The organism is Salinicoccus sp. ID82-1, assembly GCF_021991715.1.
In the GTDB taxonomy this organism is placed as follows: domain Bacteria; phylum Bacillota; class Bacilli; order Staphylococcales; family Salinicoccaceae; genus Salinicoccus; species Salinicoccus cyprini.
The window spans coordinates 863,941-921,611 of sequence record NZ_JAGFLY010000001.1; the positions used below are offsets into that span (position 1 = coordinate 863,941).

At 48.5% G+C, this 57,671-nt stretch carries 57 protein-coding genes and 1 pseudogene (2 of these 58 only partly in view); 17 read left to right on the plus strand and 41 right to left on the minus strand.

Going from position 1 to position 57,671, the window contains the following annotated elements:
• From J4760_RS04490 to J4760_RS04515, 6 genes are all read right to left on the minus strand, one after another.
• Window positions 1-589 carry the 5' portion of an acetyl-CoA carboxylase carboxyltransferase subunit alpha gene (locus tag J4760_RS04490; RefSeq protein ID WP_237604916.1) on the minus strand. It extends 365 nt beyond the left edge of the window, so only the first 589 of its 954 coding nucleotides appear in the window; its start codon is at window positions 587-589; its stop codon lies beyond the left edge, outside the window.
• Window positions 590-591: 2 nt separating this feature from the next.
• The gene (gene accD, locus J4760_RS04495; RefSeq protein WP_145286794.1) at window positions 592-1,443 is read right to left on the minus strand and encodes an acetyl-CoA carboxylase, carboxyltransferase subunit beta; all 852 of its coding nucleotides are present in this window, start codon (window positions 1,441-1,443) and stop codon (window positions 592-594) included.
• Between the two features lie 18 nt (window positions 1,444-1,461).
• Window positions 1,462-1,896 (minus strand): FadR/GntR family transcriptional regulator, encoded by a 435-nt coding sequence (locus J4760_RS04500; protein ID WP_237604917.1) that lies wholly within the window; start codon window positions 1,894-1,896, stop codon window positions 1,462-1,464.
• Window positions 1,897-1,898: 2 nt separating this feature from the next.
• The gene (gene ystJ, locus J4760_RS04505) at window positions 1,899-3,122 is read right to left on the minus strand and encodes an NADP-dependent malic enzyme (RefSeq protein WP_145286797.1); all 1,224 of its coding nucleotides are present in this window, start codon (window positions 3,120-3,122) and stop codon (window positions 1,899-1,901) included.
• 71 nt (window positions 3,123-3,193) lie between these two features.
• Window positions 3,194-6,337, minus strand: coding sequence for a DNA polymerase III subunit alpha (locus J4760_RS04510; protein WP_237604918.1), 3,144 nt, complete (start codon window positions 6,335-6,337; stop codon window positions 3,194-3,196).
• Window positions 6,338-6,352: 15 nt separating this feature from the next.
• A complete protein-coding gene (locus J4760_RS04515) occupies window positions 6,353-7,315 on the minus strand; it encodes a DHH family phosphoesterase (RefSeq protein WP_237604919.1) in 963 nt (320 codons plus the stop codon).
• Between the two features lie 77 nt (window positions 7,316-7,392).
• On the opposite strand from J4760_RS04515, the gene J4760_RS04520 reads away from it, so the two are divergent.
• Complete coding sequence (locus J4760_RS04520) at window positions 7,393-7,740, plus strand: YtpI family protein (protein WP_237604920.1); 348 nt, start codon at window positions 7,393-7,395, stop codon at window positions 7,738-7,740.
• Between the two features lie 20 nt (window positions 7,741-7,760).
• Here J4760_RS04520 and J4760_RS04525 read toward each other — a convergent pair whose 3' ends face one another.
• Together J4760_RS04525 and J4760_RS04530 are read right to left on the minus strand one after the other, a co-directional pair.
• On the minus strand, window positions 7,761-9,026 hold the full coding sequence (locus tag J4760_RS04525) for a DRTGG domain-containing protein (RefSeq protein WP_237604921.1): 1,266 nt from the start codon (window positions 9,024-9,026) through the stop codon (window positions 7,761-7,763).
• A gap of 65 nt (window positions 9,027-9,091) precedes the next feature.
• Window positions 9,092-9,793: a metal-dependent hydrolase gene (locus tag J4760_RS04530; protein WP_145286811.1), complete on the minus strand. Its 702-nt coding sequence runs from the start codon at window positions 9,791-9,793 to the stop codon at window positions 9,092-9,094.
• 98 nt (window positions 9,794-9,891) lie between these two features.
• On the opposite strand from J4760_RS04530, the gene J4760_RS04535 reads away from it, so the two are divergent.
• Together J4760_RS04535 and J4760_RS04540 are read left to right on the plus strand one after the other, a co-directional pair.
• Window positions 9,892-10,470: a hypothetical protein gene (locus J4760_RS04535; protein ID WP_237604922.1), complete on the plus strand. Its 579-nt coding sequence runs from the start codon at window positions 9,892-9,894 to the stop codon at window positions 10,468-10,470.
• Between the two features lie 68 nt (window positions 10,471-10,538).
• Window positions 10,539-11,669, plus strand: coding sequence for an alcohol dehydrogenase catalytic domain-containing protein (locus tag J4760_RS04540; protein WP_237604923.1), 1,131 nt, complete (start codon window positions 10,539-10,541; stop codon window positions 11,667-11,669).
• A 50-nt stretch (window positions 11,670-11,719) separates the two neighbouring features.
• On the opposite strand, the gene ald is transcribed toward J4760_RS04540, so the two are convergent.
• Entirely contained in the window at window positions 11,720-12,832 is a 1,113-nt protein-coding gene (gene ald / locus J4760_RS04545; RefSeq protein ID WP_237604924.1) for an alanine dehydrogenase, read from the minus strand.
• 155 nt (window positions 12,833-12,987) lie between these two features.
• Between ald and J4760_RS04550 the strand changes: the two genes are divergently transcribed.
• Window positions 12,988-13,485 (plus strand): universal stress protein, encoded by a 498-nt coding sequence (locus J4760_RS04550; RefSeq protein ID WP_145286823.1) that lies wholly within the window; start codon window positions 12,988-12,990, stop codon window positions 13,483-13,485.
• 42 nt (window positions 13,486-13,527) lie between these two features.
• On the opposite strand, the gene J4760_RS04555 is transcribed toward J4760_RS04550, so the two are convergent.
• From J4760_RS04555 to sppA, 6 genes are all read right to left on the minus strand, one after another.
• Window positions 13,528-14,427, minus strand: coding sequence for an exonuclease domain-containing protein (locus J4760_RS04555; RefSeq protein ID WP_237604925.1), 900 nt, complete (start codon window positions 14,425-14,427; stop codon window positions 13,528-13,530).
• Between the two features lie 173 nt (window positions 14,428-14,600).
• Complete coding sequence (locus J4760_RS04560; protein ID WP_145286830.1) at window positions 14,601-15,791, minus strand: acetate kinase; 1,191 nt, start codon at window positions 15,789-15,791, stop codon at window positions 14,601-14,603.
• 15 nt (window positions 15,792-15,806) lie between these two features.
• Entirely contained in the window at window positions 15,807-16,703 is an 897-nt protein-coding gene (locus J4760_RS04565) for a class I SAM-dependent methyltransferase (protein WP_237604926.1), read from the minus strand.
• A gap of 68 nt (window positions 16,704-16,771) precedes the next feature.
• Entirely contained in the window at window positions 16,772-17,269 is a 498-nt protein-coding gene (gene tpx, locus J4760_RS04570; protein ID WP_237604927.1) for a thiol peroxidase, read from the minus strand.
• A gap of 23 nt (window positions 17,270-17,292) precedes the next feature.
• Window positions 17,293-17,835, minus strand: a complete 543-nt coding sequence (locus J4760_RS04575) for an RDD family protein (RefSeq protein WP_237604928.1) — start codon at window positions 17,833-17,835, stop codon at window positions 17,293-17,295.
• Between the two features lie 11 nt (window positions 17,836-17,846).
• A complete protein-coding gene (gene sppA / locus J4760_RS04580; protein ID WP_237604929.1) occupies window positions 17,847-18,845 on the minus strand; it encodes a signal peptide peptidase SppA in 999 nt (332 codons plus the stop codon).
• Window positions 18,846-18,928: 83 nt separating this feature from the next.
• On the opposite strand from sppA, the gene J4760_RS04585 reads away from it, so the two are divergent.
• Window positions 18,929-19,729 carry an NAD kinase gene (locus J4760_RS04585; RefSeq protein ID WP_255695264.1) on the plus strand — a complete coding sequence of 267 codons (801 nt, stop codon included), beginning with the start codon at window positions 18,929-18,931 and terminating at the stop codon, window positions 19,727-19,729.
• A 15-nt stretch (window positions 19,730-19,744) separates the two neighbouring features.
• Here J4760_RS04585 and J4760_RS04590 read toward each other — a convergent pair whose 3' ends face one another.
• The 4 genes from J4760_RS04590 to J4760_RS04605 all read right to left on the minus strand — a co-directional run bounded on the left by J4760_RS04590 (window position 19,745) and on the right by J4760_RS04605 (window position 24,593).
• Complete coding sequence (locus J4760_RS04590) at window positions 19,745-20,518, minus strand: TSUP family transporter (protein WP_237604931.1); 774 nt, start codon at window positions 20,516-20,518, stop codon at window positions 19,745-19,747.
• Window positions 20,519-20,520: 2 nt separating this feature from the next.
• A complete protein-coding gene (thiI, locus tag J4760_RS04595) occupies window positions 20,521-21,720 on the minus strand; it encodes a tRNA uracil 4-sulfurtransferase ThiI (RefSeq protein WP_145286851.1) in 1,200 nt (399 codons plus the stop codon).
• Window positions 21,717-22,835, minus strand: coding sequence for a cysteine desulfurase family protein (locus J4760_RS04600; protein ID WP_237605046.1), 1,119 nt, complete (start codon window positions 22,833-22,835; stop codon window positions 21,717-21,719). Before J4760_RS04600 ends, thiI begins: the two co-directional genes overlap by 4 nt.
• Window positions 22,836-22,898: 63 nt before the next feature.
• On the minus strand, window positions 22,899-24,593 hold the full coding sequence (locus tag J4760_RS04605; RefSeq protein ID WP_237604932.1) for a septation ring formation regulator EzrA: 1,695 nt from the start codon (window positions 24,591-24,593) through the stop codon (window positions 22,899-22,901).
• A gap of 105 nt (window positions 24,594-24,698) precedes the next feature.
• On the opposite strand from J4760_RS04605, the gene J4760_RS04610 reads away from it, so the two are divergent.
• Window positions 24,699-25,169, plus strand: a complete 471-nt coding sequence (locus J4760_RS04610) for a GAF domain-containing protein (protein WP_145286860.1) — start codon at window positions 24,699-24,701, stop codon at window positions 25,167-25,169.
• Between the two features lie 228 nt (window positions 25,170-25,397).
• Window positions 25,398-26,000 carry a 30S ribosomal protein S4 gene (gene rpsD, locus J4760_RS04615; protein WP_145286863.1) on the plus strand — a complete coding sequence of 201 codons (603 nt, stop codon included), beginning with the start codon at window positions 25,398-25,400 and terminating at the stop codon, window positions 25,998-26,000.
• A 58-nt stretch (window positions 26,001-26,058) separates the two neighbouring features.
• Here rpsD and J4760_RS04620 read toward each other — a convergent pair whose 3' ends face one another.
• The 3 genes from J4760_RS04620 to J4760_RS04630 all read right to left on the minus strand — a co-directional run bounded on the left by J4760_RS04620 (window position 26,059) and on the right by J4760_RS04630 (window position 28,400).
• Window positions 26,059-26,475, minus strand: coding sequence for a hypothetical protein (locus J4760_RS04620; RefSeq protein WP_237604933.1), 417 nt, complete (start codon window positions 26,473-26,475; stop codon window positions 26,059-26,061).
• Between the two features lie 150 nt (window positions 26,476-26,625).
• Window positions 26,626-26,820 carry a DUF6440 family protein gene (locus J4760_RS04625; RefSeq protein WP_145286869.1) on the minus strand — a complete coding sequence of 65 codons (195 nt, stop codon included), beginning with the start codon at window positions 26,818-26,820 and terminating at the stop codon, window positions 26,626-26,628.
• A 407-nt stretch (window positions 26,821-27,227) separates the two neighbouring features.
• Window positions 27,228-28,400 carry an MFS transporter gene (locus J4760_RS04630; RefSeq protein ID WP_237604934.1) on the minus strand — a complete coding sequence of 391 codons (1,173 nt, stop codon included), beginning with the start codon at window positions 28,398-28,400 and terminating at the stop codon, window positions 27,228-27,230.
• A 352-nt stretch (window positions 28,401-28,752) separates the two neighbouring features.
• Between J4760_RS04630 and J4760_RS04635 the strand changes: the two genes are divergently transcribed.
• Both J4760_RS04635 and J4760_RS04640 read left to right on the plus strand, forming a co-directional pair.
• Window positions 28,753-30,078 carry a TrkH family potassium uptake protein gene (locus J4760_RS04635; protein ID WP_281287277.1) on the plus strand — a complete coding sequence of 442 codons (1,326 nt, stop codon included), beginning with the start codon at window positions 28,753-28,755 and terminating at the stop codon, window positions 30,076-30,078.
• 93 nt (window positions 30,079-30,171) lie between these two features.
• Window positions 30,172-30,510, plus strand: a complete 339-nt coding sequence (locus J4760_RS04640) for a hypothetical protein (RefSeq protein WP_237604935.1) — start codon at window positions 30,172-30,174, stop codon at window positions 30,508-30,510.
• 6 nt (window positions 30,511-30,516) lie between these two features.
• On the opposite strand, the gene J4760_RS04645 is transcribed toward J4760_RS04640, so the two are convergent.
• From J4760_RS04645 to J4760_RS04655, 3 genes are all read right to left on the minus strand, one after another.
• A complete protein-coding gene (locus J4760_RS04645) occupies window positions 30,517-31,695 on the minus strand; it encodes a M20 metallopeptidase family protein (protein WP_237604936.1) in 1,179 nt (392 codons plus the stop codon).
• Between the two features lie 76 nt (window positions 31,696-31,771).
• Window positions 31,772-32,473: a DUF421 domain-containing protein gene (locus J4760_RS04650; protein ID WP_237604937.1), complete on the minus strand. Its 702-nt coding sequence runs from the start codon at window positions 32,471-32,473 to the stop codon at window positions 31,772-31,774.
• Window positions 32,474-32,569: 96 nt separating this feature from the next.
• On the minus strand, window positions 32,570-32,950 hold the full coding sequence (locus J4760_RS04655) for a DUF2512 family protein (RefSeq protein ID WP_145286882.1): 381 nt from the start codon (window positions 32,948-32,950) through the stop codon (window positions 32,570-32,572).
• Between the two features lie 187 nt (window positions 32,951-33,137).
• Between J4760_RS04655 and J4760_RS04660 the strand changes: the two are divergent.
• A pseudogene (locus J4760_RS04660) lies at window positions 33,138-33,806 on the plus strand (YqjF family protein).
• Between the two features lie 5 nt (window positions 33,807-33,811).
• Here J4760_RS04660 and J4760_RS04665 read toward each other — a convergent pair.
• Window positions 33,812-34,168, minus strand: a complete 357-nt coding sequence (locus J4760_RS04665) for a SpoIIAA family protein (protein ID WP_237604938.1) — start codon at window positions 34,166-34,168, stop codon at window positions 33,812-33,814.
• Between the two features lie 144 nt (window positions 34,169-34,312).
• Window positions 34,313-34,939 (minus strand): GNAT family N-acetyltransferase, encoded by a 627-nt coding sequence (locus J4760_RS04670; RefSeq protein WP_237604939.1) that lies wholly within the window; start codon window positions 34,937-34,939, stop codon window positions 34,313-34,315.
• 90 nt (window positions 34,940-35,029) lie between these two features.
• Between J4760_RS04670 and J4760_RS04675 the strand changes: the two genes are divergently transcribed.
• The gene (locus J4760_RS04675) at window positions 35,030-35,236 is read left to right on the plus strand and encodes a hypothetical protein (protein ID WP_237604940.1); all 207 of its coding nucleotides are present in this window, start codon (window positions 35,030-35,032) and stop codon (window positions 35,234-35,236) included.
• Window positions 35,237-35,250: 14 nt separating this feature from the next.
• Here J4760_RS04675 and J4760_RS04680 read toward each other — a convergent pair whose 3' ends face one another.
• The 3 genes from J4760_RS04680 to J4760_RS04690 are packed head-to-tail and all read right to left on the minus strand — an operon-like array spanning window position 35,251 to window position 37,400.
• A complete protein-coding gene (locus J4760_RS04680) occupies window positions 35,251-36,165 on the minus strand; it encodes an alpha/beta hydrolase (RefSeq protein WP_237604941.1) in 915 nt (304 codons plus the stop codon).
• A 17-nt stretch (window positions 36,166-36,182) separates the two neighbouring features.
• Window positions 36,183-36,677 carry a GNAT family N-acetyltransferase gene (locus tag J4760_RS04685; protein WP_237604942.1) on the minus strand — a complete coding sequence of 165 codons (495 nt, stop codon included), beginning with the start codon at window positions 36,675-36,677 and terminating at the stop codon, window positions 36,183-36,185.
• A gap of 3 nt (window positions 36,678-36,680) precedes the next feature.
• The gene (locus tag J4760_RS04690) at window positions 36,681-37,400 is read right to left on the minus strand and encodes a metallophosphoesterase family protein (RefSeq protein WP_237604943.1); all 720 of its coding nucleotides are present in this window, start codon (window positions 37,398-37,400) and stop codon (window positions 36,681-36,683) included.
• A gap of 113 nt (window positions 37,401-37,513) precedes the next feature.
• On the opposite strand from J4760_RS04690, the gene J4760_RS04695 reads away from it, so the two are divergent.
• Complete coding sequence (locus J4760_RS04695) at window positions 37,514-38,092, plus strand: histidine phosphatase family protein (protein ID WP_237604944.1); 579 nt, start codon at window positions 37,514-37,516, stop codon at window positions 38,090-38,092.
• Between the two features lie 45 nt (window positions 38,093-38,137).
• On the opposite strand, the gene J4760_RS04700 is transcribed toward J4760_RS04695, so the two are convergent.
• Window positions 38,138-39,595, minus strand: a complete 1,458-nt coding sequence (locus tag J4760_RS04700; RefSeq protein WP_237604945.1) for a carbon starvation CstA family protein — start codon at window positions 39,593-39,595, stop codon at window positions 38,138-38,140.
• 97 nt (window positions 39,596-39,692) lie between these two features.
• On the opposite strand from J4760_RS04700, the gene J4760_RS04705 reads away from it, so the two are divergent.
• Window positions 39,693-40,745, plus strand: coding sequence for a C45 family autoproteolytic acyltransferase/hydrolase (locus tag J4760_RS04705; RefSeq protein ID WP_145286908.1), 1,053 nt, complete (start codon window positions 39,693-39,695; stop codon window positions 40,743-40,745).
• Window positions 40,746-40,762: 17 nt separating this feature from the next.
• Entirely contained in the window at window positions 40,763-41,290 is a 528-nt protein-coding gene (locus J4760_RS04710; RefSeq protein WP_145286911.1) for a DUF421 domain-containing protein, read from the plus strand.
• 728 nt (window positions 41,291-42,018) lie between these two features.
• Here the strand turns inward: J4760_RS04710 and J4760_RS04715 are convergent.
• The 4 genes from J4760_RS04715 to J4760_RS04730 all read right to left on the minus strand — a co-directional run bounded on the left by J4760_RS04715 (window position 42,019) and on the right by J4760_RS04730 (window position 46,399).
• Window positions 42,019-43,209: a DUF418 domain-containing protein gene (locus tag J4760_RS04715; protein WP_237604946.1), complete on the minus strand. Its 1,191-nt coding sequence runs from the start codon at window positions 43,207-43,209 to the stop codon at window positions 42,019-42,021.
• Window positions 43,210-43,357: 148 nt separating this feature from the next.
• The gene (gene cls, locus J4760_RS04720) at window positions 43,358-44,812 is read right to left on the minus strand and encodes a cardiolipin synthase (protein WP_237604947.1); all 1,455 of its coding nucleotides are present in this window, start codon (window positions 44,810-44,812) and stop codon (window positions 43,358-43,360) included.
• A gap of 117 nt (window positions 44,813-44,929) precedes the next feature.
• A complete protein-coding gene (locus J4760_RS04725) occupies window positions 44,930-45,229 on the minus strand; it encodes a hypothetical protein (protein ID WP_237604948.1) in 300 nt (99 codons plus the stop codon).
• A 24-nt stretch (window positions 45,230-45,253) separates the two neighbouring features.
• Window positions 45,254-46,399 carry an MFS transporter gene (locus J4760_RS04730; protein WP_145286923.1) on the minus strand — a complete coding sequence of 382 codons (1,146 nt, stop codon included), beginning with the start codon at window positions 46,397-46,399 and terminating at the stop codon, window positions 45,254-45,256.
• A 96-nt stretch (window positions 46,400-46,495) separates the two neighbouring features.
• Between J4760_RS04730 and J4760_RS04735 the strand changes: the two genes are divergently transcribed.
• Window positions 46,496-46,990, plus strand: a complete 495-nt coding sequence (locus tag J4760_RS04735) for a hypothetical protein (protein WP_237604949.1) — start codon at window positions 46,496-46,498, stop codon at window positions 46,988-46,990.
• Between the two features lie 10 nt (window positions 46,991-47,000).
• Here J4760_RS04735 and J4760_RS04740 read toward each other — a convergent pair whose 3' ends face one another.
• Entirely contained in the window at window positions 47,001-47,957 is a 957-nt protein-coding gene (locus tag J4760_RS04740) for a dipeptidase (RefSeq protein ID WP_237604950.1), read from the minus strand.
• A gap of 181 nt (window positions 47,958-48,138) precedes the next feature.
• On the opposite strand from J4760_RS04740, the gene J4760_RS04745 reads away from it, so the two are divergent.
• Window positions 48,139-49,467, plus strand: a complete 1,329-nt coding sequence (locus tag J4760_RS04745; protein WP_237604951.1) for a YjiH family protein — start codon at window positions 48,139-48,141, stop codon at window positions 49,465-49,467.
• Window positions 49,468-49,515: 48 nt separating this feature from the next.
• Here the strand turns inward: J4760_RS04745 and J4760_RS04750 are convergent, their stop codons facing one another.
• The 3 genes from J4760_RS04750 to tyrS all read right to left on the minus strand — a co-directional run bounded on the left by J4760_RS04750 (window position 49,516) and on the right by tyrS (window position 52,353).
• Window positions 49,516-50,385 (minus strand): TPM domain-containing protein, encoded by an 870-nt coding sequence (locus tag J4760_RS04750; protein ID WP_186365470.1) that lies wholly within the window; start codon window positions 50,383-50,385, stop codon window positions 49,516-49,518.
• The gene (locus J4760_RS04755) at window positions 50,385-50,969 is read right to left on the minus strand and encodes a LemA family protein (protein ID WP_237604952.1); all 585 of its coding nucleotides are present in this window, start codon (window positions 50,967-50,969) and stop codon (window positions 50,385-50,387) included. The genes J4760_RS04750 and J4760_RS04755 overlap by 1 nt, the downstream gene beginning before the upstream one ends.
• Window positions 50,970-51,093: 124 nt before the next feature.
• Window positions 51,094-52,353, minus strand: coding sequence for a tyrosine--tRNA ligase (tyrS, locus tag J4760_RS04760; protein ID WP_145286937.1), 1,260 nt, complete (start codon window positions 52,351-52,353; stop codon window positions 51,094-51,096).
• Between the two features lie 421 nt (window positions 52,354-52,774).
• Here tyrS and J4760_RS04765 point away from each other — a divergent pair, with 421 nt between their 5' ends.
• Window positions 52,775-55,321, plus strand: coding sequence for a transglycosylase domain-containing protein (locus tag J4760_RS04765; protein WP_237604953.1), 2,547 nt, complete (start codon window positions 52,775-52,777; stop codon window positions 55,319-55,321).
• Window positions 55,322-55,376: 55 nt separating this feature from the next.
• Here J4760_RS04765 and J4760_RS04770 read toward each other — a convergent pair whose 3' ends face one another.
• Both J4760_RS04770 and acsA read right to left on the minus strand, forming a co-directional pair.
• Complete coding sequence (locus tag J4760_RS04770; RefSeq protein ID WP_145286943.1) at window positions 55,377-57,044, minus strand: formate--tetrahydrofolate ligase; 1,668 nt, start codon at window positions 57,042-57,044, stop codon at window positions 55,377-55,379.
• 113 nt (window positions 57,045-57,157) lie between these two features.
• Window positions 57,158-57,671: the final stretch of an acetate--CoA ligase gene (gene acsA / locus J4760_RS04775; RefSeq protein WP_237604954.1), read on the minus strand. It continues 1,199 nt past the right edge of the window; only the last 514 of its 1,713 coding nucleotides appear in the window; its start codon lies off the right edge, out of view; its stop codon occupies window positions 57,158-57,160.

A 57,671-nucleotide genomic window follows, 5' to 3' on the forward strand; every position in this document is an offset into this window, starting at 1 on the left:
CTTCTCCGATGACGATGCTGATGACAGGTACTTTGAGGCCCGCCATCTCAACAAGGTTGCGGGCGATGGATTCACTCTGCCCCCGCTCCTCCGCCGCCTTGCCGGGATACGCACCCTTGGTATCGATGAAGCAGATGACCGGACGATTGAACTTGTCGGCCTGCTTCATCAGACGCAGTGCCTTGCGGTAGCCGTCCGGATGGGCCATGCCGAAGTTTCTATGGATGTTGCCCTTCGTGTCACGTCCGCGCTGGTGTCCGATGACGGTCACGGCTGTGCCATGGTAGGAGGCGATTCCGCCTACGATCGCAGCATCGTCACTATAGGCGCGGTCGCCGAAGAATTCGATGAAATCATCGAACATTGCCTCAATATATTCCAACGTCGTCGGCCGTTTTACATATCTTGCGATCTCGACACGCTGCCATGGTGTCAGATTGGTATAGACTTCTGTTTTCTTATCTTCGACTTTTTTCTCCAGAAAGCTGATTTCCTTCGTCAGATCCAGCTTGTTCTTTGCAGCATACTTCTCAAGTTCTCCGATCTTTTCTTCCAGTTCGAATATCGGCTTTTCAAAATCAAACGCCATGGTCACACCTCACTATGCAATTTCAGTATTCTTCCGAGATAGTTTTTCATATCCCTGCGGTTGACGACCTCATCCAGCTGCCCGTGCTTCAATAGAAACTCGGCTGTCTGGAAGTCTTCCGGCAGCTTTTCCTTGATGGTCTCTTCAATGACCCGTCTGCCGGCAAAGCCGATCATCGCGCCTTTTTCAGCGAGATTGATGTCGCCGACAGAGGCGAAACTTGCGGAAACGCCACCAGTGGTCGGATTTGTCATATAGGCAATATAGAGCAGGCCGGCCTGACTATGGCGTTCTATGGCCACGCTCACCTTTGCCATCTGCATCAGTGAGATGATGCCTTCCTGCATGCGTGCACCGCCGCTTGCTGTAAAGACGATGACAGGCAGACGGCGTTTTGTCGCATATTCGAACGCTCTGGCGAGTTTTTCGCCTACAGCAGAACCCATGCTGCCCATTCTGAAGCGGGCATCCATGATGGCAACCACTGCCTTATTGCCCACTATCTCGCCTTCAGCGCATACTACCGCCTCATTCAAACCCGTCTTCTCCCTGTCTTTGATGAGCTTCGACTCATAGTTCGGGAAATTCAGAGGGTTGGCGGATGTAATCTCTTCAAGAATCGGCTTGAGGGTGCCTTCATCCATCAGTGCTTCCATCCGGTCCGGTGCGGTGATCGGCAGATGGTGTTCACAGTTTGTGCAGACATTCAGCCGTTTATATAGTTCTTTGGAATACAGTATCTTCTTGCAGCTCGGGCACTTCGTCATGATTGCTTCACTGTTTTCAAATGTGCCGTCTTTACGGTCTGTTTCATTAACTTTCTTATTCAGCTTGGAGAACAAGTCTTTTAGCATAATAAACTCCCTGTTTCTTTACGATTTGAAGGCCTGTGAGTATTTATCGAGCAGAACGTAGATCTTCTTCATGATCTGATTGTCATCGGCTTCGACATCCATGCTGTCGTCATCATGCTTGGACTTCACATAGGCCTCTATCATCTGTTTTATTTCAATTATTTCCTTCTGCTGTCTTTCTGTTCTGATGAGATATTTTCCGATAAGTTGGAAAAGCTGGTGACTGTCGACGTCAGCTAAAAAAGTGCCCTCTCCACGACGTACATAGATGATGCCAAGCAGTTCAAGTGCTCTCAATGCTTCCCTGACACTCTGTCTGCTGACATTCAGTTTTTCCTTGAGATATCTTTCACTCGGCAGCTTGTCACCGACCTGGATATTCTCTGATTCAATCAGATTGTGAATTTCTTCAACAATGTTTTCCAGACCTTTTCTTTCTGTCATATCATCCATTATCAGAGCGTCAGACTGCGCGCTTTCTGATAGACTGCTTCCGGATCCACCTTGATACGGTTGACGCCGGTCTGCATGGCAGCTTCTGCCACTGCTCTGGCGACGCGCGGGGCGACTTCCTTGTTGAAAGGGTCCGGAATGACATAGTCGCTTGTCAGTTCGTCTTCCTCGATGAGGTCTGCAATGGCCAGTACAGCCGCCTTTTTCATTTCATCGTTGATGTGCGTCGCCCTGACATCAAGCGCCCCTCTGAAAATGCCGGGGAATGCAAGTACATTGTTGATCTGGTTCGGGAAGTCGCTGCGTCCGGTACCGATGACGAGTGCCCCTGCTGCCTTGGCATCTTCAGGCATGATTTCCGGATTTGGATTCGCCATCGCGAATATGATCGGGTCTTCGGCCATGGTTTTGACCATCTCCTCTGTCAGTGCACCTGCAACTGATACACCGATGAATACATCCGCTTCTTCGATGACATCCTTGAGTTCACCCTGCTTATGGGCATGGTTGGTGAAACGGCTGACTTCATCTTTGACATCATTCATGCCATTCGGTCTGCCTTCATATATGGCGCCTCTTGAATCGCACATGATCATTTCCTTGACGCCGAAGCTGTGCAGCAGTTTGACGATTGCCACACCCGCAGCGCCTGCCCCATTCAGAACGACCTTGATCTGATTCAGAGATTTTCCGGTCAGTTTCAACGCATTCATCAGACCACTCAGTGTAACGATGGCAGTACCATGCTGGTCATCATGGAAGACCGGTATATCCGTCTCACGGCCAAGGCGCTCCTCGATTTCAAAGCATCTTGGTGCAGAGATATCCTCCAGGTTGATGCCGCCGAAGACAGGCGTCAGCAGCTTGACTGTCCTGACAATCTCATCGACATCGTTCGTATCCAGTGCAAGCGGGAATGAATCGACACCTGCGAAGTTTTTGAACAGGGCGCTTTTGCCCTCCATTACCGGCAGGCTTGCCATTGCACCGATATTGCCAAGGCCGAGCACTGCAGAACCGTCTGTGATGACACCGACAGTATTGCTTTTGATCGTATAGTCGAAGACCGTACGCTCATCTTCATATATCTCCTTGCATGGCTCTGCAACACCTGGTGAATAGGCGAGGCTCAGCGCCTCCTTGTCTTTTATCTCCACTTTGGAGTTTACGGAAAGTTTACCTTGTTTTTCTTTATGAAGTTCTAATGCATCATCTCTTAGGGACACTATGATCTTCCTTTCTTGAGTGGTCGTACCACTAATAATATTAACATTATCCGAATTTGGTGACAACAGTTTCAACTGAGCAGACGTATATCCGACAGGTCGACACTTTGCAGTAATCTGTCAATATTGGATGTTTCAATATTACCAAGCTTTTGCTGGTTGTCAAAATCAAATACCGGAATTCCTTTTGCTGCATCGATTCCATCCAGTTCATAGCTGTCCGAATTGCGTATGACAATCCGCTTCGTTGAATGGATGTGGTTGCTTTTGAATGCTGCGAGATCCTGCACATCCTCGATGATCAGCTGGGGTTCCGACTTGCGTGTCTCCATCCTGCCGGATACTGCCGCAATCGTCCGGGACAGCTTATGGTGGACATTGAAGTAGACTTTCGGAAATATGACGCCTTCCATCTCCTGATGGCCATCGGCGATTCTGACGAATGCCATGTTCTGCCCCTTTTTCGTACGGATCACCTTTATATTTTCAAAGAATACGAGATAGGTGCCCTGCTGCTTCTGATGAAGCAGCGAAAAAGGAATATACTGCAGTGATTTCTGTACTGAAACGACCGGATGGTCGGACAGGTAGAAGCCGAAGACTTCCTTTTCCCCTTCCACCTTTTCAATCTCATCCATCTCTTCAGTGTAGCTGTATTCTTTTTTAATGCTGAAACCGAGCGTGCTGAGGAATGAATCATGGGCGTACTCCTCGGCATTCAGATCATCCAGCATAGGGAGTGTCTGGAGCATGGTCTTCCTGTTCTCCTGAAAACCATCGAGCGCACCGGAAAGTATGAGCTGTGTCAGCACCTTCCGGTTCAGTGGAACCTGGCTGACACGCGTCTTCAGATCATAGAGGTCCGTGAACGGGCCTTCCCTGCGTGCTTCAAGTATGGCTTCGCCCATGCGGCGGGTCATGCCCCGGATCATCGAAAATCCGAGCTGGACACCATCGGATGGATGATTGCTCCACCTCGAACGGTTGATGTCCGGTGGGTGCATCGATATGCGCCTCTGCTTCATCTCACCGATGACCTGCTTAATTTTCGCATCATTGCCGAAGTGGTGAAAAAGTATGACGGCATAGAAGATTTCAGGATATACCGCCTTGATATAGGCGAGCATGTAGGAGATTCTGCTGTAGGCGACCGCATGGCTTTTCGGGAAGCCGTAGTCGGCAAATTCGAGTATCAGGTTGAAAATGTGATGTCCGACGTTGCTGCTGTAGCCTTTTTCCGCCGCACCCTTTTCAAAGCGGCCGCGCTCCTTCTCGAGTGTCTCCCGGTCCTTCTTGCTCATCGCACGTCTCAATATATCCGCTTCAGCGTAAGTATATCCGGCAATTTTTGCTGCAATCTGCATGATCTGCTCCTGATAGACGATGACGCCGTATGTTTCCTTAAGTATGTCTTTTATATCGGCATGGGGGTACTTCACGGAGGAAGGGTTTCTTTTGCCTTCGATATAGTTCGGAATCTCCTTCATCGGGCCCGGCCGGTAGAGTGCGTTGACGGCCACTATGTCGAGAAACTGCTCCGGTTTCATATCGCGTATGACTTTGCGGATACCGTCGGATTCAAGCTGGAAGATGCCGAGTGTCATGCCGCGGCCGAGCAGCCTGTAGACTTCCTTGTTGTCATCCGGAATACTGTCCAGACTGAAGCCAGCATCCGTCCGCCTGATCTGATTGACCATGTATTTGAGCAAAGAAAGGTTCCTGAGGCCGAGAATATCGATCTTGAGCAGTCCGGAGCCTTCCACTTCCTTCATCGGCCACTGGCTGAGGGTATAGCCTTCAGTGAAAATGACAGGCACACTGCTGGTCAGTCGTTCTGCACTCAACAGGACACCGGCGGCGTGCGTCGAAGTATGCCGCGGCAGCCCCTCTATTTTCCGGCACAGAGTCGCGTATATGCCATATTTCCCATCCGCCTCCATGAGTGCATGAAACTCCTTCCTGTCAAAGGCCCGCTCAAGCGTTGTACCCGGTGCATCCGGGATGATATTTGATATCATCTTCAGTTCATCATCACTGAATCCGAGCACCCTGCCGACATCGCGGGCTGCCATTTTGGCACTCAGTGTACCGTATGTCACAATATGGGCAACATTCATCTCCCCGTACTTGTCGATCAGATATGCCACCACTTCATCGCGTCTCGTATCCTCGAAATCTATATCGATATCCGGCATCGTCACACGCTCCGGATTCAAGAAGCGTTCGAACAGCAGATCATATTTCAGCGGATCGATTTCGGTGATGTTCAGCAGGAAAGACACCAGGCTCGCACTGGACGACCCCCGGCCCGGTCCAACATAGATGCCGGATTCCTTGGCATGATTGACGGCATCCTGAACGATCAGAAAGTAGTCTTCGTAGCCCATCTCCACGATGATGTCATACTCATACTTCATCCGTTCCATGTACCTGCCGCTGCCATCGGTTCTGGCTTCGAGCTGCGCCATCAGCATCTGCCACAGGAATGTTTTGGAATCGCTGTTATCCTCATGCGGAAAATGCGGTAGTGTCTGCCTGGCCTTCGGCAGTGTGACATTGCACTTTTCCACCAGTTCCATATTGCCGGCCAGAAACTGCTTTTCCGCTCCATCCAGATCACTCTCCGTCCGGATGAAGTCATCGCCTCTGCAGGAACCGAGATCTCCAGGCGCCATTCTTTCATTGTCACGAATGGCATTGAGCACTATTTTGGCAGAGAGGTCCTCCGCTTCCACGTAGTTCGCCTGCTTCATGTATACACGCTGATAGCGGTCATCCGCCACAGAATGCGCAATATAGCGGTCTGCACCGTCGACGGGGATCGATTCGAGCAGCCCGGCACCTGAATCCGTTTTGGCGATCACCACACAATCATGGATGTTCCTCTCCAGATAGCTCTCCGGGGTATATTCAAGGTCCTTATAGGAGAGCATTGCCGACAGACGCACCAGTTCCAGGTAGCCTGCCGTATTTTTCGCTATCAGCACAAGCGGTATGCCATCCAGCTGGTCATCGACCCGGATCTCCATGCCGACCAGCGGCTTGACGCCGAAATGCTCCGCCCTGCTGACAAAATGATAAATGCCGTGCAGGCGGTTCGAATCGGTCAGTGCAACAGCAGTCTGCCCGTCTCCGGAAATCTTCTTCAGCAGCGGGTCGATTCTGATGTTGCTGTTTAGGAATTCGTAGCAGCTGTGAACATTCAAATTGATCATAGGGCGTGTCCCCCTTTAAAGTTTACGGTCCAATGCTTCAACCAGCAGTTGCAGCTCATCCTGCGATGCAATGCTGACGCCGCTGGCCAGCGGATGGCCACCGCCACCGAATGATTCTGCGACGTCATTGATGACCGTCTCCTTGGAGCGCAGCCTGACACGGATATCCGTCTCCTCCTCCACCGCCATGAACCATATTCCGGCCTCATCAATTTCCCTGTAGATGTTGACATGCATGCTCGCCTCATTGCTCGTAAGTCCGTATTCGGAAAGTACTGAAGCCGGCACCCATACATACAGCACACCTTTATCGGTCATTTTGAAATTGTTGATCAGGTAGCCTTTGAATCTGAACTGTTCGATCGACTGCCTGTTCATATCCATCATATCCTTCGCAGCATCGAAGTCGAACTTTCTCAATTCCGATGCCACCTTGAGCGTCAGCGTGCTTGTATTGTTGAACAGGAACCTGCCCGTGTCGCCCACAATGCCTGAATACAGCAGCCTTGCTGAAACATCATTGATATAGTCGTTGTCGAAGCCCCATGCATCAGCCAGCAGGTATATCAGCTCCGAAGTGGAGGATACGCCTGTTTCGACAATATTCAGGTCACCGTATGGTTCATGGTTCGGGTGGTGGTCGATCTTGACGATCTTGTCACCGAGGGAGATGTCGCCATCGATCCGGCCTGCTCCAGCAGTATCGACGACGATGAGAAGCGGCTTTTCGACGGATGTCGCCGTATCCATCTGTCCAAGGAATTCAAGGGAGGCCTCACTCTCTCCGAGTGCCGTCACCTTCTTGTTCGGAAAAATGGACTTCAGAATTTCCTTCAGGCCAAGCTGCGATCCGATGGCGTCCGGGTCCGGCCTTACGTGCCTCAATATGATGACTTCATCATAATCGTTGATCATGTTGAGCAGTTTCTTATAGTTGTCTCTAAGAGATGGATAGTGATTCATATATTCTGTGAACAATTGAAAATCTCCTTCTGTTTGGATTTACTTGGCTAATATAATAAATTATACTACATTAAGGAATGGAGTTGTATCCGATGGAAATGTCATATCAGATTGCTGTATCCTTTCTTGTCACCCTGCTGTTTCTCAGCCTTTTCATGTTCATCGTCTATAAGATCAGGATGATCAGAAACGACCGTGATGTAAGAAAGGCATATTATAACAGCATATCAAGAATCTGGCTTGGTGTGCTGATCCTGTCCTTCGGCTTGAATACGATCATTCAGTTTCCTACAGCCGTATCCTATATTATCGGTGCACTGTTCGTTATTTTCGGCGCCTATAATATATGGCATTTCAACGCTGCTAGGAAATATTTCAAAGGTAACATACCTATTGAAGATGAAGCATGGGCAGATTTCAATCGTAAAGCCAAAAAATAGACAAGTGATCATTCACTTGTCTATTTTTCTTTATAGTACTGGATAAGCAGTGTCGCTTTCATATAGATGCCGTCATCTGACCGCGCTTCGACCTCGAGTCTTAGAAACTGGTCTCCGAGATCGAGAATATCGCCTTCGATGACAAGTTCCTGGTACAGCTGGACCAGTTTGATATTCATGACATTGAGTGTATCGATATGATAGCTGTATATGCCATGGTTGCCGAGCACCACCTCGGCAAGGCGCTCGATCAGCCGCATGAATTCCGACTGTGCGATACTGCCATACTCATCCGTCATGAAAGGCATCACTTTGATATGGATCCGGTTGTCATCGATTCTGATTTCCCTGTCGATCAGGTTCTCCGCCGTCAGTCCGCCACCAAGCTTCCTCGGCTCGCGCTGACGGAAGACATCCCGCCTGTGCACGATGCCGACCAGAGTACGCTCCTCGTCCGTGACCGGCAGAATGTTCAGCTGATGCCAGCTCATCAGCTGCCTCAGACTCTGCAATGTACTTGAAGTACTGGCGACGATGTCGGATACGAATATGTGCCAGTCCTTCTCGGCGAGCTTCGACAGCTCCGATGACTTGATGATCCCCCTGAACTTGCCCGCTTCTGTCAGCACTGTCATCCTGTCGGCAGGAAAGTACTTTTTATCCCGGCCTTCGATCATGTCATATACATACTCATCCTGCCTTATGACCAGATCACTCGCCGTGATGACGTTCGTCATCATGAGTCCGCTGTAGAGTTCCCTCTGGATGAGGGAAGCCACGGAAAAAGTATCTGCTGCAGTCGATATGACCGGCAGTGAAAGTGCCTCTGCCTGCTTCAGTATTTCAGCATCAGCCCCGAAACCACCGGTGATGAGGATGCCTGAAAGGTTTTCGAGCGCCCGCCACTGGGCATCCTCACGGTTTCCTACAATCAGGAGCGCCCCTTCCTCAAGATAGCTTTCAAGCGCATCCGTACGCATCGCCCCGATGATGAACTTGCTGATTTCCCGATCAAGCCCACCGGTACCGGCCAGAACCTTGCCTTCGATCACCCTGTTCACCTGTTCAAAACTTAGGTTGCCTGCTATGTACTCCTCTTTCGGGGCGACCCTGATGGTGCCGACCCGCTCGATTGTCTTGACCAGCCCTTCCTTCTCTGCATCCTTGATGGCCCGGTAGCTTGTACCATCGGATACCTCAAGATGCGCCGATATCTGCCGGACCGAAATCTTCGCCCCCTCAGGCAGGCTGTATATATATTCCAATATTTCATCATGCTTCGACATTCAATCACCCGGCAATCATATATAAAAATAAGGAACACCACTCCCGGGTGTTCCCCTTGATACCATTATATTCCCATATGCTGTTCAAAATCCACCGTTTCACCTGGTTTCAGCACCTGGCAGGCTGTCGACAGCTTGTCTTTGAACGTGTCACCATCCTGCTTGATCGGTGGGAAAGTATTGTAGTGTACGGGTACCACAACTTTAGGCTTTATCAGTTCATCCGTCGCATGTACTGCGTCATCGATGCCCATGGTGAAGTGGTCACCGATCGGCACGAAGGCGACATCAAATGGTCCATTGAGTTCCGATATCAGCTTCATGTCCCCGAATATGCCTGTATCACCTGCATGATAGATCTTCCTGTTATCCGCTTCGATGATGATGCCTGTCGGCATGCCCGTATACTGGATGCTGCCATCTTCCTCAGTGAAGCTCGAACTGTGGAATGCATGGACGAATTTGACAGAACCGAATTCAAAAGTCTTGCTGCCGCCGATGTTCATCCCGACGGCTTCGACACCCTTGCCGTCCAGATAGTCTGCGAGTTCCACCGGTGCCACTACTGTCGCATTATTCTTCTTCGCAATTTCAACTGTATCTCCGACGTGGTCATTATGGCCGTGCGTCAGAAGAATATAGTCGACCTCAACATCTCCGGTACTCAGATCCGTCAGTTCGTTGCCATTGATGAAAGGGTCCACAATGACTTTTGAATCATTATTTTCAAGCTGGATGATTGAATGGCCGTGATAGCTCAGTTTCATGAAATCCTTCCTTTCGAATTAGTATTGCATATTACTTCTTTACCCAGACAGGCCTGGTTCATTCATTATTATGATACAATTTTGACGAGGTGAAATACATGAAAACAATCCATCGCAGCCATGCGCTGTCACATAACCACCCATCGGAAATACTGGCCCGGAAAGATTTCAGCACACCCAATCTTGCCCTGCCTGCCATGAAGCAGGCACTGCACCCGGAAAGTGAGCAGTTCGTTGCCGTAAACCACTGGGAAGAACCAGATCCATTTCTGCTCAGCAATATCATCATAGAAACCATACGTATGCTCGATGGTGCCGATGGCTTCATTACGGATCAGATTTTCGAGGATGGCCATCATCATATCAACCTGCCATTCGTCAGCGAGCTGTCGAAGATTATCGGGAACCGCCATTTCATTGCCGGACCAAGCTTCAGCAGAGTACCCGTCTTCCTGCAGAGCCGGCTGCTGGATGAACTCGTTTCTCATGATGTCTCCGGTGTCATGTACGACCTCCGTGGACAGGACCCGGACGACTACAGACTGCTGCAGCCTCTGGCCAAGCTGAAGATCCATGCCAAGAAGCGGATTGCCATCATACCGGTCGTCTCGGATGAACAGCAGAAGATGGCATTGCTCGCCAGCATTCCTTTTGATGTGGTCTGTATCTCGGACTAGCCACATGTTTACGTTTACACTTCCAGGGAATAGTGTATGCAATACTCAATTAAAGGATGTGTCAATGAATGCAAGCTGTTACTGTACAAGGCAAACAGAAAGTCAAAGTCAAGAAGATGAAAGCGCCCGAACTCCAGGAAGGCACTGACATGATCATACGTGTGACTACCACTGCCATATGCGGATCCGATCTGCACCTTTACAGAAAAAGCATGCCGATTTCAAACGACTACATCATCGGGCATGAACCGATGGGCATTGTCGAAGAAGTGGGTCCCGGCGTCAAGAAGATCAAAAAAGGTGACCGTGTCGTCATTCCTTTCAACGTCAGCTGTGGAGAATGCCACTTCTGCCAGAATGAAATGGAAAGCCAATGTGATGTATCGAATCCGCACGCAGACACCGGCGCCTATTTCGGCTACTCCGAAGCATTCGGCAATTACCCTGGTGGACAGGCTGAATATTTGAGAGTCCCTTACGCCGACTTTACATCTTTTGTCGTACCGAAAGAGAGCGAACTGGAAGATGAAAGCTTGCTGTTCCTTTCAGACGTCATGCCGACAGCATACTGGAGCGTTATTCACAGTGGTGTCAAAAAAGGCGATACTGTCATTGTACTCGGTTCCGGCCCGATCGGTCTCATGACACAGAAGTTTGCATGGATGAAAGGTGCATCCCGCGTCATTGCCGTCGACCAGAACGAAGTGAGGCTCGAGCACGCAAGACGCACCAACAATGTTGAGACATTCAATTATAAATCCTATGATGATATCGGCAAACACCTCCATGAATTGACAAAAGGCGGTGCTGAAGTCGTCATCGACTGTGTCGGCATGGACGGTGAAATCACTGTCAAGGATCGTATCAAGACACTCGGCGGCCAGGCAGGCACCATCGATCCGATTATCACAGCTGCAGATTCAGTCAAAAAGTTCGGTACAATCCAGCTGACCGGGGTGTACGGTGCGCCTGCCAATGGATTCCCATTACCACAAATATTCTCAAGAAACGTTATTGTAAAAACCGGTCAGGCACCTGTCATCCACTTTATGCCTGAACTCTACAGAATGGTCGAAAATGGAGATATCGACCCGACCGACATCATCACCCACAATGTCCCGCTGAAGAAAGCCGAAAAGATGTACCAGATTTTCCATGACCATGAAGATGAATGCATCAAAGTCGTCATGAAGCCATAGCAATAAAAATCTCCGGAGCAGTTTGACCTGCTTCGGAGATTTTCTTTATCCTATAGAAATTCGCTGATTTCCCGATATTCAAGACCCTGGGCCTCAGCCACAGCCTTGTATGTCACATGCCCCTGGATTGTATTGAATCCGCCAAGCAGTGAGGCATTCTGCTTCGCTGCTTCTACATAGCCTTTATTGGCAATCTGAAGACCATATGCCATCGTCGCATTCGTCAGTGCAATCGTCGACGTACGCGGCACGGCACCTGGCATGTTCGCTACAGCATAGTGGACGACATCATGCTTGAAGTAGATCGGATCATCGTGTGTCGTCACCTTATCCGTCGTCTCGAAGATGCCCCCCTGGTCGATGGCGATATCCACAATGACCGATCCGGCATTCATCGTACGGATCATATCTTCGGTGACGAGACGCGGCGCACGCGCGCCTGGAATGAGAACAGCACCGATGACAAGGTCACTACCCTTGACCGCCTGTGCAATGTTCAGTGGAGATGACATGAGCGTCTGCACACTCGTGCCAAAGAGATCATCAAGTTCCCTCAAACGTTTCGGATTGAGATCGAGAACTGTTACATCCGCGCCTAGTCCAACAGCCATCTTGGCTGCATTCGTCCCCGCGATGCCTCCGCCGATGATGGTCACCTTACCGCGTGATACGCCAGGTACACCACTGAGCAGGATCCCTTTGCCGCCTTTGATCTTCTGCAGATACTCCGCACCGACCTGCGCCGCCATGCGTCCAGCCACTTCACTCATTGGTGAAAGCAGCGGCAGTGAGCCGTCCGGCAGCTGGATCGTTTCGTAGGCAATCGAAGTGACCTTCTTTTCAAGAAGTGCCTGTGTCAGCTCCTTTTCAGGTGCCAGATGCAGATATGTAAACAGAATCATATTCTCCTTGAAATACCCGAACTCCTCCGGCAGCGGTTCCTTGACCTTCACCACCATCTCCACATCCCACACTTCGTCGGCAGTATCCACAATCTCCGCACCTGCACCCGTGTAGTCTACATCCTCAAAATAAGAGCCTGCACCGGCCCCCTTTTCCACCAGTACGGTGTGTCCCGCTTCAACGAAAGCATGCACCCCACCTGGTGTCAGCCCGACTCGGCTTTCGTTGTTTTTAATTTCCTTCGGTACCCCTATAATCATTTTCTGAAACCCCTTCCATTGATGAATCTATGAACGCCACAATTATATCATAGAGTTCACAAAATAGTCATTCAGTCTTTGTATAAAAGTTATAAGCATCCTAAAATGTGGTATACTATTATTGAAAGCGCTACATCAATGGAGGGGGTATTCAAATGCTCAAGTATGATAACATCCTTATCGCCGTCGATGGATCCAGAGAAGCTGAATGGGCATTCCACAAAGCAATAGATATTGCAAAGCGTAATGATTCCAAGCTCTCCATCATCAACGTCATCGACACACGTTCCTTCGCGTCAGTAGAAGCATATGACCGCACAATTTCACAGCGTGCCAACGATTTTGCACAGAAACTGCTCGATGGTTATGAAGAGCTTGCCCGCGACCGCGGCGTCCAGAAAGTCGATAAGATCATCGACTACGGTTCACCTAAGTCCATCATTCCGAAGAAAGCCGTCAAGAAAACAGGCGCCGATCTCATCGCCTGTGGTGCAACAGGTCTGAATGCAGTGGAACGCTTCATCATCGGATCCGTTTCAGAGTCCATCGTCCGTCACGCACCTTGTGACGTACTGGTCGTAAGAACTGAAACACTTCCGGAAGACTTCGAACCTGTTGTGGCAACAGAAGAGTTCTTGAATGAAAATAAATAGCCATCAAAAAAGTCTCCGAATTAACTTCGGAGACTTTTTACTTTAGTATAGAATGCTGATGAATTCCGCTTCGCTCATAATCCTTATGCTGCGACCACCTGATATCATCTCGAGTGCCTGCTTTACCTTGCTGCTTTTCCTCGCAGTCTGCTGATCTCCCTTACCACCGACAACAAGATAATCTGTATTTCTCGATATATTCTTTTCAAAGACCCCACCGATATCCGTCACAGCCTGCGCTGCATCTGCACGTTTCATCTGTGACAGTGTGCCGGTGAAGCATATATTCTTGCCGTACAGTTCATGATCCGGCTGGAACTTCGATTCATCCACTTTGACTTCAGACGCTTTTACGCTTGAACGCCTGCTCCCCTTCTTGCGGAACCCCCTGCCGCCGAGCGTGCCTGTATCATAGTTGTGCTTCCTATTAAATGCCTCAAGATCCATATCATGCTGTTCAAATATATGATGCGCAATCAGCCCGCTCATCCTCGCATCCGCCAGCGCATTGTGGTGATTCGAATTGTCGATGCCGAAATAGGCACACATCGCCGGCAGCCTATACGAAGCCATCTTATAAAGCTGCTTCGACAGCCTGAAGGAACAGAAATACTGGAACGGTGGGATCTCCATTTCATATCGATTGTAGGCATCCTCCAGGGCATACATGTCAAACTGTGAGAAGTGCGCCACAAGCGGATAGTCCCCTATGAACGCCTCCACTTCTTTCATCACTTCAGGGAAAGTCCGTTCTCCCGCAACATCATCCTCCGTTATGCCGTGAATGCTGATATTCATGCGGGCAAAATACTCCACCTCCGGATCGACCAGGGAGTAGTACTCGTCTATGATTTCACCATCTTTGAACTTGACCAGACCAATCGAGCAGATCGAACTGCGATTCCCATTGGCCGTTTCAAGGTCTACCGCTATATAATCCATAATAAAATTCACCTTTGTCTTTTAGAATTGAATAGAGTTACATATATTATAACTTCTCCATCTGCAAGTTGCTAATATCCTTCACGAAAGCCTGTTTGTTCCTGAACTTAAAGAAAACCATCCTCTATCAATCTGATAAAGGATGGTTGGTCTTATTTTGATGATCAATTAAATTACAGCCCTGCAACTCTCATGACGTCTCTTGCGATCATGACTTCCTCATCTGTAGGAATGATGATGATCTTGACTGGAGAGTAAGGGTGGTTGATGAACTTCTCTTCACCGCGTACATTGTTCATTGTCGGATCGAAGTAGACGCCCATGAACTCGAGTCCCTGAACAACTTTTTCACGGACGATATCTGAGTTCTCACCAACGCCTGCTGTGAAGATGATGGCGTCGAGTCCGCCCATGCGTGTGGCATAGGAGCCCATGTACTTGTGGATTCTTTCGCCGAATACTTCAAGTGCAAGGATGGCTCTTTCGTTGCCTTTTTGTGCTTCGCTCTCTATGTCGCGAAGGTCGCTTGAAAATCCGCTGACACCGAGGAGTCCGGATTCCTTGTTCAGTACGTTCAGTACTTCAACTGCCGACTTGCCGGTCTTTTCCATGATATATGGAATGAGTGCCGGGTCGATGTTGCCTGAGCGTGTACCCATGGTGACACCTGCAAGGGGTGTAAAGCCCATGGAAGTATCGACGGATTTGCCGCCCTTGACTGCCGCGATGCTTGCGCCGTTACCAAGGTGGCAACTGATGATTCTCAGTTCCTCGAGTGGTCTGCCCATCATCTCGCTGGCACGTTCTGTAACGTATTTATGGCTTGTACCATGGAATCCGTATTTTCTGATGCCGTAATCTTCATAGTAGTTGTACGGCAGACTGTAGAGATATGAACTCTCAGGCATCGTCTGGTGGAATGAAGTATCGAAAACTGCCACGTGGGGCACGTTTGGCAGCAGTTCACGGAATGCATTGATGCCCATCAGGTTGGCCGGATTGTGAAGGGGTGCCAGTTCGCTGAGTTCCTGGATGTGACGGATCGTCTCTTCATCAATCAGAGCGGAATCGTCGAAGATTTCACCGCCGTGTACAACCCTATGGCCACTTGCATCGATTTCATTGATGTCCTTGATGACATTGAAATCCACAAGCTCCTTAAGCATGATGTTGACCGCTTCTTCGTGGTCTTTGAAGTCCTGTTCCATCTTGTGCTTCTCTCCATCGATGGTAATGGAAAAAATACCGTTATCCATTCCAATACGCTCTACAAGACCTTTTGCGATCTCTTTTTCTTCGGGCATCTCAAAAAGCTGGAATTTAAAGGATGAGCTACCCGCATTTATAGCTATGATCTTAGACATGATTTCCTCCCGAAATTAATTGTTGGCGTAACTATCATACCATGATTCTGTCTGTTCCAAGAAGTGTTTGAATTGAGTTGTATTCTTGAAATCGGGTACATCCCCGATCAGTACTTCATTATTCTTGAGTGGTGAGAAGTTCTGCTTCACTACTATGATGGATTTCCGCTGGTTCTCTGTCTTGAAAATGCTTTTCGGCAAGTTCAGGAACATCAGAAGTGTCGCACTTTCAGACAGATACTGCTTAATGGTTTCATTATCCTTCTCAAGCATATTGGAAGGGACTACAAAAACACCAATCCCATCATCTTTGACATAGGTCATGGCGCTCTCGAGCATCAGCAGGTGCGCGTAGCTCTTCCCTTTTTTGAAGGCTGTCGTGAACCCATCAACTTCAATCGGATAGTAGCCGACCGGAAGATCGCCGATTGCAGCATCCACCTGGTTCAGACGCGCCGGTTCGATGATGTCCTGGGGATAGATGTCCATCGGCACTTCGAGGAACTCGCATAGGTTCGCATTGAGACGCGCCAGTACAGGATCCACTTCAATACCTGTAAGCTGTGCATTTTCCGCCTGTTCTCTTACTGTCATCGCCAGGTGGCCCGTACCGCTGCCTGCATCAAGAATCGCTGCAGACTTGCCGCCGAACAGCTGGACGAGATGGGCCACCATATATCCGATTGTATCCGGAGTCAGCTGGTGGTTCGGCTGGACCTGTTCCTTTTGCACCTGATAGAGGTAGGCGAACTGGAATGCTTTTCTGCGTTCGGCAAAAGACCCTTCGCCCTCAACATAGAGCAGTGCTTCTCCAAGTGCTTCAAGCCTTGAAACACCTGGATTCTCCCCCAGCAGCTGGTCTGTTTCCTGTATAAGTTTCTGATATGTTCTTTCCATATTCGTCTGTTCCATAAAATCTCCTCATTGCCATAAAATATGGACTGCCAACGGATGGCAGTCCAGAATCCTTGTACATTATATTACATTGATTGCAATGCTTCAATTGCTTTGTCATAATTCGGATGGTCCGTACCTTCCGGCACATATTCAACATATGTCACCTTGTTGTTTTCATCAAGGATGAAGACACTGCGTGCAAGCAGTCTCAGCTCTTCCATTACAACGCCATAGTTTTCACCGAAAGAAAGATCCTTGTGGTCACTCAAAGTGATTGCGTTCTGCAATCCTTCGTCTGCAGACCATCTTTTCTGCGCGAATGGCAGGTCATTGGATATTGTCAGGACTACCGTATCATCAACATCCACTGCCTTTTCGTTGAATGTTTTTGTCTGCGTACTGCATACACCCGTATCAATGGATGGTATGACACTGATCAATTTTTTCTTTCCATCATAATTACTGAGGCTGACTGGCTCAAGACTTGTATCCAGCACGGTGAAATCCGGTGCCTGGTCTCCGACCTTCAGTTCCTCGCCTCTTAGAGTCATTGGATTTCCCTTAAAAGTTACATCGGCCATTTGAAATCATCCTCCTGATATAATTACTGTCCATCATACGTTTCCCTCATATAGCGGGATTTAATCATGTTTTTGTAACTTTGATAATTATTCTTGACCACATGGGTGTCTGCGAAAAAGTCATGGAGCCCGATACGGTTCTCCGTAAAGATGATCATCAGATATGGTAGATAGAAAAGTCTATTGCAGATGAAGCGTCCGACCAGTTCACGGTAGATCACCTGCACGAACGTCAGCCTGCCGCCATTCTGCGATATGACACTGATGCCTGTAATCATCTTCCCGAGTGTTGCCTGGAAGAAGTGCGTCATCAGAACGAAATACGTAAAGTATATGACTGCCACCATAATACTATCAGCACTGAAGAACGGTATCCACAGATATGCTTCCCGTATGCCCAGTACATTCAGTATGGGATAGACCAGAATCTGGGAAATCGACCATAGGATGATGATATCGATGATATAGCTGACTGCTCTTGTAAAGAAGTGGGCAGTGGCCATATAATCGAGCTTGTCGGACAGGGAATCATTCGTTTCCGGCCTGTATCTTTCATTATGTTCCATACAGTTCCCTCCTACTGCTCATACAGATACATGGGCTCGACACCCTGTCTGTTTCTGAGCAATGATTCGATCTGTGCAATTTCGGTGTCACCAAAAAGACCACTGATGAAACTTTTCGCCTTATAGTTGAAGGATATACGATTGGTACCGTCATATCCGTATTCGATGACTTCCGGATTACCACCGATATTCTCCTTCAGACCAGCCAGCGCATCCTCGACGTAGCCGAGCTGGTCGACGAGTCCATTGTCGACTGCGTCGCCTCCAAGGAAGATCCGCCCGTCCGCGAGCTCTCTGACTGCCGCTTCATCCATGCCTCTGCCTTCTGATACAACAGTGACAAAATCCTGATACATGCTGTCGACCATGTTCTGGACATACTGTGTCTCCTCTTCTGTCGGATCCCTATGGCCGCTCAGCATCTCCTTCATGTCGCCACTTGCATAGGTTTCGAATTCGACACCATAATCTTCTGCAAGCTGGCTGTAGTTGATACTCTGCATGATGACACCGATTGAACCGGTCAACGTTTCTTCAGAAGCGAAAATCTGGTCGGCAGGTGCTGATACATAATATCCACCGGAAGCCGCCATGCCGCCCATGGAGCTGTAGATGGTCTTGCCTGCCTCCTTGGCTTCCATGAGATATTTATGTATCTCTGCACTCTCATAGACTCCACCACCTGGAGAATCCACGTTCAGTAGTATGCCTTTTATACTGTCGTCGGAAATGATTTCCTTCAGCGCCTCAACTGTCAATCTGTGGTTGTATCCCTGCTGGGCAAACACACCGGTTTCACCGGAATCGACAATCGTTCCTTCCACATTGAGCATGGCAATTCTGCTGTCTGCATCTCCAGCTTCGACAACAAAGGAAGGCGGAAACTCCGCATTGGCATATTCGTTGAAAAGGTCTTCCCAATCACTTGCCCACATCGTATTGAAGATCGAAGCGACAACGCCGAAGACAAGCAGCGATAATGCAACGACAACTGCAATGATTCTCTTCACATCAACATCCCTTTCTGCTTATATTGTATATCGTTTTTATGATACCATAGACTTATCATCTACAGGGAATAGGAGTGAACGGATTGATCAACTATAAAACCATCTACTTCTTTGCACCACATGGAGAAGAGACAGAGACCATATGTGAAGACCTTTCAAAGCTTTTCCAAAGGCTTGGCATCAGTACGGTCGACTCGGACCAGGAAGCGGATATCATCGCTTCGATCGGTGGAGACGGCGCTTTTCTACAGGCGGTCAGACGTAGTAATTTCAGGGACGACTGTGTCTACCTTGGCATTGCCGTCGACAGCGGCAAATACTTCTACGTCGACTTCCACTACCAGGATCTGCAGAGCCTTGAAGAAGCATTCCAGAAGGATGACATCGATGTCAGAAACTACCCGGCACTGGAAGTAAGGGTGAACGACAATGAACCGAGCTACTGCCTGAACGAATTCACATTGCGCTCAAGCATCGTCAGAACAATAAAGATGGATGTCTATATCAGCGACTTCCTCTTCGAGCAGTTCAATGGCGATGGCATACTGGTGTCCACTCCGACAGGTTCCACCGGCTATAATAAATCACTTGGAGGCGCAGTCGTCGATCCGCTCGTCCATGCCATCCAGGTGACGGAGATGGCAAGCGTCAACAACAATACCCATCGTACACTCGGCACAAGCTTCCTGCTCAGCAAGGAACGCCCACTGACGCTGCTCATCGACAAGAATGTCGACTACTATCCGGTCATGTCTCTCGATAACGAAGCATTGAGCATGCGGAACACCGAAAAAGTGGAGCTCGGCATGAGTGATAAGCTCATCAAGACATTGAAACTCAGAAATAATACATTCTGGCATAAAGCACAAAGAAACTTCCTCTGATACAGAGGAAGTTTTTTATACGCCCGACAGGAAAAAGTCGTATAGATTTTTTATGATGAGTATCGTCGTCACAATGATGAACAGCGCCTTTACATAGCCGACCCCTTTTGAGATGGCCATATGGGCACCTGTATATGAACCGAGAATCATGCTTCCCGCCATGACGAAGCCATACGTATAGCTCACTTCCCCCATGATGATGAAAAGGAGCAGACCACCGATGTTGCTCGCAAAATTCAGTACTTTGGCATTGCCGGCGGATCTCAGGAAGTCGAAGCCTGTAAACAGCATGAGGAACATCAGGAATGACCCTGTTCCCCCGCCCATGAACCCATCATAGAAACCGATGATCAGAACGAAAAGAATGAGAATGGCAACCTTTCTGGATGTGAACACCATCTTCTTCTCCATTCCACCCCAGTCCTTGTTCACGAGCGTATAGACGAGTACGAATATCAGCATGACCAGTACAAGAGGTTTCAGCAGCTCACCGGGCATCTGCACTGCCAGCAGCGCACCGCCGACCGACAGCAGAAAGCTGAGCGGGAACAGCTTCATGACCAGTCGGAAGTCCACGTGCCGGGCACGCAGAAATTTCAAGGAGCTGGTCAGGGAACCGAAAGATGAAGCAAGCTTGTTCGTACCGAGTGCAGTCGCAGGTGACATGCCTGTGGCAAGCAGTGCAGGAATGGATACCAGTCCCCCGCCCCCGACGACGGAATCGATGAATGCTGCGAGAAAGCCGAATGCGATGACCAGCAGAAGTGTGGAAAGTTCTATTTCCGGCATGATTACAGCAGCGAATCAAATGCTTCATTTTTTTCCGCTTCGAGAGCAGAATAGCATTCGATATTGGCAAGTGCCTTTTCGATCATCGGTTCGAAATCCACTTTGGATTCGAACTTCTCGACCTTTCCGACTTCCGGTCTTGTTTTCGGCGCTTTCGGCTTGAATATGGTGCAGCAGTCCTCATACGGTAGAACTGATGTTTCATACGTACCGAATTTTTTTGCCATCTCGACAATCTCATTCTTTTCGAGCGTCAGTAGCGGACGCAGCACCGGAAAGTTCGTCACGGCATTGATGGCATGCATGCTCGTCAATGTCTGGGACGCAACCTGGCCGAGATTCTCACCATTGACGATGGCTTTCGCATTGATTTTTTCGGCAAGACGCTCCGCGATGATCAGCATGAGGCGGCGGGTCGTCGTCATGGACATGTTGTCCGGTATCCAGTCATGGACCGTCGTCTGCAGTTCAGTGAATGGTACGATGTGCAGCTTGATGTCGGTGCCTGTACGGCGCGACAATATATCGACGAGCTGCTTGACCTTCTCCGTCGCCTGGGGACTGGTGTATGGCGGCGAGTGGAAATGGACGGCCTCGAGCTCCACGCCCTTCTTCATGACTTCAAGCCCTGCCACAGGTGAATCGATGCCGCCTGAAATCATCAGCAGCGCTTTGCCGCCTGTGCCGATCGGCAGTCCGCCGATGCATTGGATGACTTCATGATACATATATATTGCCTCTGCCCGCACTTCGACCATGATCTGGTGGTCCGGTTTTTTGACATCAACGCCGAGATGCGGGACATTTTCCAGTACGTAGCCACCAAGCATCCGCTGGATATCGGATGTATTAAGGTGGTAGGTCTTATCCGTCCTTCTCACCTCGATCTTGAACGTATCCTCCGTACCGAAAGTATCCGCAAAATGAACAGCTGTCTCCTTCATCGCAGCTTCAGTCCGCTCAATCTTTGCTATCGGCGAAACGCTCAATATGCCGTTGATATTTTCGAGCGCAGCCATGACGGCTGTATGGTCTTCATCCTGCAAGGTGACGTAGGCACGGTCCCATTGCGTATGGATCTGGACATTGAAGTCCGACAGGGCACGCTTCATGTTCTCTCTTAATGCGCGTATGAACATTTTTCTATTTTTGGTCTTGAGCGTAATTTCTCCATATCTTACCAGAATATGATCGTATATCATTTTAAAACCTCTCCTATTTCCTCATGCACCGCTCGAAGGGCAGTGATCAGTTCATCTACTTCTTCTTCCTTGGTCAGACCGCTGAAAGATATTCTTATGCTGCCTTCTATGACAGCCCGTTCATTGTCCATGGCGAGCAGCGTTTCATTCAGTTTCTTCAGTTTCGAGGCACATGCGCTTGTTGTCGATACCATGATGCCGCGATTGCCGAGTGCATTCACAACGACTTCACCTTTTGCACCTATGAATGACACATTCAGTATATGGGGGACGCCGGAAGGCTGTAGATGAATGGCGCGCATGTCTCGGAGCGCCATTCTGACTTTATGGTTGAATCCGGCAATCCTGCCAGCGGCAGCATCCCGCTGCTCAGTCGCAATACGCAGTGCACGTGCCATCGCCACTGCACCCGGCAGATTGACGGTTCCGCTTCTGATGTTATTTTCATGGCCCCCGCCATGGAGGATCGGCGATAGTGTCCTCGGCTGCTTCGCAACCAGTGCACCGGTCCCTTTCAGGCCATGAAACTTATGGCTGCTGAAGCTTAATGAATCCACCCCGGTATAGTCAATATCGATCTTGCCGATGGCCTGTGTTGCGTCGGTATGGAAATGTGCTTTCGGATAGTCTTTGAGCAATTCTGTGATTTCAGCAATGGGCTGGATACTGCCGGTGATGTTGTTGACTGCCATGACGGTGATGAATATGACATCATCATCCAGCAGCCTCCTGATATGTTCAATATCCACTGTGCCGTCAGGCAGTGTTCTGATGTACTTGATCTTAAAACCATCATTTTTCATCGCCTCCAGTACGCCAAGGACGCTCGGATGTTCGAGTTCACTGACAAGTACTGTCCGACCGTATATGCGCTTCCGCCCAAGCACACTCTGGATCACCAGATTATTGGCCTCCGTCGCGCCGGAAGTAAAAATACAGCGGTAATCCGGAACCCCGAGCAGCTCCACAATCTGTTTTCTTGAAGCCTCAAGGAGCTGCGACGCTTTCCGCCCCGACTGGTGGATGCTTGCGGTATTGAAGTAGTAGGCTTCATTGACGTTCATGAAAGTCTTCATCACTTCACTGTATGGACGTGTTGTTGCTGCATTGTCCATGTATATCAAAATATCTCTCCTCACGTAAAAGGGACTCGGGATGAATATCCCAAGCCACCTGTTCTATTGCTTATCGAATTCTTTCTCAATGCGTGATGCTGCACCCGGTTCCACTTTTTCAAGCGCCTTTTCGGCAATCTGCAGCGCGCGCTTGTAGCGGTTCTCCCTGAAGAGCCTTTCTGCTTCGGTCAGCATCTGATTGAAGTCCGGATCATCTCTTCTATAGCGGTTGCCATACTGGATCATCACTTCTGTCAGTCTGGCTTCCTGCAGGATTTCATAGGCTTCCTGCTCATATTTATTCATCAGGACGACTGTGCGGTTTACCTTATCTTTGATGTACTGGACATTCAGAGGCCGTCTCTGGAAATACTTGTTGATCTCCTTGATATCGATGTCCAGTTCATTCTTCATGACGAGGAACTTCTCCGGTACACTGGAAAGATTGGATCCGAGCAGCTCCCTGTAGATTTCCTCTTTGCGGTCCTGGATGAGAATGGAGTTCTCACGTGCCTCCGCTTCATCTTCGCGCAGATTGACCAGATACTGCTGGATCTGCTGCTGCTCGTCATTTATCGAACCGATGTTATCCTTGATGTATTCCAGATTATCCAGCACTTCGCTGTAGCGTGCCGTCGTCTTGCTTGTTTCGGTGATGACTTCATCATAGACGTCTATCATGTTCTCGATTTCGTGTTCGAACTTCTGAACTCTGTGGATATCCGTCTCGTTTATATGGTACTGCTCTTTTACATAGTCGATCTCCGTACGCAGCGTGTAGTTCATATCTTTCGCCAGGAACAGATCATCTGTAATGATATCCTTCTCGTGGTCCACTTTAGTCTTCGCTCTCACTTCATGTTCGATCAGTTCGAGCATGTCATCCAGCTGGTTATTGATGTCTTCAAGAATATCGCATGCTTCGTCCAGCTCAAGTCGTGTAATCAAAGGCTCGACAAGATTCAGCTTGCCCTTCAGTGTGGACAGCTTGCCCTCCACCTTGACATGTTCAAGGTCATAGCCCTCCGCCTTCAGATCACGGCAGCCGAAGCGCACTTCCTGGAACTGCTGGGGCAGATCCTTCTGGACTTCCTTGATCAGGAGCGGAATCTCGTCCATGTTCTCCTTCAGTATGGACAGCTCCTCATGCACTTCGTCTATCTCTTTGTTCGCTGTCACATAGTTGCCCTGATTGACCTGCTTCTCATAGGCCTTAAGTTCAGGTTCATATGTTTCGATCAACTTCTCAAGAGGTGGCTGCGCCTCGCCGAACTGATGTCCATTCGCAAGCACATCGCGTTTCGCTTCACGATAGAGCCGCTCAGCTTCATTGTACTTTCTTTCACCTTCCTCATTCGAGGAAATCAGCTGATGGATCTCGCCGGAAAGCTCCTTGTACTTGCTTTCGACGCCTTCAAGTTTGGCATTTGCACTTTCAGTCTTCTCACGGCTGTCCTTGAAACGAAATTTCTCTACATCAGCAGCAGCCTGGTCCAGGTCATTTTGGGCCTCTGTCAGGGAATGCTTCAATACGCCCTGCCAGTCGGACTGCCAAGTCTTGTACAGTGATTGTGCCTCACCGTGAAGGTTGTAGTTCTTGACCTTCACAAGCTCATCCTGAAATGGCAGACTCCGCATTCCCTCGAGTTTTATAGATTGTGTCTTTATGTCATCTTTTCTGATATTGCGTATATATAATAGCATGCCGATCGCGATGACGATGGCAAGTATGACAACGATTAAAACATAGACCCACATACAGCTACCTCCTAAGTATATAATTAGATTATAGCTTAAAAAATTGAAAGAAAAAACATATAAATGTATAATTCAAGAATATTTATATAGACAGGGTGATAGATAATGTTTACAGAAACACAAATCAAGGACTATGCACAATTGAACCAGATGCTGAAAGGCCTTCTTGAAGACGAGACAAACCGCATCGCTAATCTGTCCAATGCTTCAAGCCTTCTGAATGTATTCCTCGAGGACATCAACTGGGTCGGCTTCTACCTCTACGATGAACCGGCAGATGAACTCGTACTCGGACCATTCCAGGGACTGCCTGCCTGCGTCAGGATCCAGAACGGTAAAGGCGTCTGCGGTCTTGCCTTCAGAGGCAACGACGTATTCATCGTCGATGATGTAACACAATTCCCCGGCCACATCGCATGCGATGCCAACAGCCGTTCAGAAATCGTCGTGCCGATCTACAAAGACGGTACACCGATCGGTGTACTCGACATCGACTCCCCTTCATTCGACCGCTTCACAGACGAAGACCGTCAGGGCCTGATCGAATTCGTTGAAGTATTGAAACAGTATATCTAGATGGACAGCCATTGACAAGCAATTGATATTTGTGTATAATCATTAATTGTGTAAATGAACGGATTAAGTAGCGGATGACCATTACATGCCAGCATGCGGTTCCCGGTGAGGGATGTGCTGTGTAACTGATGCTATAAGGCGAAGGCACTTTAAATCGCATGCCCATGTAAGTGGTTATCAACCTTATGATGTTTTTTGCATGAATAAAAACAATAAGGAGGAGTCATAATGGCTCGTTTTAGAGGTTCAATCTGGAAAAAGTCCCGTCGTCTCGGAATTTCCCTGACTGGTACAGGCAAAGAATTGGAACGCCGTCCATACGCACCTGGTGATCATGGACCAACACAAAGAATCAAGCTTTCCGAATACGGAATGCAACTGCAGGAGAAGCAGAAACTCCGCTACATGTACGGAATCAACGAACGTCAATTCCGCACAATCTTCGACCGTTCTGCAAAAATGAAAGGTGTTCATGGTGAAAACTTCATGATCCTTCTCGCTTCCCGTCTGGATGCAGTCGTATACCAGCTCGGACTTGCAAGAACACGCCGTCAAGCACGTCAGCTTGTCAACCACGGTCACGTAACAGTAGACGGTGGACGTGTGGATATCCCATCCTACACGCTTAAAGCTGGACAGACTATCGGCCTGCGTGAGAAATCCCGCAACCTCGACATCGTTAAAGAAGCGATTGAGTACAACAACTTCGTTCCAGAATATCTTTCATTCGACGAAGAAAAAATGGAAGGTTCCTTCGTACGTCAACCAGAGCGTTCAGAACTCTCTGCTGACATCAACGAACAGCTTATCGTCGAGTTCTACTCAAGATAATAAGTGGGAACACTATTTCAAAGCTCCAGACCCTTTTCGAAGGGGCCTGGAGCTTTTTTCATTTCACAACTTCAAGCAGGGCTGCTTCCGAATAGTACAAGTCCACTTTTTGCAACTCTTCCAGTTTTATACTTCTCTTTTCCTTCACAAAACCATTCTCATAGCCATTCAAAACAAACTTTATAGTCAGGAAATAGGCGTCATTTTCAGCAAAATGCGCCTTTATGTAGTCATATAGAAGTGAAACTGCCTTTCTTTCCATTCCACTCACTTTCTTGGTGCCGCGCTCAGGAAGCTTATATGCATATGAATCAGTTTCATAAATATTTTTTTCATTCTCCAACTCTTCAAAATAAAAGGACTCTGCTGCATTTTCAGTTGGGTACCAGGAGAGATTTCCGATATGAATCCCTCTATCCCCTACTGATCCTAGGGCTAATGGCTTGTCACTTGCCAAGTAGATGTATTCCGTCATGCTGCACCTCTTTCCAGTATGATTGTAAAGGGGAAAATAATTATATCATTAGGTAAACAAAGAATCAGATTCCCATATTGTATGGTTTGATTCTTTTAAGCGGATAATCAAGGTTTGAATCCCAGTGAGGGATTCAAACCGTATTATTATTTACTTCTTCACAACTACCTGGCCGTTCTCATCCAACAGTGGAGTCATGCTGCCGCCGGTACCGCCCCACGTGTATAAGTATTGAACCCCCGTATCCTGATCGGTTATGACATAGCAGTTGAAGACTGCATCGTTTGTCTTCATCTGTTCAATAACGAACCTGTTATCCCCTTCATCCTTCTTGTTTCCAAACACCATAACCCCTCCTTCGTATTTTCCATTCTATTGTAACATTACTCTATGCTCCACAACTATTACAAAACAAGTTTACACTTGTCCTGATGGAATGAATTCCAGGAGGTGAAGTGATGAGTGTATTTACGCAATGGATGGTCGACTGGATGGAAGATCACATGGTGAATTCAGAGCTCGTGACCTGTCTATCCAGTGCATGCCCGAGTTAAAGATTGTTGAAAGGAAGGGAATGAACACCTTGCGCAATGCAGACAATATCTCTAGTGCAGCTTTGCCTGAGAAGAAGACTGATTGATGAATACCGTAGGCAGCACTCCACCTGACTTCCCTGCTGCATGGCAAATCCCCCTTCAAAGTCCAATGCCTTGAAGGGGGATTGATGCATCTACAGCCAAGTTGCTATGGAACTATTCAAAAAGTGAACGGTCCTCGACCCTGCTGGTGATCACCATGATGATCAGACCAAAGAATATGATCGCACCTGCAATGAATGTAATTGAAGTGTAGCCGAGTTCTCTACCCAATAGTGCACTGCCAATTGCTGCGCCAAGGGCGTTTACGAGATTGAAGGTGGAGGCTGTGATGGTTCCTGATAGTGTGGGTGATTCTTTTGCTGCAATTATTATTTTGGAATTCAGCAGTGGTGCTGTGCCGAAAACGCCTGCCCCGAATAGAAAGCTGACACCCACTGCAAGGACTGGAATTTCGAGAAGAAATGTAAAGGCGAACAGTATTATACCTAGAGAAAACAAACTGATGAGAAGGCTTCTGGTCAGATTGATCGGAATGATTCTTCCGGCGAGTGTGTTCGCAAGTACAGCACCGATACCGAATGCAAGCAGACTCACTGTCACACCTGTCACACCGAATCCGGATATTTCCCTGAGCATAGGTTCATTGAACGTATATGCAACGAAGACGCCGGAATACCCGAAAATGATCATTGCCAATACCAGTACGACGGTTTTATTTTTAAGCATCGAAAGCTCTTTCAGCAGAGCGGGCGCCTCTCTCTGCACTGCCCGGGGTGTCACGATGGCTACTCCGATGAGTGTGATGAACCCGAACAATGCGATGATCCAGAACACCACGCGCCAATCCAGTACGCCACCGATGAGTGCTCCGAAAGGCACACCGAGCATTACAGCAACTGTCAGTCCGCCCTGCACAGCGGCTATCGCGCTTGTCCGCTTGTTCGGTTCCGATATGTCTACGGCAATACTCATGCACAATCCGAAGAAAGGTGCATGTATGGATGCTGCAATCAGCCTCGAAGCGAGCAGGACTTCAAAATTCGGAGCTGTCGCTGCAATGATGTTGCTGATTGTAAATACAGAAGCAAAAACAATAAGCAGTTTCCTCTGTGAATTTTTTAATGTAAGAATCCTTAGAATGGGCCCGAAAACCGCTACACTGATCGCGTAGACACTGAGCAGCATTCCGGTGGCCGACAATGGCACATCAAGGTCTTCCGAGAACTGTGTCAGCAGGCCTGTCACTACATACTCTGTCATTCCTATGGCAAACGTGCCGATCATAAAAACGAACAGAATGGTATTTCTACTGAAGTGGTTCAACATGATAAACTCTCCCTTAATATCATAAAAAATAATACTCTACAGTATTAACGGAAAATCGTCCAGAGAAACTTATAATGTCCGTAAAATTTTTGTGCTTTTACAATTCTAAAGACTTGTCATAATAATATTAATGACATTTTCATAAATTGAATTTCTATATTAAAATTAATATTCATATTTGCAAAAAAATACATGAAATAATTCTTTACAAAAATCCACCTTGGGAGTAATATGGCTTCGAACATATGAATATAGTGGAGGCACATCATGATAAATTCTTTTCCTGCATTCCAGTTGAGTTGCCCATCGTCTGCATTAAAATCTCATTCAATGGCAGAAGAAGGTATATGAAGTGAAGAAGATCAGATATCTGACGTTCAACCCATCCCAGCTGCTGGTCGTTGTGTTCTTCATCTTTATTGTCATCGGATCGATTCTGCTGAAGCTGCCTGTCTCGACAACCGATTCAATCACCTGGATAGATGCACTGTTCACTTCCACTTCTGCCATGACGGTTACAGGTCTGGCGGTTGTGGACACAGGAACTGATTTCACCATATTCGGACAGGTAGTCATACTCGCCCTGATACAGGCAGGCGGAATCGGCATCATGTCATTTGCAGTAATGATCTACATGGCACTTGGCAAAAAGGTCGGGTTCAAAAGAAGAATGGAGATCAAGCAGGCGCTGAACCAGTCTTCTCTCGATGGGGTGCTTGAACTGGTCAAAGGGCTGTTCATCTACTCATTTGTCATCGAATTCATCGCAATGATGGTTCTTGCGATCAGATGGGTCCCTGAGTACGGGTGGATCGAAGGACTGTACTACAGCCTGTTCCATTCGATATCTGCGTTCAATAATGCGGGCTTTTCCATATGGTCGGACAGTCTGACCGGCTACGTCGGCGACCCGGTCGTCAATCTGATGATCACCTTCCTCTTCATTACGGGGGGAATCGGGTTTACTGTACTGATTGACGCCTGGCATAAGCGCAGCTTCAGAAAACTGACCCTGCACTCCAAACTGATGATTACCGGTACACTCATCATCAACGTTGTGGCAATGTTCCTGTTTTTCATATTGGAGTTCAATAACCCGAACACACTCGGCGCGCTCTCCTCTCTGAAAGATCAGCTGTGGGCTTCCTATTTCCAGGCAGTTACACCGAGAACGGCCGGATTCAATACACTGGATATCGGCAGTCTGAATGATTCGACAGTCACCATGATGCTGCTTCTGATGTTCATCGGTGCAGGCAGTGCATCAACTGGCGGCGGCATCAAGCTGACCTCATTTCTGATCCTGGTCCTGTCCATCATTCCACTGCTGCAGCAGAAGAGCCAGATCAATATCGGCAAACGGTCAATCAGGGCGGCAGTCATATTCCGGGCCCTTTCGATATCGATACTGAGTGTGCTGCTGATACTCGCAGCCATCTTCATCATGACAATCAGCGAGAATGCACTATTCATAGAAATTGTGTTCGAAGTCGTTTCCGCTTTCGGAACAGTCGGTCTGTCGATGGGGATTACAGCGGACCTGTCCCCTATCGGAAAGCTTGTCATCATACTGGTCATGTTCTTCGGGAAACTTGGACCATTGAACCTGGCCTTCTCCCTGGCAAAACCGAAACAGGATAAAATCAGATATCCGGTTTCTGACGTGCTTACAGGCTGATATTCAGTGCTTAAATGGAGTATAGCAAACTATCGATGCTTCCCTGCTCCATTTCCGGGTATAGTAATATAAACAACTTCGGGGGATGGATAGATGGATAATGGAACAGAAGAGGCAAAAGCCAGAAGAGAAGCAGGAAAGCATACGGGTATGGAAGGCAGATATGAAAGCAGGAAAAAGTCCGGTCTTGTCGGCTGTTTGATCATCGTACTCTCACTCGTCGTACTGATGGTCATTCTCGGTTCATGTACAGGTATTTTTTATGGAAATGAACAGGACGAGCGCATTACGGAAGACCAGGGGAGCATCATGTATGAAGATGAAGCAATCATCCTGCAAATTGCATCTGACCAGGAAGCAGAAGAGTATTTTACGCTAGAATCGACAAAAGCCACCTTCAAGGTGGCTTTTGTTCGCTTTATCCGATCATGACTTTCTTCACTCTTTGCTCTTCAATGTTTTAAGCGTATCGATTGCCACCTGGGCCATTCCTTCAATCCCATACGAAATCGCATCTTCGTTGAACCTGAATGACGGATTATGAAGGGGCTTCTGCCCTTCGCCTACAGAACTGCCAAGCCAGTAGTATACACCCGGGTACTTCTGCAGGAACCGGCTGAAATCTTCTCCTCCAAGACTTGGCGTAAGATTCGGCAGTGCCTCATCACCATACATGCGGTGCACCGTTTTATAAACCTGTTCCGCCCACTCCTCATCGTTGACTGTCGCAGGGTAGCCGTCCATATAATCAATCTCCACTTTGACACCCATGGCCTCTGCAACGTTCCCGACAACATCGAAGAACCGCTGCTTCACTTTATTTTTCATCTCATCACTCTGCGTACGGATGGTGCCCTCGAGTTCAGCAGTCTCGGCAATGACGTTATACTGGAAACCGGCATTGAACTTCCCGACGGTGACCACTGCCGGATCGAATGGGTCGGCATTTCTGCTGACAATCGTCTGCAGTGTCGTGACAATCTGATTGGCTGCAGCAATCGCATCCACCGTATCATGCGGCATTGACGCATGGCCTCCGGAACCTGTTACGGTAATTTTGAAGCGATCGGAGTTGCCCATGATCGGCCCTGCCATGACACCAAACTGTCCGACCGGCAGCTGGGGCCAGACGTGCTGTGCAATGAGCACTTCCGGTTCATGTTCATCGAATACACCATCTTCCATCATCTGTCTGGAACCGCCTGTCGGAGATTGTTCTTCCGCCGGCTGGAAGATGAGCAGGATCTTTCCTTTGATCTCATCCCGTCTTTCGAGAAGATATTTTGCTGTACCGAAAAGCATGGCCGTGTGGGCATCATGGCCGCACGCATGCATCACGCCTTCTGTTTCGGATGTGAATGCTTCCCCTGAACTCTCGGTAATCGGAAGCGCATCGATATCGGCTCTCAGGCCGATGGTCGGTCCCGGCTTATTTCCCTCGATGACGCCGAGCACACCGGTTTCTGCAAATCCTGTCGTATAAGGAATGCCGATTGTGTCGAGCTTCTCCTGGATGCGCTTTGACGTTTCATGCTCCTGACCACTGAGTTCAGGATTCCTATGCAACTGACGTCTGAATTCCACTGCTTCTTCTACAATCTTCGAATCGATACTCATCTGAAAACACCTTTCTCCATGGATAATCTGTCGTATACTTAATAAATTCTATCATAGTATCGAATACAAGTTTAAATTATCTGAACTTTTGGTTTTTCGACTGGATGAAGAATCCCTTGCTCTGGCTCCATTCGGCAAAGTACACATCTTCAAAATCACAATCAGTCTCTTCCTCGATCTTTTGCCTCAACCATGCTTCATCAACGCCGGCATCTTTCAATGCTTCCTGCTCTACTTTCCCAGCGTCCACAAAAAGATGGTTCCAGTCATTTTCTCCATATTCGATGCCCATTTCCTTCCTGGATGGAGGTTCGTCACCGGCATATTCCAGAACAGACAGAAATCCACTATTTTCGAGAATAGCATATCTTACGGTTCTTAAGGAAAATATACCATTCATCCTCAACAGCTCCCTGACTTCATCCAAATCCATCTTATTCTTCCGCATCACTTCAGTATCCAGTATTCCATTGCTGATCAAGAGCTGAGGCTTGCCCTTGGCCACCTTTCTGAGCCACCCATTATTGACCGCCACCTTTTCAATAATATAAATCAGCAGTCCCCAATAGAACAGCGCAAACAGCATATCGTAGAATGGCATCGTCGATTCATACAGGGATTCTTCTATTGTACTGCCGAGAATCAGCGCATAGATGAAGTCAAGGGGTGTAATCTGGGCCAGTTCCTTCTTGCCGATCAGACGCATTACAATCATGACGCCGACCAGACCAGTGGTAAGCTTCACGGCATAAGTAAGCATATCCTGCAGATTGTCCATCTGTCTTCGCCTCCTATAGAATGATTCTCCACCAATAAAACCCCGGCACTGTAATTACAGCAGTCCGGGGTTTGGATGGAAAGATATTCGTTTCTATTAAACTTTACTGTCTGTTCTGTGATGCGCCACTGGACCACTCTTCAAGAGGTAAATATGGAAGAGATACTCTCCGACTGCGATGACTATGGCAGAGATGATTGCTGCAACTGCCACTTCGCCTCCGGTAAGGTCAGTCAGCCACAGTCCTATCAGCCATACGACAAGGAAAGAAAGCACCAGGTCGGAAATTGTCGCCATTGCATTGCCTGCTGCCGGCAGAATGCCCATATCACCTGCAAAGTATGACAGTATACCAAGAACAATTGTCGTTCCGAGAATCATCGGCCAGAAATCCATACCATAAAAGGCGCCAAGAACAATCCATAATACCGCAAGCGTCATGACCGCTTTGATCAGCATTGCTTTTACATGCTGCATCATTCACCCTCTATTCCCGATTTTCGTATACAGTGCACTGTCCCCCCGTTACATGTACCAAACATATTGTTTGATGGAGGAGGGTAGAGGCTATACAAAAATTAAAGGACGGTGGACAGTTATGAAACAGACGTTATTGGACTATACGGAGGGAAGAAATGCACCATTGCCGGACGGACCGTGGAGCATGTATCAGAGATGGGAGGATCTGATGTGCATGCATATCCCGGTGGAACCGCAAGCACTTCTTCCCCATGTTCCTGAAGCACTTGAACTGGACATTTATGACGGCTATGCATGGATTTCCATATTTTCATTCAACGTTCGCAATATGCAGCTGAGAGGCTTGCCGAGATTCCCCTATGCGCACAAATTTCTGGAACTCAATGTCAGAACTTATGTCAGACATCAGAATATACCCGGTATCTACTTCTTCAGTCTGGACGCGGCCAAAATCATTCCAGTCATCGGTGCACGGTCCGGCAGCCTGCCCTATTTCAAGGCAGGAATGAAAGCAGCAAAGAAAAATGGATGGATACACTTCTCGAGTCATCGTCTGCACGATGCGCCTGTCTATTTCAAAGGGCGGTACAAATCCGTCTCCCAACCCTAAAAACCGCTGCTTGGTACGCTCGACTACTGGCTTCTCGAACGGTATTATCTATTTAATACGGTCAAAGGGGCAGTCGTACATATCGGGATCCACCATCTGCCGTGGCAGCCTGCCCGAGCTTCAGTCGTCTATGAAAATGGTGGCATCGCCTCCCTTATGCCGGGTGGTATCGAAGGCGAACCCGTACGCGCCCACTACGTTGAAGCGCTTGATGTCATTTTCTGGCCGGTGAAATACTCGTAATCATCCTAGTCCTTCAGCCACGCGTATGCCTGGTCCACCTGCGCCCGGTCGAACTGTTCCACTTCTATGCCCGGCAGAAGATCGACCAGTTTTGCGCCGCCCTCCTGCCATGCTGAATCAGTGATGACCGCAAATTTCCTATACTGGTTCCAGTGACTGATATCCATCACCGTACCTTTCGCCATGCCGACTGGACCGACACCACCAAAATCCTTGATGTAGACAAGAGCACTGAGTGTTTTGTCATCACCATAATGTTCGTTGATGAATGTCCTTGATTTTTCTGCGTCCTCTTTCGTCACTTTGCCATCGACGTCAATCCGGATGATGTTCGGAAATTCCGTTTCCTCAAGTGTGATCATCTTATAGCCTCCATACTGTATTTTATTATCCGCTACCCTATCCTGCCATCCGGAAACATCAAAGTGCTGCATCTGCATAGTCTGATCGTATAAATCATCTGGAAAAAGAGGCATGGGAGCATACCAGTACTCCCATGCCTCTTGCTATTTGCTGTAATAGTAGATATGTTCCCCATCAAAGTTGTTGCCGATATAGGCATCTCCGTTCTCCTCCATCCAGTCTGTATCCCGGTAGTGCACCTTTATCGGTTCGCCTTCCGGCTCGAAAGGCTTTGTGAGACTCATATGCATGATATGGCGTTTCTTACCATTGTATTTGTATGTGGTCTTCCTGATCTTGAATCCGAGCCGGAACTTGTCTTTCAGGCTTGGGACGTTCGCCGGCATGACTGTCGTCAGCAGATTATCGAAGCGGCCATCATTGCGGACCATTCCAATCAGTTCGCGCCCCATCTCGGTCTGCAGCCCGCGCCCCCGCTTCTCTGGATCAATGAAACTGATTTCCGAATAGATGACACTCTGTTTTTCTTTGATACCTATATCGTCTGCAAGATGCTCCTTCTCTTTAACAGAAGGGACGCGCATGGAACGTGAGCCGATCAGCTTCCCATCTTCATAGACACCGATGATGAAGCCCTGCATGATGATCAGTTTGAACTCCTCTCTGGTCAAAGTCTGGAGTATTTCCTTGTCTTCAAGATTGTCATATACTTTTTTCTGCAGTTCGAGCAGTTCCGGCAGATCACCAAGGTGCAGCGTTCTGAAATCCATAATATCATCCTTCCAAATTTAAGTTGTGCACAATACATCATGTTTAAATGTCAAATATCCGGTTATATAGTAAAAGAGGAGTTGGTGCATATGGCGATCTTGGTAAAGGTTAAGGACAGCACGAGCGACAGGACGGATTTCGAGTATATCCCGGATGACAAGATGAAGGAAAATATCAAGTCGGAGTACATACTTCGAGAAATTACACCTGACGAAAATAAATTCATCCAGTTCATCTATCCGGGACATACAGAGACATTTACACAATTTAAGATCCACTATATAAGAAGACGCTGAGCAGGCGTCTTTTTTTATTTCAAAATTTCTTCGAGCCAGCTGAACATGAGCGGTGTCCATTGTGATGCCCGTGCGTCGGCCATGCCTGTCGCCTCTGTCGCCAGACTGAGACCATGGCTGCCGCTTTTGAATGTGTGGAGCTCCCATGGTACTTGATGGGTCTCCAGAGCTTTAGCAAAATCGAGCGAGTTCTCTACGAAAACGAGCTTGTCCTCGACCGTATGCCAGATGAAAGTCGGCGGTGTACTGGCAGAAACGTGGGCTCTGATATGGGCACGCTCCAAGATTTCCTCCTTGATTTCAGGACCGAATATCATCCTTGACGCAGTCGACATGTATCTCGGATCTCCTATGCCCCGCGACTCTGCGATTTCCCTATTGAGCATATAATCGAGAATCGGATAGGCAAGAATCTGGAAGTTCGGACGGTACCACCTGGATTCCGTTTCTGTCAGATCGCGCAGCCACTCGGAGTGCCAATGGACTCCGAGACTGGCTGCCAGATGACCGCCGGCAGAAAAGCCCAATACACCGATGCGGTCTGGATCGACATTGAATTCATGGCAGTTTTCCCGGATGAAGGTGATTGTTTTCGTCAGCTCGAGCAGTGGTCCTGGGAATTCGGAGCCGAGTACAGCATCCGCCTCCACCATCCCGGCCGCCTGGTACAGCTCATCGCGGTTGACTCTCCCCTTTTCCTTCCTCATGGCTGTCCCGATTGTGGAATACCTGAGTATGAAAACATGATACCCTTTCGCCAGAAACTCATATCCCACCGGCTCCGCTTCCCTGTCAGATACATACATATAGCTGCCGCCCGGGCAGATCACCACTGCCGGTCTCCCATCTTTCTGATGGACTGCATCTTCACCCAGCATCATGGTCACCTCAGCATGCTTGTCACCGATATGGAAACTTTGCAGATTCATATTACCCCTCCACTCCACTAATTGATCAATCTATAAAGATAGATTTCATTCCTGTATTCTTCACCAATGCGCAGAGCATCGATCCGTTCCCCTTCTTTCAGAAATCCGAGGGCCATATACAGTTCGATCAGTTCCTCAAAGTCATCACGGATGGAGAGTTCCAGACGGTGGATGCCATTGTCTTCGGCCCATATGATGCCGGCATTGAGCAGATTTCTGCCGATACTATTCTGCTGCTCCGTCGGCAGTATGCCAAGTGAGATATTCGCCCGGTGCTTTATCATTTCGCCATGGTTGCCAGACAGACTGATATAACCCGTCAGCTCCTGTTGATCGACGGCGACGAATATCTGTCTCTTGGCGTTCTGCAGCACTGATGTGAGCAGTGCCTCCGTGTATGATGTGTTCAGTATATGTGTCTCATGCAGCCCTGTTTCACTGCTTGTTTCCAGGTTCATGAGCAGATTGAGAAACGTGTCGATGTCTTTCATTTCAATTGGTCTTATTTCCATTTTCTAGCCTCTCTCCTTAAGCAGTACATTCATGATGAAGTCTATCGCTGGAGGATTTTTCCTCTTAAGACCTTCTACAAAATCATTATGATCGTAGGGAACCTTCCTATGAATAAAATTGACAGCCTCTCCATTGATTTCCATGATGGTGTATGGCGCATGACCATTCGGCGCCAGACCAAGTGGACCCGGATTGATGAATACCTGCTGTCCCGATTCGAAGTGATGCTGCATATGGTCGTGTCCAAATAGTATGATGTCATAGGGATCCTCTTCATAAATGGCACCGAGTGTTTCCACAGAAGGTGACATATCTATCGGACAGTATGTATCATCAGGATTCAGATGGTAGTGGGTGAGCAGAATATCAAAGTCCATGATGCTTTTATTCATAGATAACGGCATGGCATCGAGAAACGGTACAAACCGGGAATCCAGGTGATCGGCTACCCACACGTGATGATCGTGCTCCGCCCCTGTCACTGATGAAGGCATGCCTCTGATCACCTTCAGCACTTCTTCATCGTGATTGCCCCGGATGACCGAAAGATGATCAAGTCCGCGCAGCATGTGCAGCACTTCGTTCGTCTGGTGGCCGATGGAGATGATATCCCCAAGGCAGAAGATCTCATCGACCTCAAACTGTTCCATATCAGTCATCACCATGGAAAGCGCGTTGAAGTTGGCATGTATATCCGATATGATTGCAATTCTTCTACTCAAAGCCCCTACCTCCATTGATTTCATTCCATAATTCATTCTACCAAAAGTCCTCCATTCCACCTATCAATTCAAACTCGTGTTATCATATATGTAAAATACGATTGAGGTGCATTATGACCAGACTTTGCCTAGTACGACATGGACTGACAGAATTCAACCGGTTGAGAAAACTCCAGGGCGCTTCCGATATTCCCTTGAACGAAGAGGGGGAATACCAGGCGGAATGTGCTGCCGAGAAATTGAAGGATGAACCATTCGACGCCATTGTTTCAAGCCCGCTCGGGCGTGCCCACCGCACGGCCGAAATCATCAACAAGTACCATGACCTGCCGATAGAGACGATGGATGAACTGAAAGAGCAGTATTTCGGTGAACTCGAAGGCCACCATATCGATGATATCATGGAGAAGTATCCGCACGGTGAACTCCCGGGAGCCGAAACTTTCGAAGCACTGGCAGAACGCGTCCAGATTGCGCTTGATCGGATACTGGAACAGCATGCCGGTCAGTACGTACTGCTGACAGCCCACTCCCGCACGATCAAATCCATCCTGTCGCTCTTCAGCGATGAAATCGACATGCTCGGCACTAAGCTTGATAACTGCAGTGTGAGCTACATCGAACATGCCGAATCCAAATGGCAGGTCCATGACTATAATATACCCACTTATATGGGCAGTGAACAGAAATGAATATAAACAGAGCATACCGCCCGGTATGCTCTGTTTGGTAATGTGCTAGTATGTTGATCTTGCCTCCGCCGCAATCGGATAGTCGATGGGAAATGCGCTTGCTCCCACTGTTTTTCTATACACTCTGTAGAAATGGATGCACCACAGTACGGTCAGAATGGCCCCGCCGGCATACGAAACATTCAGGTCCAGTCCGAAGCCCATCTGTTCGTAGAGAATATACGTGAATACGTTGAATGTCATGAAGACAGCAGGTATGAGCGCCACCCAGTAGTTCTTCTTAGCAAGCAGAAGATACATGACGCCAACCCATAATGCAATGACGGCTGTCGTCTGATTGGCCCAGGAGAAGTATCTCCATAGTATTGTAAAGTCGATCAGTGTCAGGCAGTAGCTGATGACGAACATCGGTATCGCAATGCTGAAACGCTTCCATATTTCACCTTGTGAAAATGAAAGGTAGTCGGCAATGATCATCCGTGCACTTCTGAAGGCCGTATCTCCACTTGTGATCGGCAGGATGATGACACCGAGAATTGCCAGTGTGCCCGCAACCGAGCCGAGCAGCAGAACCGAAGCTTCCGATACGACAAGTGCAGCTTCACCTTGGGCGAGGACCTGTGCCAGCCCGCCATATCCATCAAAGAGGCTCATCGCAGCAGCAGCCCACACCATCGCGATGATGCCTTCAGCAATCATCATGCCATAGAAGATCTGCCGCCCATTGGATTCCCTGGCAGTCGTCCTCGAAATGATCGGCGACTGTGTCGCATGGAACCCTGACAGTGCCCCGCAGGTGATGGTGAAGAACAGCAGCGGGAAGATCGGCAGGTTGTCAGGGTGCATGTTGCCCCAGGTAAGCTCAGGAATCTGCGCCCCCGTCTGGACAAGCCTGAAGCCGATCGCCACTGCACTGAACAGGAGGATTGCACCGAAGAACGGGTAGATCTTCCCGATGATCTTGTCAATCGGCAGCACAGTCGACAGGATATAGTAGATGAATATCACAGCCAGTATGATGCCGAGTGCCACCCTTCCGTCCATAAGTGAATGCAGCAGTATGGCTGGGGAAGTAACGAATACCGTACCGACAAGCAGAAGCAGAAGCAGTGTGAAGGCATTGACGATGTGCTTCATGCCCTTACCGAGAAACTTGCTTGCCAGTGCCGGAAGATGCGCCCCCTGGTTTCTGATTGAAATCATGCCTGTAAGATAGTCATGGACCGCCCCGGCAAAGATGGATCCGACGACAATCCAGATAAAGGCGACCGGTCCGTAAAGCGCTCCCATAATTGGTCCGAATATAGGACCGACACCAGCGATGTTGAGAAGCTGGATCAATGAATTGCGTTCTTTTCCCATCGGTACGAAATCAACATCATCACGCTGATGATTTGCTGGCGTCGGCCGGTCGTCCTTCGGTCCGAACATCCGGTCGATATATTTTCCATATGTAAAATAACCGACGACAAGTAGAATAATGGATGCAAAAAATGTTATCATCAAGCAACCTCCCGGATATAGTAATATTTCAATATTCGGTAGAACACTTCCAATAGTAAATGAAAGCGGTTTTAAAATCAATAAGGAGAAGTTTCCAATGCAGAAAATCAGCGCAGCAGTACAAACATTCAGAGGCAATCACTACGATTATGGCATCGAGCAGGGAAAATGGCTGCTTGAGACCCACTATATGGACAACAGAAATTATGAATGGATCAAGCGCCGACCGAAATTCAGCCTTGATTTTGAAGAGACGAAAGCACTCTACATGCATTTTGCCCCGCATATATGGGACGAAATCATGGGACTCAAGGAGTCGCTCCGGATCACCGATCGCGACGTTCTTCTGAACCTCGCCCACTACCGTGTCTCACCAAGGGACAGCGGATGCAGCGTCTACATCGACGATGATGTATTCATCAGAAACTATGACTACCATCCGAATACCTATGACGGCATGTATAAACTTTTCAAGCCGGATCAGGGCTACGCGCATATCGGACCGGCTTCAAGGGTAACAGGTAGAATGGACGGTATGAATGAGCACGGGCTCGTCATGGCATATAATTTCATGAACAGGAAACAGCCTGCTGACGGCTTTACATGCTTCATCATCGGCAGATTCATCCTGGAACTGTGCAGGACTGCTGAAGAGGCGCGACACCTGCTTATGGATCTCCCCCACCGTGGTGGGTTCAGCTATATCATCCAGGATAAGGAAGATCATTCGTTTCTGGCAGAAACTTCTGCCAGAGGACTTGCCTTCAGAGACACCCATATATGTACTAACCATTATGAAAGCCTGGCCGATGAGAACAGGAGATATCTTGTCGATTCGAAGGAGCGGCTCGATATACTTGAGAACCTGGACAGGCCGTCAAGGGCCGAACTGCTGGAACTGTTTACAGACCGGCGCCACGGGCTTTTTGTCGACAACTACAGAAGCTGGGCGGGTACCATCCATACATCCGTATATGATAGGCATCGTCTTACAGCAGGAATAAAACTTGGTGAGAACGGACCGCTCCATGAATTCGACTTCAAAAACTGGATGGACGGCCAACCGGTCGATTATGATATTTTCCATGGCTATCTCGATACAGAACTGAAGTTCACAAGTGCTGATTGGCAGCGTAAAACCAAAATCTAGATCCAGGAGTTGGTCTGATGTCGTTCGATACACTCATATTCGGAAATTTCAATGTCATTTTAAGAACCATACTGATCGGAATCATGGCCTACCTGTCACTCGTCCTCATTCTCAGGGTGAGCGGCAAACGGACATTGACGAAAATGAATGCTTTTGATTTGGTTGTGACAGTAGCGCTCGGTTCCACTCTTGCGAGCATCATGACCAGCAAAAGCATTACTCTGGCTCAAGGGGTGACGGCCTTCCTCGTCCTGGTGGTCATGCAGTACATCATCACCAAGCTGTCTGTCAAAAGCAGAACAGTCAGCAAGCTCGTCAAATCCCAGCCTGTCCTGCTCTATTATGATGGAGAGTATCTCACAGACAACATGAAAAAGGCACGCGTGCTCGAAGTCGAAGTCAGACAGGCGGCCCGCTCAAGCGGCAAGAGTGACCTTTCCCAAGTCATGGCGGTCGTCATGGAAACGGACGGCAGCATTTCGATCATCAGCAAGCAGTCGAAAGAGCAGGATCTCGACAGACTGTTCAGTGAAGTAAAAAAATAAGACCTGACGGTCTCAGGCTGTAGACAAAGTCATATTAGAATGACATGTCTGCAGTCTTTTTGTCAGGATGTAGGAAATCTGCAGATCAGGGGGAAGAGTATGCTGAAATCAACAGACAGCGGGTGCAGGATGGAAAAGCCGATTCCCCTGAATGATAATAGTCCGTCGCCGGTCATCGTCACAATCGACCCCGATGGTAGATTGGCCCTCTAACTTGCCATGGCTACGCCCACGATGGTGAATTGGCCCTCTAACTCGCCATGGTAGCACCCACGATGGTGAGTTGGCCCTCTAACTTGCCATGGTAGACCCCACGACGGTGAGTTGGCCCTCTAACTCGCCATGGTAGCACCCCACGATGGTGAGTTGGTGCTCTAACTCACCATGGCAGACCCCACGATGGTGAATTAAGCCTCTAACTCGCCATGGTAGACCCCACGACGGTGAATTAGCCCTCTAACTCGCCATGGTAGACTCCACGATGGTGAGTTGGTGCTCTAACTTGCCATGGTAGCGCCCACGATGGTGAATTAAGTCTCTAACTCGCCATGGTAGACCCCACGACGGTGAATTGGCCCTCTAACTCACCATGGCAGACCCCACGATGGTGAATTAAGCCTCTAACTCGCCATGGTAGCGCCCACGATTCGGAATCCATCAAAATACATGAAAAGAAGACAAACGCCGGGTCAAACCGGGGTTTGTCTTCAATATAAGACCTCACGGTCTTATTTTTTTATGCCAAGTATTATGCCATATGTCAGGGTGCGCCAGATCCATTCGAGCGGCCCGAACCTGAACTGCTTCATCCACAGGTGGCTGAGTACAATTTGCACGATGAATGTGCCGAGTACAATTGCCGGGAACCATACTGCATCGATTGTATTGAACAGATCAAAACCGAAAAATAGTGTAATCATCACGATGCTCTGTCCGATATAGTTCGTCAAGGCCATCTGGCCGACCGGCTGCAGAAGCCCTGTCAGCCCTCTGAAACGCCTCATGATCAGCAGCAGCAGTGCGACGTAGCCGAGCGACATGAGCGGACCACCTATAGTATAGGCAAGCATCGAGGCGATTGACCACATCGGATCTTCCATACCGTAGGTCATGGCGTATCCTGTCAGGAATTTGATCGGCAATCCGGCAATGATGCCAACGAGTGCCACTTTCCATAGCAGACCACCGATTGATGCCAGACGTTCAAAATATCCCTTCTGGCCGACATACAGTCCAATAAGGAACATTGCCAGCACGAATGGCACCATGACGACATTACTTGTAATCATCATGCTGAGTACTGAAATATTCAGATTGACGATGTCCATGTAGGAGCCCTCAGCAGCCGACATCATGCCGAACCCATTACCTGGAACAATGAATTCACCCATATCCATATTACGCACACTATACATCAGTAGCGTCAGCAGCAGTACGAATACAGTGCCGAGGAGGAGCAGAATGATGGCAACGATAAGGTTGACTGCCGGTTTGAACCGATAGAAGAACATGAGCAGCAGTCCGGTGATGGCATAGACGGTCAGTATATCACCATACCAGATGAAAACTGCATGGGCGATGCCGAAACAGAGCAGCACAACCATTCTTCTGGTAAACAGCAAGTATGTAGATCCCGGTTTCTTCTCAGCCCTCGAGAGAAAAATGTAGAAGCCGAGTCCGAACAGGAAAGAGAACATCGTGTAGAAATTGGAGGTGACCAGTACGTTGATCAGAAAGATGACGATGGCATTGCTGCCAGTGTAGATGTCACTTGTCTGCATCGTCAGCTGTCCTTCGACCTGCGGCCCGGCAAAGCTCATGATGTTCATCATCAGAATGCCGAACAGCGCAAATCCACGCACCGCATCAAGCTCGAATACCCTCTCAGGTGACTGGACCGGCGTATAGTTCTGTTGCATAGAATGCCTCCTGAAATACATATTTTTTCTAATCATACCATAGAAGATACAGATGAAATCGTCCCGGAACATTTTGTTTATGATACATCGAATCAAAAAATCAGCTGCCATATGGCAGCTGATGGAAGGATCTATCATGCAATATCCGTTAAAGCAGCGGAGACAAAAGTCTGGATGCATGTTCCTTGAATTTCTGGTAGTATGAACGGCTTTCATACATCTCTCTCGTCAGCTGTCTGGATTGCTCCATATCCGCTTCGAAGGTACTTTTCATTTCTGCTGCGAAATCTTCACTGTAGATGAAGGTATTCATTTCAAAATTCAGCTCGGAACTTCGGATATCCACATTCGCTGTACCGACGGTAGATATTTTATCATCAATTACCATCGTTTTGGCGTGCAGGAATCCGTTGTCATAAATATGAATCTTCGCTCCTGCTTTCATCATTTCAGCTGAAAAGGAAAACGTTGTCGGATACACAAAAGGATGATCCGGCTTGTTTGGGATCATGATGCTGACGTCGATACCGCTCAATGCTGCAACACGGAGCGATGCAAGTATTCCTGAAGAAGGAATGAAATATGGACTTTGAATGTAGATGTAGTCCTCGGCCTCCTGGATTGCTTTGATGAAACCATGCATGATCTCCCCACCTTCCGAGTCGGGACCACTTGAAACAATCTGCAGGGGCATATCTCCACCCGGCCCCGGCGGTGGAAAGTACTGATCCTCGAATGGAATACTGTCATCCCTGCCATACTTGTTCCAGTCGGAGATGAAACGTTCCTGCAGCAGGTGGACAGACTGTCCTTCCATTCTGAGATGGGTATCCCGCCAGAAGCCGAACTTTGAACTGCGACCCAAATACTCATCTCCGACATTGTATCCACCCGTATAGCCGATAGCGCCATCAATGACAACCAGTTTGCGGTGATTGCGGAAATTGAGGCGGAACCTCATCAATGCGGACACCACGGAAGAAAAAGACTTTGTCTCACCTCCATGCTTACGGAGTTCGGAAAAGAACTTCTTTCCGATCTTGCGCGAACCGATTCCATCATAAAGGAAGCGCACCTTTACCCCTTCTTCCGCCTTTCTGGTGAGAATGTCACGGAGACGGCGCCCGAGCTGATCATCCCGCATGATGTAGTACTCCATATGGATATGGTGTTCTGCAGAATCGATGTCATCAAAAAGGGCCTCGAATTTATCTTCGCCGGCAGTGAACATACGGACACTGTTATTTTTGGAGAAGACCGAATCATCATTTCTCATCAGCATCCCGATCAGCGCGTTGAATCTTTCAGGTACTGAACCTGGTGTAAACAGCTTGTCATCGTTGAATTGCGCCTTCTGCTTTTCAATCAGATTCTTGCTTGGCAAGTCATCACTGTCGGACCATTTCTGCTGTCCGGTCGATCTGCCGAGGAGGAGGTAGAGGAAAAAGCCGATGACCGGAATGAAAAAAAGAACCATCAGCCACGCCCATATGGACGAAGCTTTCTTATCTTCAAAAACAATCATGACGACTGCCAGTATAATATTGATGATCAATGCAATGTTGCTTACCGTATTCCACCACTGCCAATCAAAGAAAAACATGCGATTCCCCCTCCCTGTGCTATTTCGTTATTATATTGTTTCCTAAAAGGCACCTTTTAAAACTAATGGACATCATATGTACCGATGGCCCCCATTGATGAGTACAAAAAAAGACGCTCACAGCCATTGAGCGCCTCTTTGGATCCACTCCATATCGAAAAATTCTATTGGAGTCCCTGTAAGATAGGAATAGATATAATAGATGCCGAATGCCACAAGCGGCAGAAAGACGAAAACGAACAGGACAATCTTCAGAAACTTTGTGAAGACCCGGTACAACAGACCGAGCGCGATGATCGCAGCTGCAGTGATCGCCACCGTGCGGAAGCTGTATCCCACATCTGCAATATCAAGGTGGTTCATTCCATATATGACGAAAAACGAAAGTGCAATAATCAGTATCAGTCTGATGAACATTCAATTCACAACCTTTATAATGGCTTATTGATACGAGTGATCCGCATCTTTGATGAACACGGTGCACAAAAGTCCCATGGCGATGATGAAGACACTGAGCCAAGGTGCATAACTGATATCAAACCAGTTGATATAGATGCCGCCGATGATTGCACCGATGCCGATACCGAGATTCAGTCCCGACATATTCCAGCTGAAGACATTGGCAGCCGAACCCTGGACATTCAGCACAAGCCCACTCTGCACGGTCGGGCTCGTACTCCACTGGAACAGACTCCACAAGAAGAGATTGATATAGAACAGCACGGGGATGCCATAGAGCAGCGGCATGAGTGCCATCGATACCATGAAGAGCGACAGCATGATCGAAAGGGTCTTCTTCGTGCCGATCCGGTCGACCATATTCCCGCCGAGTATGGTGCCCAGCATGCCGCCGGCACCAGCAATGAGAAGCGCAATGGAGACACTTCCAATCGTATAGCCATTTGATGTCATGAGCGGGGAAATATAGCCGATGACGATATAGTTGCCGATCAGAACCGACATCGTCACACCGATATATAGAGCAATATTTTTCATATTCAATATTTTATCGGCTACCGGTTCACCAAGATCGTCACCCTTCTTATCCGGTGTCAGTGCAATGATGCCGAAACCGACGAGAATCGCAAGCAGTATGACAAGCCAGAAGATGACACGCCAGCCGAACTGCTGGCCGACAATGGTGCCGATCGGAATGCCGAAAACGTTGGCTGCGCTGAATCCCATATAAACGAGAGCAATCATGCGGCCGCGGATGGCGGGAGCTGAAAGCAGTACGGTCATATCCATAATCTTGACGATGAACACAGCCGCCGCCAGTGCTGTAACTACACGGCCGACCGCAAGCATCAGAAATGTGCTGGAAAGTCCGAAAATCAGATTGCCGATTATGAAAATGACAAGAGATGCGAGAATGATAGGTTTGGGTCTGAATTTCTCGGTCGCTTTGACAAGGACGGGCCCGAAAATGGCAAAACTCACGGCATAGACTGTAATCAGCTGCCCTGTCAGTGCATTCGAGATGCCAAGGTCCGAGCTCATGAGTTCTAGTATACCCGAGATGATGAGTTCCATCATGCCAAGGAGAAAAACCCCGACAGTGAAGGTCAACAGTAATTTTCTATTCATTATAATCACCCATTCAAAAAAGTCAACTTGACCAGTATACATCATAACATGACGCATATAAACATATACGTGTTAAAATACGGATGAGGTGGTATGATGAAGAAATTGATTCCGATATTGATATTCCTGCTTCTGGCAGGCTGTGCCCAAGGTGATCGGCAGGCGCTCGATGATCTCTATGAAGCTTTTGAAAGGAATCATGAAGAGCTGGAGACGGAGTTTACCGAACTATTCAATGAAATGGAAGAAAGTGAAGACCGGGAGGCCAAACTCCGCATGATCTACGAAGAAGCCCTTCCTAGAATTGAAGACTTGAGAAGAACCATCCACAATTATACTGTAACAGGCACAGAACACGAGCAGCTCAAAGAAGAGATGCTGACATATACGAATTCCCTTGAAAACCTTGTTGAACTCTATGGCGAATTCAACCGTACCTTCATCAACTACAACCCGCTGGGTGATAGTGACTTCAGGGAAGAAGTTGATGACCAGCTTGCTGAAATCGAGTCGCAGGAAGAACTGGTACAAGAACGCTACCAGGGCATCCAGGAAGACTATGAACAGCTGACTTCAGAAAAAGGCTCATAAAAAGACTTGTCTATGACAAGTCTTTTTCTACATAATTCGATATGAAATTCCCATGTGTCATCTTTCTGGCAAAGTTCTCGCCGTAGCGCTTGATCAGCATATCTGCAAGATTCTGATATTGGCCGGCATGCTCCAGCCCCTCCACATATGAAGCGATGCCGTCAAAATCCGATCCGAGTCCGATGGCATCCTCTCCAACGAGATCCAGAATATGATCGATATGAGGAAACAGATCCTCGATTTGTGCATCCCCTTCCGTAATGAACGGCGGGTTGAAAACAATATTGATCATGCCCCCCTTTCCGACCAGCGTTCTGATCTGATCATCGCATAGATTTCTTGGATGATCGAACACTGTCCTTGCATTCGAATGCGTCGCAATGACATGGTCTGCCCGGTCCATGACCACATCCACGCCTTCCGGATTCAGATGGCTGATGTCGACAAGCACATTATGATTATTGCAGCAGTCTATGAACTGCAGGCCGAATTCGGTCAGTCCGGTATTCCGGGTTTCCCCCACCCCATCAGCAACAAGGTTGGCGTTGTTCCATGTCAGTCCGACAGACAGTACACCAAGCCTGAAGAGTGTCCGCAATTTCACTAGATCATTTCCTACAGCATCGGCACCTTCAAGCGTCAGCACTGCACCAATCTGCCCATCCTCAAGCTGACTGATTTCACCAAAGCGTCTGATATGAACAAAGTTGTCCTGACTGAGCACTTCATTGTAGAAACAGTCCACCTGCTCCAGTGCATGCTGCCACTTTTCATTATCCGGCAGCAGTGGCGGGATGAATATTGCAAAGAACTGCACCTTCACCTGGCCTTCTGCCAATCGATCGGCATTTGTTTCAAGTTCAGCCCCATCTTTAAAATCCACCATCCGGTCCCGAAACGAATAAGTCCGTCTACGATCCGACTGCAGCTTCAGCAGTGCATCACAATGAGTATCAATAATTTGCATCTAAATGCCCCCTTTTCCTTATTATACCAATTTATGCTTGCTGGTTGAAATAAAAAAATACACGTTGCATAAGTATGAAGTGAAGTATAAAATAAAAACATGATTTGAAAACGCTTTCTACATATTCGTGATTTACAAAAAGCTTCTACCATGTATAATTATTAATCAAGGAGGTCTTTTTATGCATAAAACTGCAACTTTATTTAAATTTCTTATTCCCTCACTGATCGGGATACTGATGTTCCTTTTTCCGATACAAGTGGATGGAGAGACTACAATACCAGTCGCCTATCTGGCGAATGGGCTGAATGAACTGCTCGGAGCGAATACTGTTATTCTTATTGTCGTCATACTTATAAACATTTCGGCCCTATTGAGCATACTGTTCAGCTGGGTAATCGAGCCTGGTTCCGAATTCATAAGAAATCTGTTCCGAACAAATCCGATCTGGGTCATTCTGCGTGCTGTCGGTGCCGTATTTGCACTGATGACGTATATCGCAGTCGGACCGGAAGCCATCATTTCCGATGTCACCGGCGGTATGATACTTAATGACCTGCTGCCGACACTGTTTGCGGTCTTCCTGTTTGCCGGCATTCTGCTCCCGCTCCTGCTCAACTATGGACTGCTTGAGTTTGTCGGCTCGATTTTCGCCAAGATCATGCGCCCGCTATTTACACTGCCCGGCCGATCCACCGTGGACAACCTGGCATCATGGGTCGGGGATGGCACAGTCGGTGTCCTGCTGACAAGCAACCAGTACGAAAAAGGCTTCTATTCCAAAAGAGAAGCATCGGTCATAGCGACGACATTTTCGGTCGTATCCATTACATTCTCCATTGTCATACTGGACCTGATTGGTCTGATGGACTACTTTGGACTATTCTATTTGACCATCATCGTTGCCGGCATTGTGGCCGCACTGATCATGCCGAGAATCCCACCGTTGTCCTGGATCAAGGATGACTATTATGTCGAAGGCGAAGAAGTGGATGAAACCATCCCCAGAGGCTACAACCCTTTCACATGGGGCTATAAGAAAGCACTTGACCGCTCTGAAAATGCTGAAGGGTTCGGGGATTTCGTAAAAGACGGCATCAAAACTGTTGCTGACATGTGGTTTGCAGTACTGCCGATTGTCATGGCCATCGGTACACTCGGCACAATGCTTGCGGAATTTACACCGATATTCTCATGGATTGGTGCACCGTTCGTCCCCGTTCTCGAACTGATGGGCATACCGGAAGCACAGGCGGCGTCTGAAGCACTGTTCATCGGATTCACCGATATGTTCCTGCCCGCCATACTGATCGAGGGCGTATCAGCCGATATGACCCGCTTCATCATCGGAGCGCTGAGTATTACACAGCTGATCTACTTGTCGGAAGTGGGTGGCGTCATACTCGGTTCGAAAATACCGGTTGGACTTGGTAAACTGTTCGTCATCTTCCTGCTCCGTACTGCCATCACATTGCCGATCATTACACTGATTGCACATTTCATATTCTAAAAAAAGTTCTGTGGATTTCTCCACAGAACTTTTTTATATGACTTCATATCAGAATCCTCGGCCTGCGCCGCCTCCGCCTCCGGAGCCGCCGCCAAATCCGCCGAAGCCACCGCCACCGAAACCGCCGCCGCTGGAGCCGCCGCCCCCGGATGGTGGAAAGAATATGAATGGACCGCCTCTGCGGCGTCTACGTCCACCGCCTCTCGGTGGTCTGCCACCTCCGCCCATGATCTTGAACAGCAGATAGATCACTGCCATCATGAACAGCAGCCTGAAAATGGAGCCTCCGGTACCAGGATCTCCGTTTTGTGCCGATGGCATGTTCTCATCTGCTGCCGGTGTATCCCGGGTGAATTCCCCATTCTCATATCCATATGCTTCAAGCGACTCCTGGTAGAGTGCTTCATAGAGATCGGATAGCCCTTGGGCATAGTGGGCAGCTGCGTCAGCAGAGCCATTTTCCGCTTCTGTCGCCTGGATGAAGTCCTCCATCGCAACGTCATCGATGATCCTTCCGATCTTGGCATCGTTCAGGTACCCTTCGATGCCATAGCCCACCTGGACTTCGACACCCCGGTTGTTGTATTCATTGCCGTTGTCCAGATTGAGCAGGATCACGATACCATTATCCGTCTCGGATTTGCCGATACCGTATTCGCGCAACGCCTTGAGCGCATAGTCCTGCCGATGCTCCTGACCCGTCGAAGGCATTGTCAGGAGCAGCATTTCAACGCCCGTGCCCTCTTCAAGATGTGTACCCATTTCATTGATTTCCTGAACTGCAGTATCGCTCAGTACACCTGCATTATCCTGGACGAAGTAATGGGAAGTATCCAGTGAAGGCAGGGCCACCCGTGCTTCAGCAGGTACACTTGCAAACACGAATAGAATCAGCATGAGCGTGACCAGGCGTTTCATTACTCTCCATCCTGTTCAGTGTTGAATTCAACTTCAGGTACTTCCCTGCTTGATGCATCCGCTTCAAAATATGCTTTCTCGTCGAAATTGAAAAGTCCGGCAATGACGTTGCCTGGGAATGTGCGTGTGTTCTGATTGTACTCCTGGACAGCTGTATTATAATCCTGGCGCGCCACGGCAATCCGGTTCTCTGCACCTGCCAGTTCATCACGTAGTCCTGTAAACTGCTCACTCGCCTGTAGGTCCGGGTAGTTCTCCGAAATCGCCAGAAGCCTTGACAGTGCTGAAGTGACTTCGCCGTTTGCCTCAGCCATCTCCTCTACACCTTGTGCGCCTGCCAGCTGACTTCTTGCTTCAGCAATATCAGTGAAGATCTGTTGTTCCTGGGAAGCATATCCCTGTACTGTGCTGACAAGGTTCGGTATGAGATCGCCCCTTCTTTGAAGCTGGGTCTCGATCTGGGACTCCTGCTGGTTCACTTCCTCCTCCAGACTGACGAACTGGTTGTACTTTGGTGCGAATATCATCGCAAGGATGATGAAGAACCCGATGATGACGCCTAGGGGTATCAGTAGTTTTTTCATTTTCTCTTCTCCTGTTCTAAACTTTTATTTCCTATATAATATCACGAATGGAATTGTTTAAACACTCGGCGCCATGTCTGGTGCATGCAAAAGGGGCTGATGCTTAGCATCAGCCCCGGTCAACTCAGGAATATTTCACAACATGATATTTCTTCTTGCCTCTTCTGATGACAGTGAACTCCCCGTCGAGCTTGTCCCCTTGAGCAATTTCGTAGTCCACATCCTGCTGGCGTTCTCCGTTGATGTAGATGGCACCGTTCTTGATGTCCTCCCTCGCCTGCCTGCGTGATGAGGAAATGCCGGTTTCAACAATCACCTTGACGATGTTCATATCCTCATCCGTGTAGGATGCCGATGGTACATCTTTGAAAGCGTCCTTGATCTGATCAACAGAAAGCGATTTGATTTCGCCATTGAAAAGCGCTTCTGTAATTCTCTGTGCTTCCTCCAATGCTTCCTCCCCGTGGATGAAAGCCGTAATGTCTTCAGCCAGGCGTCTCTGCGCCTTTCTCAGATGTGGTTCATTTTCCACTGATTCTTCGAGTGCTTCTATCTCTTCCCTTTCAATGAATGTGAAGAGCTTGATGAATTTGATGACATCCGCATCACTCTGGTTGATCCAGAACTGGTAGAACTCGTATGGCGAAGTACGCTTCGGATCAAGCCAGATGTTTCCGGATTCCGTCTTGCCGAACTTCTTGCCATCCGCCTTGGTCACGAGCGGAATGGTCATGCCTTCCGCTTCCGTTTCTCCGTATACACGACGCATTAGATCGAGCCCGCTTGTGATATTGCCCCACTGGTCTGATCCACCGATCTGCATCTTGCAGTCAAAGTGCCTGTTCAGGTGACCGAAGTCGATGGCCTGGAGAATCGTGTATGTGAATTCGGTGTAGGAGATGCCGGTTTCAAGACGGGTCTGGATGGCATCCTTCGCAAGCATGTAGTTCAGGCTGACGTGCTTGCCATAGTCTCTGAGGAAGCTGATCAGACTGATCTCCTGCAGCCAGTCTTTATTATTTACAAGGATTGCTCCATTTTCATCGGAGAAATCGAATATGTTCTCCATCTGACTCCTGATTCCTGCAACGTTGTCATCGATCTGATCCTCGGTCTGGAGCTTCCGCTCCTCACTCTTGAAGGATGGGTCACCGATCATTCCTGTCCCCCCGCCAATCAGTACAATCGGACGGTGCCCGTGCTCCTGAAATCTTCTGAGTGTCAGGAAAGGCACAAGGTGGCCGATATGGAGACTGTCAGCAGTCGGGTCTGCCCCACAGTATAGTGACAGCTGCCCGCGCTCGAGCAGTTCTGTAATCTTTTCTTCATCCGTCATCTGGTAGATGATGTCCCTGTACTTCAAATCTTCCAGCAAAGCATTCATGTCTATTTCCTCCCGGAATATTATTTATTGTAGAAATTGATATAAAAAAGCACCCCTACATGAGTAAGGGTGCTGAATACACGGTACCACCAAACAGTTTTACTTAGTGGGCAAAAACGTCCGCCCCGACGCACGAATGTTATGATACAGTGTATTCGTCCGGTCGCGTGCACTGATTTCCACCACCCATCAGCTCTCTATATTCCGCCGCACCGTCTACTTGTCTGCCATTCGAATAATATCAATTTATAAAAATGATATAGTGTCGCTGTCAAAAAGTCAAGCGGAGCAATGACTGTTCTTTTAGATCGACAGAACGAGAAGAACGCGATGATGCTTCACAAAACAGTCATAGCCGTCTTTGAATCACTAACTCTAACTGTTTCGAATATGATATAATGACCGGTGATAGGAGGTAACAATGAAGAAGAATAACGACTTTTTTACTTATATCAAAAATCTATTTTCTCGCAGAGATACAGAAACGAAAGCGGACGGCATCGAAGGATCCACTTTCAAAGAGAAATTCAATAGCGTCACTTCACGCTTCAGAAAGACGGGCTCCCCTCTCAGAATTTCATTCTTCACAGCCTACGATACCATCTGGAACATCATCCTTTTCTCAGTGCTTGCATTTACACTGGTCGGCATACTTGCCTTCAGCATTGGCCTCGGCTACTTCGCCGCGCTTGTGAATGATGAGGAGATCCAGGCTGAGGAAGAAGTGAGGACGGCACTGACAGAGATGACGGAAAGTACAACCGTTGCATTCGGTTCAGGGGAAGCGCTTGGTACATTAAGAGCCGATCTGATACGTGAGCGGGTCGACTACGACAGCATATCACCCTACGTCTCCGAAGCACTCATCGCCACTGAAGATGAATACTTCCACGATCATAACGGTGTTGTACCGAAAGCCTTCCTGAGAGCCACCCTCCAGCAGGTTGCCGGCTCCAGTTCCAGTACAGGCGGCAGTACACTGACGCAGCAGCTCGTCAAGAACCAGCTGCTGACAAATGAGACGACATTCGACCGCAAGGCGACAGAACTGCTGCTTGCTTTCCGGGTCGAAAAAATGCTTACAAAAGAAGAGATACTGGAAGCATACTTGAATGCCGTATCGTTCGGCCGTAATGCCAATGGTCAGAACATCGCAGGTGTCCAGGCAGCCGCTGAAGGCATCTTCGGCAAGAATGCAGCCGATCTGAATCTGGCAGAAAGTGCGTTCATCGCCGGACTCCCCCAGAATCCATATGCATATACACCATTTCTGCAGGGTGGTACTGTAAAAGATCCGGAACTGCTTGAAGCAGGCAAGAACAGGCAGCGGTTCGTTCTTGAAAGAATGCTGACAGAAGAAGTCATCACGCAGGAGGAATATGATCAGGCGCTCGAGTATGACCTCTATGCCAATTTGGCGGACAGCGTCACAGTACCGAACCAGAACTATCCATTCCTGACTGAAGAAGTGGAAAGACGCAGCATCGACATACTCAAGTATTATCTTGCCGAGCAGGATGGACTGACAAGAGAAGATGTCGATTCCACTCCGCTCATCAATCAGGAGTATACTAACGAAGCCAACATTGCTCTTAGAAACCAGGGCTACCATATCGAAACAACGATTGATAAGACCATCTACGATACGATGCAGAACGTCAAAGATAATTCGAGCTACTACTATGGATCAAGAAATGTAGCTGATGCCACCGATGCAACAGAAGAAGAACAGGCAGAAAGTGACGAGGTTCTCGAGCATGAACTCGGTGCGATGCTGAAAGACAATGCAACGGGTAAAATTCTAGGCTTCATCGGCGGACGTGATCATGACCGTTCCTCCATCAACCATGCGACCCAGACAAGCCGTCAAGCAGGTTCTACAATGAAACCGCTGATCACCTACGGTCCAGCCATCGACAAGGGCATCATTGCACCGGACACTGTCCTGCTGGATGAGATTTTTACAATACCGGAAATCGACTACAGTCCTCGCAACTATGACGTCGATGAAGAATTCGGACTTGTATCCGCCAGACATGCCCTGAGCAACTCCTACAACTTGAGTACATTGAGACTGTGGGCGGATGTAAGGCAGGAAAATCCGCAGGAGTATTTCCAGAAAATGAACATCCCGATTGGTGAAACTTTCTATTCAGATCAAGATACTCTGATTCCTTCAATGCCTCTTGGTTCAAATGCCTTGTCCATTGAAGACAATACAAACGCATTCTCGACATTCGGCAATAACGGTGAGCTCGTGGACAGCTATATGATTGAATCCATTACAAACCCTGAAGGTGAGACCATCTATGAGCACGAAAGTGAATCCACGCAAGTATTCAAGGATTCCACAGCCTATCTGATGACGGATATTCTGAAAGAGACATTCCAGACTGGATCTGCCTACTACATCCAGGACTACTACAACAGTGTCAGCGACACTTACGACTGGGCAGCGAAGACGGGTACATCCAACGGCTTTGTGGACTCATGGTTCATGGGATACAACCCTAAAGTCACTCTTGGTGTATGGATGGGCTACGACCGCAACATTCCTCAAGTTGCCAATCAGGATAGCGAACAGCACTTGCATATATACAACTGGCGTGCCCTGGCACAGGCAATAAGCGAAGTGGCTCCGGAACAGCTCGGTGCCAATGAACGCTTCAGCCGTCCATCTTCTGTCAGGGAAGTCGAGTACTGTGCACTGACCATGGAGACGGAAGAAGATTGTGAACGTAATCTTGACCGGCCGATTGAAGGTCTGATTGCAGAAGATACAAGGCTGACTGATAAGGAAGAGCTGGACAATTCTGAGATCATGGAAAGAATGGGTGAGGATTTCGACTCCGAACTCAGTACTTCCGACCTCAGAGGTACAGTGACAAACTCCTATGACAACCGCTACAGCGTCGGTCGGGGCAGTTCCTCAAGCTCTGATGACGAAGATGAAGATGACGAAGAATAAAAATTGAAGATGGCCACCTTCCTATTTCAGGAAGGTGGCCATCTTTTTTATACTTTTAGAATAGTCCTTTGGAATTGCCTTCGGCGTCTACGTCCATATTTACAGCAGAAGGGGTCTTCGGCAGTCCAGGCATTGTCATGATATCGCCTGTCAACGCGACAACAAAGCCGGCGCCGGTTTTCGCAACCACTTCTCTGACGGTCACTTTGAACCCTGTCGGTCTTCCAAGCAGCGCGGGATCGTCACTCAGGGAATACTGGGTCTTGGCCATGCAGACCGGGAAGCGGCCCCAGCCATGGCGATCGATTTCAGCCAGCTGTTTCTTGGCCTTGTCTGTAAAGATGACACCATCGCCCCCATATACTTCAGTGACAATCGTCTCTATCTTCTGATCGATCGGCAGTGCATCTTCATAAAGATGATGGAAGTTCTGAGGTGTTTCGAGCACTTCAAGCACCTTTTCTGCGAGATCGGTACCACCGGCACCCCCCTGCTCCCAGACTTTTGTCAGTGATACCCTTACGTCCTGCTCTCTGCACCAGTCGAGCACAAAGTTTCTCTCCTCGTCGGTATCTGTCACGAAATCATTGAGCGCAACTACAGGTTCAACACCAAACTTGCGTGCGTTCTCAATATGCTTTTCAAGATTTACGATGCCCAGCTTCAAAGCTTCTAGATTTGCTTCGCCAAGGTCCTTCTTGGCAACACCGCCGTTCATCTTGAGTGCACGGATCGTCGCTACAAGCACAAGTGCATCCGGTGCAAAGCTGCCTTTCCGGGCTTTGATGTTCATGAATTTCTCCCCGCCAAGATCGGAACCGAAGCCGCATTCAGTCACGACAATATCGGCAAGCTTTCTGGCGGTATTCGTGGCAATAAGGGAATTGCATCCGTGTGCAATGTTCGCAAATGGTCCGCCGTGGATGAGTGCAGGTGTGCCTTCCATCGTCTGGACAAGGTTCGGCTTCACCGCCTCCTTGAGCAGCAGTGCAAGGGCACCTTCCACTTCAAGCTGTCCAACAGTGACAGGCTCACGATCATAAGTGTAGCCGATGACGATTTCAGCGAGCTTCTTCTTCAGGTCGATGAGGTCGTTTGCCAGACACAGCACAGCCATGATTTCGCTTGCGACCGTAATGTCGAATCCATCTTCTCTTGGTACGCCCCGGGTCACACCGCCCAGTCCGACAACGACCTGGCGCAGCGCGCGGTCGTTCATATCCAGAACACGTTTCCATGTCACACGCCTCGGATCGATGTTGAGCGTGTTGCCATGATGGATATGGTTGTCGATGAATGCAGACAGTGCGTTGTTCGCTGTCGTGATGGCGTGGAGGTCACCATTGAAATGCAGATTGATCTCCTCCATCGGGAGCACCTGCGCACGTCCCCCGCCTGTTGCACCGCCTTTGATTCCCATGACGGGCCCAAGGGAAGGTTCACGGAGCGCGACCATCACGTTCTTCTCAAGCTGATTGAAAGCGTCGGCAAGTCCGACTGTGCACGTGGATTTGCCTTCGCCGGCCGGTGTCGGATTCATAGCAGAGACAAGTACAACTTTTGCCTGCTTGGCATCTCCTTCAATTTTATGTATATCCACCTTCGCCTTGTATTTGCCGTACATCTCCAGGGCATCGTAGGGAATGCCCGCCTTTTCGGCAATCTCCTCAATCGGTCTGATGTCTGCCTGCACTGCAATTTCCTGATCTGTCATATGTGCCATAATATCATCTCCTTTTCTGATGCGTAACGATCCTCTCAATTCCATTATGCCATAATCAACACTAAAATGCCCCTGCATTTCGCAGGGGCTATCCACTTGATCAGTACTATTTTCTAGTCGTCATCCATTGAGGAAAGATCGCCTGCCGGCAGATCGAGCTCCCATGCCTTCAGCACGCGGCGCATGATCTTACCACTTCTTGTTTTCGGCAGCTTCTCCTTGAATTCGATTTCCCTTGGTGCAGCATGTGCCGCCAGTCCTTCTTTGACGAATTTGCGTATCTCCTCTTTCAGTTCGTCCGTCGCTTCGTTCCCTTCTCTCAATGAGATGAACGCCTTGACGATTTCACCACGTATCGGATCAGGCTTGCCGATGACACCGGCTTCCTGTACAGCCGGATGCTCCACGAGCTTGGATTCGATTTCGAACGGTCCGACACGTTCACCGGCTGTCATGATGACATCATCCACACGACCCTGGAACCAGTAGTAGCCATCCTCATCCTTATAGGCTGAGTCTCCGGAAACGTACCAGTCCCCGATGAAGTAGGAGTCGTACTTGGCATCGTTCTTCCATATCTTTCGCATCATGGACGGCCATCCGCTCTTCATGGCCAGGTTGCCCATG

Bases quoted from the DNA above. Each gene is read 5' to 3' on its own strand.
- accD (WP_145286794.1), bottom strand. From the start codon at position 1,443: ATGCTAAAAGACTTGTTCTCCAAGCTGAATAAGAAAGTTAATGAAACA.
- J4760_RS04500 (WP_237604917.1), bottom strand. From the start codon at position 1,896: ATGGATGATATGACAGAAAGAAAAGGTCTGGAAAACATTGTTGAAGAA.
- J4760_RS04510 (WP_237604918.1), bottom strand. From the start codon at position 6,337: ATGATCAATTTGAATGTTCACAGCTGCTACGAATTCCTAAACAGCAAC.
- J4760_RS04520 (WP_237604920.1), top strand. From the start codon at position 7,393: ATGGAAATGTCATATCAGATTGCTGTATCCTTTCTTGTCACCCTGCTG.
- J4760_RS04525 (WP_237604921.1), bottom strand. From the start codon at position 9,026: ATGTCGAAGCATGATGAAATATTGGAATATATATACAGCCTGCCTGAG.
- J4760_RS04530 (WP_145286811.1), bottom strand. From the start codon at position 9,793: ATGAAACTGAGCTATCACGGCCATTCAATCATCCAGCTTGAAAATAAT.
- J4760_RS04535 (WP_237604922.1), top strand. From the start codon at position 9,892: ATGAAAACAATCCATCGCAGCCATGCGCTGTCACATAACCACCCATCG.
- J4760_RS04540 (WP_237604923.1), top strand. From the start codon at position 10,539: ATGCAAGCTGTTACTGTACAAGGCAAACAGAAAGTCAAAGTCAAGAAG.
- ald (WP_237604924.1), bottom strand. From the start codon at position 12,832: ATGATTATAGGGGTACCGAAGGAAATTAAAAACAACGAAAGCCGAGTC.
- J4760_RS04550 (WP_145286823.1), top strand. From the start codon at position 12,988: ATGCTCAAGTATGATAACATCCTTATCGCCGTCGATGGATCCAGAGAA.
- J4760_RS04555 (WP_237604925.1), bottom strand. From the start codon at position 14,427: ATGGATTATATAGCGGTAGACCTTGAAACGGCCAATGGGAATCGCAGT.
- J4760_RS04560 (WP_145286830.1), bottom strand. From the start codon at position 15,791: ATGTCTAAGATCATAGCTATAAATGCGGGTAGCTCATCCTTTAAATTC.
- J4760_RS04565 (WP_237604926.1), bottom strand. From the start codon at position 16,703: ATGGAACAGACGAATATGGAAAGAACATATCAGAAACTTATACAGGAA.
- tpx (WP_237604927.1), bottom strand. From the start codon at position 17,269: ATGGCCGATGTAACTTTTAAGGGAAATCCAATGACTCTAAGAGGCGAG.
- J4760_RS04575 (WP_237604928.1), bottom strand. From the start codon at position 17,835: ATGGAACATAATGAAAGATACAGGCCGGAAACGAATGATTCCCTGTCC.
- J4760_RS04590 (WP_237604931.1), bottom strand. From the start codon at position 20,518: ATGCCGGAAATAGAACTTTCCACACTTCTGCTGGTCATCGCATTCGGC.
- thiI (WP_145286851.1), bottom strand. From the start codon at position 21,720: ATGATATACGATCATATTCTGGTAAGATATGGAGAAATTACGCTCAAG.
- J4760_RS04600 (WP_237605046.1), bottom strand. From the start codon at position 22,835: ATGGACAATGCAGCAACAACACGTCCATACAGTGAAGTGATGAAGACT.
- J4760_RS04605 (WP_237604932.1), bottom strand. From the start codon at position 24,593: ATGTGGGTCTATGTTTTAATCGTTGTCATACTTGCCATCGTCATCGCG.
- J4760_RS04610 (WP_145286860.1), top strand. From the start codon at position 24,699: ATGTTTACAGAAACACAAATCAAGGACTATGCACAATTGAACCAGATG.
- rpsD (WP_145286863.1), top strand. From the start codon at position 25,398: ATGGCTCGTTTTAGAGGTTCAATCTGGAAAAAGTCCCGTCGTCTCGGA.
- J4760_RS04620 (WP_237604933.1), bottom strand. From the start codon at position 26,475: ATGACGGAATACATCTACTTGGCAAGTGACAAGCCATTAGCCCTAGGA.
- J4760_RS04630 (WP_237604934.1), bottom strand. From the start codon at position 28,400: ATGTTGAACCACTTCAGTAGAAATACCATTCTGTTCGTTTTTATGATC.
- J4760_RS04640 (WP_237604935.1), top strand. From the start codon at position 30,172: ATGGATAATGGAACAGAAGAGGCAAAAGCCAGAAGAGAAGCAGGAAAG.
- J4760_RS04645 (WP_237604936.1), bottom strand. From the start codon at position 31,695: ATGAGTATCGATTCGAAGATTGTAGAAGAAGCAGTGGAATTCAGACGT.
- J4760_RS04650 (WP_237604937.1), bottom strand. From the start codon at position 32,473: ATGGACAATCTGCAGGATATGCTTACTTATGCCGTGAAGCTTACCACT.
- J4760_RS04655 (WP_145286882.1), bottom strand. From the start codon at position 32,950: ATGCAGCATGTAAAAGCAATGCTGATCAAAGCGGTCATGACGCTTGCG.
- J4760_RS04665 (WP_237604938.1), bottom strand. From the start codon at position 34,168: ATGATCACACTTGAGGAAACGGAATTTCCGAACATCATCCGGATTGAC.
- J4760_RS04670 (WP_237604939.1), bottom strand. From the start codon at position 34,939: ATGGATTTCAGAACGCTGCACCTTGGTGATCTGCCGGAACTGCTCGAA.
- J4760_RS04675 (WP_237604940.1), top strand. From the start codon at position 35,030: ATGGCGATCTTGGTAAAGGTTAAGGACAGCACGAGCGACAGGACGGAT.
- J4760_RS04680 (WP_237604941.1), bottom strand. From the start codon at position 36,165: ATGAATCTGCAAAGTTTCCATATCGGTGACAAGCATGCTGAGGTGACC.
- J4760_RS04685 (WP_237604942.1), bottom strand. From the start codon at position 36,677: ATGGAAATAAGACCAATTGAAATGAAAGACATCGACACGTTTCTCAAT.
- J4760_RS04695 (WP_237604944.1), top strand. From the start codon at position 37,514: ATGACCAGACTTTGCCTAGTACGACATGGACTGACAGAATTCAACCGG.
- J4760_RS04700 (WP_237604945.1), bottom strand. From the start codon at position 39,595: ATGATAACATTTTTTGCATCCATTATTCTACTTGTCGTCGGTTATTTT.
- J4760_RS04705 (WP_145286908.1), top strand. From the start codon at position 39,693: ATGCAGAAAATCAGCGCAGCAGTACAAACATTCAGAGGCAATCACTAC.
- J4760_RS04710 (WP_145286911.1), top strand. From the start codon at position 40,763: ATGTCGTTCGATACACTCATATTCGGAAATTTCAATGTCATTTTAAGA.
- J4760_RS04715 (WP_237604946.1), bottom strand. From the start codon at position 43,209: ATGCAACAGAACTATACGCCGGTCCAGTCACCTGAGAGGGTATTCGAG.
- cls (WP_237604947.1), bottom strand. From the start codon at position 44,812: ATGTTTTTCTTTGATTGGCAGTGGTGGAATACGGTAAGCAACATTGCA.
- J4760_RS04725 (WP_237604948.1), bottom strand. From the start codon at position 45,229: ATGTTCATCAGACTGATACTGATTATTGCACTTTCGTTTTTCGTCATA.
- J4760_RS04730 (WP_145286923.1), bottom strand. From the start codon at position 46,399: ATGAATAGAAAATTACTGTTGACCTTCACTGTCGGGGTTTTTCTCCTT.
- J4760_RS04735 (WP_237604949.1), top strand. From the start codon at position 46,496: ATGAAGAAATTGATTCCGATATTGATATTCCTGCTTCTGGCAGGCTGT.
- J4760_RS04740 (WP_237604950.1), bottom strand. From the start codon at position 47,957: ATGCAAATTATTGATACTCATTGTGATGCACTGCTGAAGCTGCAGTCG.
- J4760_RS04745 (WP_237604951.1), top strand. From the start codon at position 48,139: ATGCATAAAACTGCAACTTTATTTAAATTTCTTATTCCCTCACTGATC.
- J4760_RS04750 (WP_186365470.1), bottom strand. From the start codon at position 50,385: ATGAAACGCCTGGTCACGCTCATGCTGATTCTATTCGTGTTTGCAAGT.
- J4760_RS04755 (WP_237604952.1), bottom strand. From the start codon at position 50,969: ATGAAAAAACTACTGATACCCCTAGGCGTCATCATCGGGTTCTTCATC.
- tyrS (WP_145286937.1), bottom strand. From the start codon at position 52,353: ATGAATGCTTTGCTGGAAGATTTGAAGTACAGGGACATCATCTACCAG.
- J4760_RS04765 (WP_237604953.1), top strand. From the start codon at position 52,775: ATGAAGAAGAATAACGACTTTTTTACTTATATCAAAAATCTATTTTCT.
- J4760_RS04770 (WP_145286943.1), bottom strand. From the start codon at position 57,044: ATGGCACATATGACAGATCAGGAAATTGCAGTGCAGGCAGACATCAGA.